Here is a 56435-nt window from a genome sequence, read left to right as displayed (position 1 = left end):
AAAGGTTGTTTGGTGAGTGTAGGTAAGCCCTCGGTTAATTTAATAAAAGTTGGGAAGATAAGAGATCCATAGAAGGTTTTTAGGAGAACTTCGCGACCAAGAAAGCACCAACATAAAATTAACAAAGGGATGGTGGTTGCTAAGACGAAGTTAGCATTGTTCCAACCAAAAAGGGCGTTTAAACTAATGGCTAGCCCTCCGACACCACCCGAGGCAATATTATTCTTAACTAAAAGTGAGTTATAGCCAACCGAAGCTATAAAAGAACCGATTGTAACTAAAAGTATATCTATTATTCGACGTTTCATATATTATCTCCTAGAAATGATATTCTTATTATCAAGTCTTTTTAAGTTTCCGTCAAGTATTGACTATTTTGGTTGTATCTAAGGTTGTGTTTCACGTGAAACTAGAAACATAATCTTGACAAGAATAGATAAAACAATGTAGAATAATAGTCATCAGAAGAGTAATTCTTTCCTTTTTTATAGAGAGCTGGTGGTTGCTGAAAACCAGTATGAAGGTGGAATGAATGGGCTGAAGAGAATTGACGGTTAACGTGAACACATAAACGTTAGGTTTGGCACCCCTTATCGTGCAACTTCTTTGTTGAGAAGGTTTGAGATGATAGCTTCAGAAAGAGTTATCAACTGAGGTGGTACCGCGTATCAAAAGTGATTAACGCCCTCACGCATGTTTTTGCGTGGGGATTTTTTTTGTATTAGAGAGGTAATTATATGACGAAACCTATTATTTTGACGGGAGACCGTCCAACAGGGAAACTTCATCTAGGACACTATGTTGGTAGTTTAAAAAATCGTGTCCTTTTACAAAACGAAGATAAATATAACATGTTTGTCTTTTTGGCTGATCAGCAAGCCCTTACGGATCACGCCAAAGAGTCAGAGATTATCAAAGAATCAATTGGGAATGTTGCTTTAGATTATCTCTCTGTAGGTTTGGATCCAACGAAGTCGACTATTTTCATTCAAAGTCAGATTCCTGAGTTGGCTGAGTTGACTATGTATTACATGAACCTAGTTTCATTGGCACGTTTAGAGCGTAACCCGACAGTTAAGACGGAAATTGCTCAAAAAGGCTTCGGAGAATCTATTCCAACAGGCTTTCTAGTTTATCCAATTTCTCAGGCAGCTGATATCACGGCCTTTAAAGCAAATTATGTTCCTGTAGGTAATGACCAAAAGCCAATGATTGAGCAGACACGTGAAATTGCACGTAGCTTCAATCATACTTATCATTGTGATATTTTGGTTGAGCCAGAGGGAATCTACCCTAAAAATGAAGCTGCAGGACGCCTTCCAGGTCTAGACGGAAATGCTAAGATGTCAAAATCCTTGGGTAATGGTATCTTCCTTTCAGATGATGAGGACACTGTTCGTAAAAAAGTCATGAGCATGTATACGGATCCAAATCATATTCGTGTGGAAGATCCAGGCCAAATTGAAGGTAATATGGTTTTCCATTATCTTGATATCTTTGGTCGCGAAGAGGATGCTACTACAATTGCTGAAATGAAAGAACATTATCAACGAGGTGGTTTAGGAGATGTGAAGACAAAACGTTATCTTCTAGAAATCTTAGAACGTGAGTTGGCTCCAATTCGTGAACGTCGTTTAGAATATGCCAAGGATATGGGAGAAGTTTTCCGTATGCTTGAAAAAGGTAGTCAAGCAGCGCGTGAAGTTGCTGGACAAACATTGGCGGAAGTAAAAGAAGCGATGGGAATTAAGTATTTCTAAGAAATAAAAAGTAGGGACTCAAGATAATCTGGAGCCCTATTTTTATTTGGAAAAAGGTTTTCTTAGAATCTTATGCGAAATCTGTTGACAAATCATTTTAGCATGATATGATATTAACAATTAAAAAATAGGCTGGGGTTTTTGTACCTCAAAACTTTGAGAAAAGAGGACGATTATAATGTCAAATTGGGACACTAAATTCTTGAAAAAAGGTTACACTTTTGATGACGTATTGCTTATTCCTGCGGAAAGTCATGTTCTACCAAACAACGTCAACTTGAAGACGAAATTGGCTAAAAATTTGACATTAAATATCCCAATTATCACTGCAGCCATGGATACGGTCACAGATAGTAAGATGGCTATCTCAATTGCTCGTGCAGGTGGTTTGGGTGTCATTCACAAAAACATGTCTATTGCGGAACAAGCTGAAGAAGTTCGAAAAGTAAAGCGCTCTGAAAATGGTGTCATCATTGATCCATTCTTCCTAACGCCTGAAAATAAAGTTGCTGAAGCTGAAGAGTTGATGCAGCGTTACCGTATCTCAGGGGTTCCAATTGTTGAGACACTTGAAAATCGTAAATTGGTTGGTATTATCACAAACCGTGATATGCGTTTTATCTCTAATTACGATACTCCAATTTCAGAACACATGACTTCTGAGAAATTGGTCACTGCTCCAGTTGAAACAGATCTTGAAACAGCTGAAAGTATTCTTCATGAGCATCGTATTGAAAAGCTACCTCTAGTTGATGAAGAAGGTCGTTTATCAGGACTTATTACTATTAAGGATATCGAAAAAGTTATTGAGTTTCCTAATGCAGCTAAGGATGAGTTCGGTCGTCTTTTGGTAGCAGGTGCTGTAGGTGTTACTTCTGATACCTTTGAACGTGCAGAAGCTCTTTTTGAAGCAGGCGCAGATGCTATTGTCATTGATACTGCACATGGTCATTCAGCAGGCGTTCTTCGTAAAATTGCTGAAATTCGTGCCCACTTCCCAGACCGTACTTTGATTGCAGGAAATATCGCAACAGCTGAAGGTGCGCGTGCACTTTATGAAGCAGGTGTCGATGTTGTTAAAGTAGGTATCGGACCAGGTTCTATTTGCACAACACGTGTGGTTGCGGGTGTAGGTGTTCCTCAAGTCACTGCTATTTACGATGCAGCTAGTGTTGCGCGTGAATACGGAAAAACAATCATTGCTGATGGCGGTATCAAATACTCAGGTGATATTGTAAAAGCTCTTGCAGCAGGTGGTAATGCTGTAATGCTTGGTTCTATGTTTGCTGGTACTGATGAAGCACCAGGTGAAACTGAGATTTTCCAAGGTCGTAAATACAAATCTTACCGTGGTATGGGATCAATTGCAGCGATGAAGAAGGGATCAAGCGATCGTTACTTCCAAGGTGCAGTTAATGAAGCGAATAAACTTGTTCCAGAAGGAATTGAAGGCCGTGTAGCTTATAAGGGTTCTGCTGCTGATATCGTATTCCAATTGATTGGCGGTATCCGTGCAGGTATGGGTTATACAGGTGCAGAAGATATCCAGGCTTTACATGACAAAGCTCAGTTTGTTGAAATGTCAGGTGCAGGACTTATTGAAAGTCACCCTCACGATGTTCAAATTACAAACGAGGCGCCTAACTACTCAGCTCATTAAAAAAACATAAAAGTACTTACTTCAGGTAAGTACTTTTTCTTTACATTGGTTTTTACATTGGTTTTTACAGTGGGTTTACAATATATTTACACAAACAAAATTGTCAATAAAGGGTTTGGGTGAGTTTTTGTTTACACTTTTTTAACATCACTTGTCATATATGTAAAGCACAGAAAACAGAAAAACAAGTCGCTTAATCGACTTGTTTTTCACAAATAATACCATTCTTGACTAAGAAGGTCTTTAAATCGGGTGGTAGGTTACTCAGATGATCAAGTGAAGTTGTCGTCATGAAGGTTTGAACCTCTTCGTCAATACTTTCTAACAGTTTGAGTTGACGGTGATTGTCAAGCTCACTCATGACATCATCGAGGAGAAGAATTGGAAATTCACCTGTTACTTTTTTTATCAGAGCAATCTCAGCCATTTTTAAAGAAAGAATGAGACTACGTTGTTGCCCCTGACTGCCGAAAGATGCGTTCATGTCATTAATGTAAAATGTTAAATCATCCCTATGTGGACCAACACCAGTGTTCTTTTTGAAGATATCCCTTTTGCGATTTTGCTTTAACGTGGTTAAAAATGATTCACGAATAACTTTGTTATTCCCGAATGGGATATTAGATTCGTAGGAGATTTTAAGGCGTTCTATCTGATTTGAGAGATTACTATGATGTCTATCTGCCTCTTCCTCTAATTGCTTGATAAATTCTAGTCTATGTTCGATAACGCGTGCTCCAAAATCGGAAAGCTGTTCATCTAACACGGAGAGAAAATTAATGTCTACATTGTCAGTAGATTTGAGATAGGCATTACGTTGCTTGAGTACATGATTATAACTTGATAGGTCTGAAAGGTAAACAGGCTTAATCTGTCCTAAATCAATATCTATAAATTTACGTCTTAGGCTTGGAGATCCCTTTACAAGTTGTAAATCCTCAGGAGCAAAGAGTACCACTGTCATGTGACCGATATAATCGGATAATTTAGCTTGTTTGAGGTGGTTGACCTTTGTTATGCGGCCTTTATTAGATAAACTGATTTCCAGAGGTAGCTTTCCACTATGACGATGCACGATGCCGTTCAGTTTGAGAGTATTTTGCTGAAATTGAATCAGTTCCTTATCTGAACGGGTCCGATGACTACGTGTCAATGCTAGAAAATAGATGGCCTCAAGAATATTTGTTTTTCCTTGAGCATTGCGACCAAGAAAAATATTGAGATGAGGTGAGAAGCTCACAGAGGCTTCAGTATAATTTCTAAAGTGTTGAATATCAATATTTTCGAGCCACATAGTTAGGTTCCTGGGAAACGAACGGGTTTTCGTTTAGTTTTATTGCCTTCTTTTGACGGATGTGCCTTTTGTTTCTTTTTATTATCCTGATTCATTTTTTTTACAATGGCAGCAACACGTGCTTTTTCAGCGACTTCTTTTTGATGCTCTTCAATTTCATTTGTTGTAGGAGCTACAATCGTTATTTCAAGTTTCTCAGACGGAATGGTAATAACATCTCCATAACGAAGTTTTTTTCCACGACGTTTTTCATCTTCACCATTGAATAAAACGGTATTGTTAGCTAAAAAACCTTTAATAGCTCCGCCACTATGAATGATACTTAATTCTTTTAAAAGTGCCTGCAGTGTGATGTATTCATCAAATAATTTATATTCCATAGTACCTCAACTTTCTCTTGAGATAAGATAGCATAAAAATGGTATAATTGGAAGCATAAACTTTTTAGAGGTTATCAATGAAAATTGCTGATGGTGTCTATGTACACTTCATTCCAACACAAAAATATAAAACTAATCGTATTGTTTTTCGAATGACAGGTTCTTTGAATAAACAAACAATTGCTAAACGAGCTCTGGTTTCACAAATGTTGGCTACAGCCAATCAGACGTATCCAACAGTACAGTCTTTTAAAGAGAGATTAGCTTCTCTTTATGGAACACAGTTGTCAACTAGAGTGTTAACTAAAGGGTTGACACATAGTGTTGACATAGAGTTGACATACCTGAAGGATGCCTTTATCCCTACGAATAATGGATTATTTTGGGAAGTTCTAGGATTTTTGAAAGAGTGTCTTTACAAGCCACCATCAAGAGTAGCTCAATACCAAAATAGAGTATTTGATATAGAGAAACAAAATTTAAAGACCTACCTTGATGTTGACACAGAGAATAATTACTATTACAGTGAAGTTAAAGGAAGAGAGCTTTATTTTGTAAATGAGGGCTTGAAAGTTCCCAAATATGGTCAAGCAGAACTTGTTGAAGCCGAGACTTCGTTTACAGCTTATCAAGAATTTCAAAGTATGTTGACAAGAGATCGTATTGATATCTTTATGGTTGGAGAATTTGATGATTATCAAGTACTCCAAGGTTTACATCGTTTTCCTTTGGAGGGACGTCAAGTTGATTTACAGTTTAGCTATAGTCAACCTTATGTCAATGTGGTGAAAGAAAAGATAGAACCTAGACAGAGTAGTCAATCTATTTTACAATTAGGGTACCAATTTTCATGTCAATATGGAGATAAAGATTACTTTGCTTTAATTGTATTCAATGCCATGTTTGGTGAATTTGCCCACTCTGCTTTATTTACAACGCTTCGAGAAAAGGAAGGATTGGCTTATTCAATTAGTAGTCAATTTGATGTCTTTACAGGTTTACTAGAAGTTTACGCTGGAATTGAAAAATCTAATAGAAATCAGGCTATGCGAGGAATTAGTAGAGAATTGAATTACATTAAATTAGGACGTTTTTCAAGTTCTCTCCTGAATCAAACCAAAAAAATCATACGAATGAATGCCCTACTCTCTGAAGATCATGCCTTAACATTGGTGGAACAACGTTTTAATAAGGTGATTTTTGGCGATAAAAGTCTTTCATTAGAGAATTGGTTAGATGAGATTGAGAAGGTTACTAAAAAAGATGTTTGCCGTGTAGCGCGTCAAGTTAAGCTACAGAGTTTGTTCTTTTTAGAAGGAGTGTCTTAGAATGGCTGCTTTGAAGAAACGTTATTATCAAAAAATTGATGAAGAAGTTTATTCAGCAATTTTAGATAATGGTATGTCTTTATCAATTATTAAGAAAAAAGGATTTTTAGAAAAAGCCGCCTTTCTGTCAACGAATTTTGGGGCGCTAGATAATCACTTTTATATTGATGGTGAGTTACAATCTTACCCTGCAGGTATTGCTCATTTTCTAGAACACAAGCTATTTGAGGATGAACAGGGAAGGGATGTGACATTGGATTTTGTCAAGCTTGGAGCTGATGTCAATGCTTTTACAACCTTGGATAAGACAACATATTATTTCTCTACCCTTGACCACTTTGAGGAGTCTTTAGAACTTTTATTAAAGTTTACATCAAAGTTTACAAGTTCTGAAGATGCTGTCAATCATGAAAAAAGAATTATTGAACAAGAAATAAATATGTATCAGGATGATCCTGATTATAGAGTATATCTGGGTTGTTTGCAAAGTTTGTATCCTAATACTATATTAGGACAAGACATTGCTGGAAGTGTTGATAGTATTGAAAAAATTACTGTAAATGACTTGAAAGATAATTTTGACTGCTTTTACAGGCCAGCAAACTGTCATCTCGTCTTGGTAGGTGATTTTGATGTTGAAGATGTTTACACTTTTGTCAATGAAAAACAAAGCGGGTTTACACTACCTGAGAGAATAGTTGAAAAAGAAAAGAACCCCATTGAGTCAGATATCCAAAAATTAGATAGTCTTCAAATGGAGATTTTCATCTCAAAGCTAGCCATTGGTTTTAAGAGTGTTCCTTTTACTGATAATCGTATGAGAGAAAACATACTGGTACAGTTGTTGTTTAATTTACTGTTTGGCTGGACGTCTCCTTATTATCAAAATTGGTATGCTGAAGGAAAAATAGACGAGTCTGTATCAATTGAATATGAGGTATCTAATCGATATTCATTTGTCATTATGACTATGGACACTGCAGAACCTATCCGTATGTCAAGCTTAATTCGTCAAGTGATGACGTCGGCAGATAAAAAAAGACTGTTGACGGATGAGGCATTGGATTTGCAAAAGAAAGCTTTCTATGGTGAATTTTTACGTAGTCTAGACAATATCCAGAATTTAGGAAGTCAGTATTTAGCTTATTTTGAGAATGATAAAACATACTTTGATTTTGGTCAGGAACTGATGAGCATTACTTCCAAGGATTTGAAGGATTTTTTGAATCATTATCTCTCAAATATAGAGATTACCGATTTTGTTGTCTTCCCTAAATAAGTGATTATTTGCTATAATAGAGACACGAAAACAAAGAAGAATATTAGAAAGGGGAAAAATGAAGTTACACTCTCTAGGTGAGCAATTACGTGCAGCACGTATAAAGAAAGAATTAAGTTTATATGATGTAGAAAAAATTTCTGGAGTAGAAGCTCAGTTTCTTCTGGCTATGGAAATGGATCAACTTAAAGCTTTGCCAGAGGACATTCAGCAAGAAGCGCTTGAAAAGTATGCCACTTCGGTTGGTTTAGATGGAAAGCGTCTGTTTGAGGAGCAGAGACAGAGCGAGCAAAAACTAAAAAAAGAAAAGAAACCAGTTGAACGTAAGGAAGAAAGCATAGCTACCAAAGCACCTATGTCACGCTTTTTAAAGCATAAACGTGAAGAAAAAAGAAAGTCTAACTATCTACCTTTACTAATTCTTAGTGCGGTTTCGTTACTTATCATTTGTTCAGTAGGTTATATTATTATTAGACATCTTTCTAATCAACCTCAGGTGATAAAACCGAATACTATCTCTACAGTTAATCATCTATCAACGGCTAGTAAGGCTAAATCGTCACGAAGCATTTCTGAGGTTACCGTTTCGGGGGCAAATGTAACAACGACAACTCAAGGAAATCAGCTAATGGTTGATTTCTCCAATGTAAATTCTTCAGTAGTTTTAGATGTAGAGTTATCAGAAAATAATGATGACACCTGGTTTTCAGTAGATAATTCAGAGACTTCAGAGAGTTACCTCCTTTCAAAAACGAAAAATTCAAAATACTCTTTAGATTTTTCTGATAAAACGAAACCAACTCAAATTATTATTGCTCAATCTTCAAAAGTAACTCTAAAGGTAAATGGGGAGTCACTTGATTTATCTCAATTAGATAAAAATACACCTAGCTACCTCACATTAAGAATCCAATAGAATCGAGAAGAAATGTTTAAAAAAGAAAATTTACCTAATTTATTGACACTTGCTAGAATTGTTTTGATTCCTATCTTTTTACTGATGACATCACTTGCGTCAAGTAATGTTATGCATATTGCTGCGGCGGTTGTCTTTGCTATTGCCAGTATTACAGATTATTTAGATGGCTATTTGGCACGAAAATGGCATGTTGTTACTAATTTCGGGAAATTTGCAGATCCATTGGCAGATAAGATGCTAGTGATGTCAGCATTTATTATGTTAGTCGGTATTGATCAAGCGCCAGCCTGGGTGGTTTCAGTTATTATCTGTCGTGAGCTTGCAGTCACAGGTCTTCGTCTTTTATTAGTGGAAAACGGTGGTACAGTTCTCGCTGCAGCTATGCCTGGTAAGATTAAGACAGTGACTCAGATGTTATCTATCATTCTATTATTGTGTCATTTGCATTTTATTGGAACAATTATGCTTTATATCGCTTTGTTCTTTACAATTTACTCAGGCTATGATTATTTCAAAGGTGCAGGTTTCTTATTTAAGGATACTTTCAAGTAGTACGATAAACAAATGATTGAAATAAAAAATTTAAAATTTAAATATCATCAAGATCAACCATCCTATATTCTTGATGATGTATCGTTTCACGTGAAACGTGGGGAGTGGCTATCCATTGTAGGGCATAATGGTTCTGGAAAATCCACGACAGCACGTCTTATTGACGGACTATTAGTGGCAGAGTCTGGGCAGATTATCGTTGATGGTCAAGAATTAACAGAAGAGAATGTCTGGGATATTCGTGATAAGATTGGCATGGTCTTTCAAAATCCAGATAATCAATTTGTTGGGGCGACTGTTGAAGACGATGTTGCTTTTGGTCTTGAAAATAAAGGTGTTCCCTATGAAGAAATGGCTTCAAGAGTTCAAGAGGCTCTGGAATTTGTAGGAATGTCAGAATTTAAGGATAGAGAGCCAGCTAGATTATCTGGAGGTCAAAAACAACGTGTGGCTATCGCAGGTATTGTAGCTATGAGACCATCAATTTTGATTTTGGATGAGGCAACTAGCATGCTGGACCCAGAAGGTCGCCAGGAATTGATTCAATCTATTAAAGCTATTCGTAAAGAATACGGAATGACTGTTTTATCAATTACTCATGATCTAGATGAGGTCGCTTTGAGTGACCGTGTTTTGGTTTTGAAAAAAGGTAAAGTGGAGTCTGTTTCAAGTCCTCGTGAACTATTTAGTAGAGGCACAGAGTTAATTGACTTAGGTTTGGATATCCCTTTTAGTGCATTATTAACTCAAAAGCTAAGAAATAAAGGTCTGATAGAGTGTGAAGACTATCTGACAGAAAAGGAATTGGTAGAACAATTATGGGAATCTCTCTCGAAAATGTAAGTTATATCTATCAAGCGGGTACTCCTTTTGAGGGGCGTGCCCTTTTTGAATTGACAACGACGATAAAAGATGGTTCATATACAGCCTTTATTGGACATACAGGAAGTGGTAAATCTACTATTATGCAGCTCTTGAATGGCCTCTATTTACCAACTAGTGGTCAGGTTCAAGTTGATGATACTATCATAACCAGTCAATCAAAGAACAAGGACATAAAACCAATTCGTAAGAATGTAGGTTTAGTTTTTCAATTTCCAGAAAGTCAGTTATTTGCAGAGACTGTTTTAGAAGATGTTGCCTTTGGACCTCAAAATTTCGGAGTTTCTAAGGAAGAAGCAGAACAACGTGCTATTGAAAGTCTAAAATTAGTTGGACTCCCGGAAGAATTTCATAGACAGAATCCTTTTGATTTATCAGGAGGGCAAATGCGACGTGTTGCCATTGCAGGGATTCTAGCTATGCAACCAGATATTCTAGTGCTGGATGAACCGACTGCCGGTCTAGACCCACAGGGACGGAAGGAATTGATGTCTCTCTTTAAGGAGTTACATCTTTCTGGAATGACGATTGTTTTAGTCACTCACTTGATGGATGATGTTGCCGATTATGCGACAGCTGTGAATGTTATGGAAAAAGGGCAACTGGTATTTTCGGGAGCTCCTAAAGATGTTTTTCAAAAGGTTACTTTTCTTAAAGAAAAACAATTAGGTGTTCCTAAAATTACAGAGTTTGCACTACAGCTACAAGAAAAAGGTTATCGATTTGAAACTCTCCCTATTACAATCGAGGAATTCGTAGAGGTGGTGTCGCATGGATAAGTTAATTATTGGACGTTATATTGTTGGGGACTCTTTTATACACCGATTAGATCCTAGAAGTAAATTATTAGCCATGCTGATTTATATTGTTATTATCTTTTGGGCTAATAATCCCTTAACTTATGCTGTAATAACTTTATTTACACTTTTCTTGGTTTTCTTGTCTAAAATAAAACTTGGTTTCTTTTTAGGTGGAATTAAACCAATGATTTGGATTATTTTATTTTCTACCCTATTTCAAGTTTTCTTCAATACAAAAGGGAGTGTGCTTTGGTCTATCGGCTTTTTAAAGATTACGGAAGTCGGTTTAAATCAAGGTTGGATGATATTTCTTAGATTTATCCTCATTATTAGTTTTTCTACCCTACTTACTCTAACGACAACACCTTTAAGTTTATCTGATGCAGTTGAATCACTTTTAAAACCACTTACTGTTTTCAAAGTGCCAGCACATGAAATTGGTTTAATGCTATCTTTGAGTCTACGTTTTGTACCAACTTTGATGGATGATACGACTCGTATTATGAATGCTCAAAAGGCGCGTGGTGTTGACTTTGGTGAAGGAAATATTATTCAGAAAGTACGGTCAATAATACCTATTTTAATTCCTTTGTTTGCATCAAGCTTTAAACGAGCAGATGCTCTGGCGATTGCTATGGAAGCACGAGGCTATCAAGGTGGTGAAGGACGAACAAAATATCGTCGACTTTCATGGAATAGTCGAGATACCTTATCAATTATTGCTATTTTAGCTTTAGGATTAATGCTTTTTTATCTTAAGAGTTAATTCGTTGAGATAAATAAAAACTAGGTCTTAAGACCTAGAAATTTTAGATGGACGCCCACGTAGGCGTTCTTTTTTCGTCTAATCCCAACCTACTTGTAATATTTTTAATATCCCTAACAAGGGGATGTTATATTTCCAAGGTATCATAGATACATGGTTATAGTTCTTCAGCTTAATCTGGATTGAAAAATCCCTATATAGAATAAGCCAGTTGATTTACCCATTAGTCATAAACAATAAAATAACTTAATATCTTTGACTAATATGGATTGGACTATAAATAGATAAAGGAGCATCATCATGCAAAAAAAGAATACATCTAACACTAAAAAATTAGGTCTTTTTGGACTTGTTACAGTAGCAACACTTGGAGCAACAGCCTTAGCTAATGCAGAAACTTACACAGTTCAAAAAGGCGATACCCTTTCAGCTATTGCTAAGAAGAATGGTACGACTGTAGATGAAATCGTTTCAAAAAACAGTATTCAAGATGCCAATAAGATTTCTATTGGTCAAAACTTAACAATTAATGAAACTACTGAAGAAACTACAGAACCTTCAGTTACAACAGAAGCAACAGAAGCAACTGCTGAATCAACACAATCAACAGAGTCTACACAAAGTGAAGATACTCAAGCAACCAATACAAATCTTTCTTCTTCAGAGGCAGCTGCCAAAGAAGAAATTGCACAACGTGAGTCAAGCGGTAGCTATACAGCTCAAAATGGGCAATATTATGGACGTTACCAATTAGCATCATCATATTTGAATGGAGACTTGTCTCCTGAAAATCAAGAGAAAGTAGCAGATAATTATGTAGCAAGCCGTTATGGTTCATGGACTGCAGCTCTTGCTTTCTGGAATGCTAATGGTTGGTACTAAATCATTATTACTGACTTATGAGGAAAACTAGTAAAACCTCATACAAATAAGGGAAAAATGCCAGATTTTTGGCATTTTTTTATTAAATTGATAAATAATTGTAACATTAGACATAATACAAATAATCGGCAGTAATATTACTAGGTTATGATGAATGTAACTAGAATTAACTAGGAGGGATTTATGTTTAAAAAAAGTTATAAGGGACGCCGTATTAAATTTGCAGCGAAGAAATCATTGGCGGTACCAGTAGCAATTGTAACAAGTTTTATTGTCATTTTGGCAGTATCACTGTCTACACTAATTAATAAAGGGTTGGTTAATGCATTTTCAGATTCTGTTACTCCAGCGCCTTCAACAGCATCAACAACGTCAGAATCGACAGCAGATTTAGTAAAATCAACAGAAATTAGCTCAAGTAAAGATAATAAGGCTAATAAAGAAAAGGTTGAAGAAAGTAAGCCTCAGTCAGAAACAACAGGAGAAGCGGTAGAAGCAGCTGAAAAGTCTCAGTCAGATACTGCTACTACAAGCACTGCTACAACGAGTACTGATACTACGTCGACTCAAAATACTGGGACAGCTCCTTCGGCTGCTGCAAGTGGTAGTGGGTCAGTTGTTCTCTCAAATGGTAACACTGCAGGAGAAGTTGGTTCTTATGCAGCGGCACAGATGGCAGCTGCTACTGGTGTTCCTCAGTCAACTTGGGAGTCAATTATTGCGCGTGAGTCAAATGGTGACCATACTGCAGCAAATGGTTCAGGTGCATCAGGTCTTTTTCAGACAATGCCTGGATGGGGCTCTACTGCAACGGTTGAGGATCAAATTCAATCAGCCTTGAATGCCTATAACGCACAAGGTTTGTCAGCTTGGAATTACTAATATTAATAGAAGTTGGGAGCATACTCTCAGCTTTTTAATTTGGATGTGGTTAATATGTTTTATAGAGCTTTTTGTTATAATAGGAATGAAAGGTATAGCAATGAAACAAATTTTTAAATCAAGAGAAAAGTTGTGGGTTTCTCTTATTATTATAGCTTTTGCTGTGTTATTGGTTACACCACAACTATTTACAAGAAAAGTCATTTTAGGTTCAGATTCCATCTTTCACTATAACAGATTCTATGAAGCTGCTATGCAACTAAAAAATGGTAACCTTTCTTACTTTTTATCTTTATATGGATTCCAACAGTCAGGCCGCATTGTCAATGCTCTTTACGGTCCTTTTTTTGCCTATTTACAAGGAGGGCTTGTTTTAATAAGTGGCACTTGGTTTCGTTATCAGATTGTGTCAAGGGTATTACTACATATACTGTCTGAGTCCTCAATGTATGCTTTGCTCAAGCAGTGTAAAGTTAAGACAACAATTGCCTTGTCACTAGGTTTACTTTATGCGACAACATTCTCTATTCAATACTGGACGATGCGTCAGGGGTTCTCTAGTTGGGGAGCAGCTTTACTACCTTTTTGTTTTATTCCAGCAATTCACTATGTCTTTTATCAAAAAGTAGAACCAATTAGACTTGCCTTATCTATGGCATTGATTTTTCAGGTTCACGTACTTAGTGCTTTGATGCTAGTGATGATGTATCTTCCTTTTTATCTTTACACTTTTGTAAAGTCTCCTATCGCAAAGAAAAAGGAAACCTTCGTGCAAGTCGTTATAGCAGTCATTCTGTTCCTCTTACTGACTGTCAATATCTGGTTAGTACTCCTATATTTGAGAGGGACTAATCACCTTTTAGATCCATTTATAAATAGAGAAATAGGTAAGAATGGGATAGATGGAACGGCAAGATACTGGCTATATACCCCAATTTCCTTAATGGTGTTACTCATTTTACAGTTTATTTACGCTGTTTTGAATTGGAAGAAATTTGCTAAATGGAAAAAAATACTGCATTTTATTTATTTTATCTTTTTCTTCTTATCGACAGGTCTTTTTCCATGGCAGTATCTAGTAGAAAATGGAAATACATTTGCTGAATTGATTCAATTTCCATTTAGATTTTTTGTTCCTGCGACTATTTTACTTTTAGCAATTACAGGGTTAACGGTCACGCGATTTGTAAACTGGCGAAAAAGTATTGCTGTTTTACTCTTTGCCTTTGCGGGCGTTGGTCTTATTCAGAATATGATGGATACTACCGATCGTGTAAAAACTGCGGCACAAGATGGTGAACTTATTTCCATTGTTAAACATACTTACGTTGAAGGAGATTACCAGACGATAAGTCTTACCATGAATGACAGTGACTTGTCACAGTTTTTAAATTTAGTTGTCAAACCCACACCAGATTACGTACCGATTTATGGGAAAATAGGTGAGCAGAATACTTACGATCTTTATTATAAAAATATCGTTACGAATCAGAAGGCAGAAAAGCTAGTAGAAGATGGTTATCTTGTATTAACTTGGCCAGCTGCTGAAGGGGAGGAACTGAATCTACCAATAGTTGTTTATAAAGATTCTATCTTGACACTAAATGGTAAAGAACTAGACAAGGATGACTATAGTTTGTCAACGATTGGTACACCGACCGTTTCATCACAAAAAGGACAGAATAAACTTGTGTTAAGTTATCAGGAGCCAGGATGGCTATTTGTAGCGTTAGTGATTCCAATAATAGTTCTGGGAGTAATAGGTTTACAGTGGCTTTACACAAAAATAAGTATAAAAAAGGTTGCCTAGTGGTAACCTTTTTGCATTATTCTTTAATCATGATATAATTAGGCTTGCGTGCTTTTACGCTTCAAAATCGACCTTCAAATCGATATTTGAATAACTAGACCCTTCAAGTCTATGTTAATTTTTATTTGATGGGAGGAGTTATCTATGACTGATAATTCAAAAACACGTGTTGTTGTCGGTATGAGTGGTGGCGTTGATTCATCAGTGACAGCCTTACTTTTAAAAGAGCAAGGTTATGATGTAATCGGTGTTTTCATGAAAAACTGGGATGACACAGATGAGTTTGGTGTGTGTACAGCAACCGAAGATTATAAAGATGTAGCAGCAGTAGCTGATCAGATTGGTATCCCCTATTACTCTGTCAACTTTGAAAAAGAGTACTGGGATCGTGTATTTGAGTATTTCTTAGCAGAGTACCGTGCAGGCCGTACACCTAATCCAGACGTTATGTGTAATAAGGAAATCAAGTTTAAGGCATTCTTAGATTATGCGATGACATTGGGAGCAGATTATGTGGCTACAGGACATTACGCTCAAGTTGTTCGCGATGAAGACGGCATTGTCCATATGTTGCGTGGTGCAGATAATAATAAAGATCAAACCTACTTCCTTAGTCAACTTTCGCAAGAGCAGTTGCAGAAAACGATGTTTCCCTTAGGACATCTACAAAAGCCAGAAGTTCGTGAGATTGCTGAACGTGCAGGTCTTGCAACAGCCAAGAAAAAAGATTCGACAGGAATTTGTTTTATTGGTGAGAAAAACTTTAAAGAGTTTCTTAGCCAATACTTGCCAGCTCAAAAAGGTCGTATGATGACTGTCGATGGTCGTGATATGGGGGAACATAACGGACTCATGTATTACACCATTGGTCAACGTGGAGGTATGGGTATTGGTGGTCAAAAAGGTGGCGATAATGCTCCTTGGTTTGTAGTAGGGAAAGATCTTTCTAAAAATATTCTTTACGTGGGTCAAGGTTTCCACCATGAGTCGTTGATGTCAACTTCACTTGATGCTTCAATGATTCACTTTACTCGAGATATGCCAGAAGAATTTGAAATAGAATGCACAGCAAAATTCCGTTATCGTCAACCTGATAGTAAAGTTACTGTAAAGGTTAAGGGTGATAAAGCAGAGGTTATTTTTGCTGAACCTCAGCGTGCTATTACACCTGGTCAAGCTGTTGTTTTCTATGATGGTCAGGAATGTTTGGGCGGCGGTATTATTGACCAAGCGTATAAAGACGGAAAAGTTTGTCAGTATATCTAACTGGAGTTAAGTAATAACGATGAGTTCACAATTGTTTTTTGCATTTATGGCATTTTTCGCTATAATGAATCCAATTTCAAATCTTCCTGCTTACATGGCTTTAGTAGCAGATGATAGTCAAAAAATTTCACGAAAAATTGCTTTTAGGAGTCTTTTGATTGCCTTTGTTATTATAACTGTTTTTATCTTTTCAGGAGATTTCATTTTTAAAGTATTTGGAATTACAATTGTTTCTTTCAGAATTGCTGGTGGAATATTAGTGGCCGTTATCGGTTATCATATGATTAATGGTAATCATTCACCTAGCTATAAAGGAATGGAGCAGCAAGCAGTAAATTCAGATCCAATGTCTATTGCTATTTCTCCTCTTGCAATGCCGCTTTTTGCAGGACCAGGAACAATTACAACTGCCTTAAGCTTGGCTAATGGAGGTTTGCGGAATCAACTAATAACCGTAGTTGCTTTTGCTATACTATGTGTAATCACTTATCTCCTACTAAGAAGTGCAAAACAAATTGCAGGCTTCTTTGGAAAAAATTTGATGAAAATTATAACGAAAATGATGGGACTTTTACTATTCTCGATAGGAATACAGATGATTATCGTCAGTGTGCAGACCTTGATCAAACAGTGATTTGCATTGACAAAACGATTTGATTTGATAAAATAACTTTAACAATAGTCATGATGGTCAAAGCTCATGAGAATTGTGCGTTTTTGCGTACAGTTTTCTGGAGTTTTGGCTATTTTTGTAGGAAAAAAATAAAGAAAGGATGGGGCAGTTGATTGTAAATCACTGCATAAATCTAAAAAATGTCTTACGAGTTTGATGAAAATTTTGATGTAATTGTTGTTGGTGCTGGTCATGCGGGAGTAGAAGCCTCCCTAGCTGCAGCCCGCATGGGATGTAAGGTTTTATTAGCGACTATTAACCTAGAGATGCTGGCATTTATGCCATGTAATCCTTCTATTGGAGGATCGGCCAAGGGTATTGTTGTCCGTGAGATTGATGCCCTCGGCGGAGAGATGGGTAAAAATATTGATAAAACTTATATTCAAATGAAAATGTTGAATACTGGTAAGGGACCTGCTGTCAGAGCTTTACGTGCACAAGCAGATAAAGCCTTGTATGCTATGACGATGAAGCATACAGTTGAGCGTCAGGAAAACTTAACTCTCCGTCAGTCAATGGTTGATGAAATTCTTGTTGAAGATGGTAAGGTAGTTGGTGTCAGAACAGCCACAAATCAAAAATATGGAGCAAAAGCGGTTATTGTAACAACAGGAACGGCTTTGCGTGGTGAAATTATCCTAGGTGAGCTCAAATATTCTTCAGGTCCTAATAATAGCCTTGCATCTGTTACATTGGCAGATAACCTAAGGGATCTTGGCCTTGAAATAGGAAGATTTAAAACGGGTACCCCTCCTCGTGTTAAGGCATCATCAATTAATTACGAAGAAACTGAAATTCAACCAGGTGATGAAAAGCCAAATCATTTTTCATTCTTGTCGAAAGATGAAGATTATCTTCAGGATCAAATACCTTGTTGGCTAACTTATACGAATCAAGAGAGCCACGATATTATCAATAATAATTTACACCGTGCACCAATGTTTTCAGGTATTGTCAAGGGTGTAGGACCTCGTTATTGTCCATCAATCGAAGATAAAATTGTCCGATTTGCCGATAAGAATCGCCATCAACTTTTCCTTGAACCTGAGGGAAGAGAGACTGAAGAAGTCTATGTGCAAGGCCTGTCAACTAGTCTGCCAGAAGATGTTCAAAAAGAGTTGATTCACTCAATTAAAGGTCTCGAGAAGGCAGAGATGATGCGAACTGGTTATGCGATTGAATATGATATCGTGCTCCCTCATCAATTACGTGCAACACTTGAAACGAAGTTAATTTCAGGTCTCTTTACAGCAGGACAGACCAACGGAACTTCTGGATACGAGGAAGCAGCAGGTCAAGGTCTAGTTGCTGGTATCAATGCAGCTCTGAAAGTCCAAGGTAAACCTGAGCTTATTCTCAAACGTAGTGATGCCTATATTGGTGTAATGATTGACGATCTTGTCACGAAAGGAACCTTGGAGCCATATCGTTTATTGACATCACGCGCAGAGTATCGTCTCATATTACGTCATGATAATGCTGACATGCGCTTGACACCTATTGGTCGAGAAGTTGGTTTGGTTGACGATGAACGTTGGAATATCTTTGAAATTAAGAAAAATCAGTTTGACAGCGAGTTGACACGTTTATCAAAAGAAAAATTAAAACCAATTAAAGAAACGAATGAGAAAATTCAAGCTCTAGGCTTTAAGCCATTGACAGATGCCATGACAGCTAAAGAGTTTATGCGTAGACCAGAGATTGATTACGCCACAGCTACTCAGTTTGTGGGTCCAGCTGCAGAAAATTTGGACGCTAAGATTATAGAGTTGCTTGAGACTGAAATCAAGTACGAAGGTTATATCAATAAAGCTTTGGATCAAGTAGCTAAGATGAAGCGTATGGAAGAAAAGAGGATTCCCCAAAATATTGATTGGGATGCTATTGATTCTATTGCTACTGAAGCTCGTCAAAAATTTAAGAAAATCAATCCTGAGACCATTGGTCAAGCGAGTCGTATTTCAGGGGTCAATCCAGCAGATATCTCAATTCTGATGGTTTATCTTGAAGGCAATAATAAGGCCCGCAGAAAAGTAGATTAACGGTGGTAACACGTTTAAAAGCCTTTTAATTAAGGCTTTTTTATGTTATAATTGTTAGATTAAGAGGTTTTATATGAAAAGATTTCACTTTGCAACGATTCATCTTATAATGATTGGGTTAATTCTTTTTGGAATTGCTACTATTTTTGTTCGCGTACTAAAATCGGAGTCTGCCCTCATTTTTGCGCTTTTTATTATTATGGTAGTAGTTGTTGCCTTATTGCATTACCAAAAGACAACATATGAGTCCTTAGAAATAGAGCAATTAGATGAACTGAATCAGGATGTTGAAGATTCTTTGAAGACCCTTCTCGGAAAGATGCCTGTTGGGGTTATCACTTTTGATGAGAACGATCATATTGAATGGTTCAACCCCTATGCGAAGCTAGTACTTTCGGATGAAAATGGAAATTTCAATAAACAGTTGATTGCGGATTTTATTTCCCAGAAACGAAAAGGTTCGCCTTCGAATGTGATAACCGTTGGTGACAATAAATATGCCGCTTTTGTGGATTTTGACAATAAGTTGACATATTTTATTGACAATGTTTATGATCAAGATGAAAATGCTGATCCAAATATGACTCGTCCTGTTATCGGGATTATTTCAGTTGATAACTACGACGATGTGACAGGAAGTTTACCCGATGCCGATGTTTCAAAAATCAACACATTCGTGGCAGGGTTTATTTCTGAGTTTGCTAAGGCTAAGCATATTCATTATCGACGTATTGAAGGCGATCGTTTTTACTTCTTCACCAATTACAGTGTTTTGACAGAATTCATGGATCAAAAGTTTTCTGTCTTGGATGACTTTCGTCAGCAGGCTCAAGAGCGTGGTTTACCACTGACTTTGAGCATGGGAATTTCGTTCGGTACGCTTAAGCATGATCAAATCGGTCAGGTTGCCTTGCAGAATCTGAACATCGCACTAGTTCGCGGTGGAGATCAAGCTGTTGTCAAGGAAAACGATGATCACAAGGAACTTCTTTATTTTGGAGGAGGTTCTGTCTCAACAGTAAAACGTTCTCGTACAAGAACAAGGGCTATGATGACTGCAATCTCAGATAAGTTGAAAACAGTCGAAAAAGTGTTTGTTGTCGGACATAAGAATCTCGATATGGATGCTCTAGGGGCCACTGTCGGTATGGCTCATTTTGCTAGTCAAATTGTTCGAAAAAGCTATGCTGTTTACGATGATACGGCTATGAATGCAGATGTTGAGCGTGCGGTCGAACGCTTAAAAGAAGATGGTCAATCACCTCTTATTACACTTTCAGAGGCTGAAGAGTTAGTCAACCAACAGTCATTACTAATTATGGTTGACCATTCTAAAATCAATTTAACTTTGTCTAAGGATTTTTATGATCGATTTAATGAAGTTATTGTGGTAGATCATCACCGTCGAGATGACGATTTTCCTAAAAATGCTGTTTTGACCTTTATTGAAAGTGGGGCAAGCTCAGCCTGTGAATTGGTTACGGAGTTGTTGCAATTCCAAGGTGCCCCAGAACGTTTGAGTAAAATCCAAGCCTCTATCCTTATGGCAGGTATCATGCTGGATACTAAAAATTTCTCAACTCGTGTGACTAGTAGAACCTTTGATGTCGCCTCTTATCTACGTAGTTTAGGAAGTGACAGTGGAGAAATCCAAACAATCTCTGCTACTGATTTTGAAGAGTATCGACGTATCAATGAGTTAATTCTATCAGGTGAACGTATTACAGATGATATCATTGTTGCCTCAGGTGATAATCCTAAATGTTATAATAATGTTGTGATTTCTAAGGCAGCAGATACGATGCTTTCCATGGCAGGTATCGAAGCAACTTTTGTTGTCGCTAGGACAAGCGATTCTACTGTGAATATCTCTGCTCGAAGTCATAAAACGATTAATGTACAACGTATTATGGAGAAAATGGGTGGTGGTGGCCATTTCAACTTAGCTGCCTGCCAATTGCGAGACTGTAGTGTTGCTCAAGCAAAAAATAAATTGATTGAAACTATTATGGGAGAGTTGGCTCCCAAGGAGGACTAAAATGAAAGTTATTTTCTTACAAGACGTTAAAGGTAAAGGTAAAAAAGGCGAAATAAAAGAAGTACCATCAGGTTATGCTCAAAACTTCTTGATTAAAAAGAATCTTGCTAAGGAAGCGACAAACCAAGCTATCGGTGAGTTGAAAGGCAAGCAAAAATCTGAAGAAAAACATGCAGCAGAGTTGTTGGCTGAAGCGAAGCAAGTTAAAGAGCAACTTGAAAAAGAAGAAAATCGTCTTCAATTTACTGAGAAGGTCGGACCAGACGGACGTACTTTTGGTTCAATTACAGCCAAAAAGATTGCAGAAGGACTTCAAAAACAATTTGGTATAAAAGTTGATAAACGTCATATTGAACTTGAACATCCTATTCGTGCGATTGGTCTGATTGAGGTTCCTGTAAAGCTTCATAAAGAAGTGAGCGCACAAATTAAACTTAACATCAAAAATAGTGCTGAGTAATTCGTTGACACTATAAGTAAATCTTGTAAAGGAGGGAATAATTGTGGTAGAGGCTCAAGAATTACGAGTACAACCTCATGATTTAGTAGCGGAACAGTCTGTTCTAGGGGCTATTCTCATTAACCCGGAAAAGTTGATTACAGTTCGAGAATTTATCGAAGCAGACGACTTTTACAAGTATTCCCATCGTGTCATTTTTAAAGCAATGGTAACGCTGTCGGATCGAAATGATGCCATTGATGCCACGACAGTACGTACCATTTTAGATGACCAAGATGACCTCCAAAATATAGGGGGTATTTCTTATCTTGTAGATTTGGTCAATAGTGTCCCAACATCCGCAAATGCTGAGTACTATGCTAAGATTGTGGCTGAGAAAGCCATGCTTCGACGTATTATAAATAGGCTGACAGAGACTGTCAACCAAGCATATGAGGGCGCAACAGAATCTGATGAAATTATTGCGAATGCTGAGAAAGCCTTGGTTGATGTTTCAGAGCATAGTAATCGTAGTGGTTTCCGCAAAATATCTGAAGTTCTTGACGTTAATTTTAATACCTTGGAGATGCGTTCCCAGCAAACATCAGATGTTACTGGATTACCAACAGGTTTCCGTGACCTTGACAAGATTACAACAGGTTTACACCCTGATCAATTAATTATTTTAGCAGCTCGCCCCGCAGTTGGTAAAACAGCCTTTGTGTTGAACATTGCTCAGAATGTTGGCACCAAGCAAAATAAAGCTGTTGCAGTCTTTTCATTAGAGATGGGTGCAGAAAGCTTAGTTGATCGTATGTTGGCAGCTGAAGGGATGATTGATTCTCATGCTTTACGTACAGGTCAATTGACAGAGCAAGATTGGAATAATGTTATGATTGCTCAAGGAGCACTGGCTGAGGCACCTATTTACATAGATGATACCCCTGGTATAAAGATTACTGAGATTCGTGCACGGTCCCGTAAATTGTCACAAGAAGTAGAGGGTGGTCTTGGTCTCATTGTGATTGACTACTTGCAGTTGATTACAGGTACGCGACCAGAAAATCGCCAACAAGAGGTTTCAGATATTTCAAGACAGTTAAAAATCCTGGCCAAGGAGCTCAAAGTTCCTGTAATTGCCTTGAGTCAGTTATCTCGTGGGGTTGAACAACGTCAGGACAAACGTCCAGTATTATCTGATATCCGTGAGTCAGGATCTATCGAGCAGGATGCCGATATTGTCGCCTTCTTGTATCGTGATGATTACTACCGAAAAGAGGGTGAAGAACCAGAAAATGCGATTGAAGATAATACCATCGAAGTTATCCTAGAAAAAAACCGTGCTGGTGCGCGTGGAACAGTCAAGTTACTATTCCAAAAAGAATACAATAAATTTTCATCGATTGCTCAGTTTGAGGAATCATAATTTTCAGATTTAAGGAGATATATATATGAGTGATGCATTTGCAGATGTTGCTAAGATGAAAAACATCAAGGAAGCTATTAAGTCACATGAAGGTCAGCTAGTAGAATTGACCCTAGAGAATGGGCGTAAACGTGAAAAGAATAAAATTGGTCGATTGACAGAAGTTTATCCATCATTGTTTATTGTTGAATATCAAGACTTCAGTTCCCAAGCAGGAGCTATTAATAATAGTTATGTTGAATCTTACACTTATTCAGATATTTTGACTGAGAAGACTCTCATTCGTTATTTGAGTCCTGAGGAACAAGCTGAAATCGAAAATAAATAAGAAAAAGCCTTTACTTGGGCTTTTTTTCGTGGTAAAATATTTAAGTATGTGAAATAATAGCAGGATAAAATGAAGCTCGTCAACAGGAAGTCGGCTAGAAAAGTAACCTTTGCTGTTTGGGCGAAGTCTTTCTGAACGAATCAGGTTTATCTAAAACGTTATTTCCTAAAAATATTTTTTATAGGAGGACATTATTAATGTCACGTTATACAGGTCCATCATGGAAACAATCACGTCGCCTTGGTTTCTCACTTACAGGCACAGGTAAAGAATTGGCACGTCGTAACTACGTACCAGGTCAACACGGTCCAAACAACCGTTCAAAACTTTCAGAATACGGTTTGCAATTGGCTGAGAAACAAAAACTTCGTTTCTCATACGGTTTGGGTGAAAAACAATTCCGTAACTTGTTCGTACAAGCTACTAAAGTTAAAGGTGGAACACTTGGTTTCAACTTTATGGTTCTTTTGGAACGTCGTCTTGACAACGTTGTTTACCGTCTTGGTCTTGCAACTACTCGTCGTCAAGCACGCCAATTCGTAAACCACGGTCACATCCTTGTTGATGGTAAACGTGTTGATATCCCTTCATACCGCGTTGAAGTTGGTCAAGTAATCTCAGTTCGTGAAAAATCAGCTAAGGTTCCTGCTATCCTTGAAGCAGTAGAAGCTACTATCGGACGTCCAGCATTTGTATCATTCGATGCTGAAAAACTTGAAGGTTCATTGACACGTCTTCCAGAACGTGATGAAATCAACCCAGAAATCAACGAAGCACTTGTCGTTGAATTCTACAACAAAATGCTTTAATTTTAAGATTATTGTATCGAAAAGCCCGTTGTTATGGGCTTTTTTGTTTGTCTTAAATCATTGATTTCTAGGTTTGTTCAGTTACAAGTTTCCTAAAGCCATTTCATAGAATGAGACGGCTTTTTGTTTTCGAATATTAAAAAGACCCCTAGTCTGATACAAGTGACTAAGGGATTCGTAACATGATGATAGATGATTTTGAGGTATAAATTATTTATTATCCAATCCGCCTTCAAAATCTGCTGAAACGTTTGAAACGTAGTTGGTGAAGTAGCTTTCAAAATCTTTTTTTAGTTGGTCGTACTCCTCTTCGGAGTAATCTTTATCCTCTATATAAGCCTGAAATCTAGGAATTCCCAAATCTTTTTGGAGATGTTGGATTACTTCTGTCTTTGTCATAAGAACCTCTCTTTCATTCTTTATTTTACCATATTTCAAATTGTATGAAGCATACATGTTGTTTTAAAAGTTTACTTTTGATATACTGTCAAAGTTATTTAAGAAGGAGGCTACTATGTCTATTATTACACTGATCTTAGCTGGGATTGTTGCTTTGGAGCATCTCTATATCATGTATTTGGAAACTTTTGCGACACATTCAGACACGACTAGTCGTGTTTTCAATATGAGTAAAGAAGAACTTCAACGTGATTCTGTTACAAACTTATTTAAAAATCAAGGGATTTACAATGGTTTGATTGCTGTATTCCTCTTGTATGGGATTTTCACAAGTAGTCAGCTACTTGTAACTGTTTTTGTACTCAATGTTTTCTTTGCTGCTATTTATGGTGCTATGACTGCAAATAAGAAAATTATTTTAACGCAAGGTGGACCCGCAATCTTGACCTTACTTTCACTTATCATTTCCTTATTTTAAGGATTTTATTGTAAAAGAAAAAGCTGCTTTAACTGTTGAAATGGTTTGCAGCTTTTTATGCTTTTGAAGTTGTTTTATTGTGGAATAAATCGTAGAAGAAAATCTGTCATTTCTCGGGGGGATTCTTTTTTTCCTTTATTTATCCAGGCTTGACAAGCACCAAAAATAGCGTGCGCAAAATAAATACTGGCATAGTCTTTCTCAAATCCTTTTAGAGATCTTTCTTCAGCACTAGGGACAATGAAGTCCTCAGCTATCATACGCTGAAGTTTGTGTATTAGAAAATCTTGAATTTCTTTTGATCCATTGGTAGACAATAGAGCTGATAGGAGTTTTTCACGAGTAAGAAATTCAAAGATTTCGAGGAAGGCTCCCTCTTTCTTTCCTTCGTATTTATCGAAGATATACTCTAGTTTATGGAAAAGCTCTTTCTGATAACTATCAATCATTTCATACTTATCTTTGTAGTGGGTATAAAAACTCGAACGGCTAATCCCAGCTGTTTGAACCAGACGAATGGTAGTAATATCATTGAAATCTTGGTCTTTAAGGCATATTACTAAAGCATCTAAAAGAGCTTTTTTAGTTTGAGCTCGCCTTTGATCTTTTGACTTACAAATCTCCTTTTATACACTTTTAGACTATGTGTCCAAAAACTAATTATTTAACATTGATTTTCATGTAAATGAGTTTATAATTGATTATATCATAAAAATAAACACAATGTCTAAAAAGGAGAAATATGTTAGCAGAATTAAAGGCGCTTCTTAAAAGTCCAAAGCTCTGGATAACTATTATTGGTGTTTCATTGATACCCGCTTTATATAATCTAATCTTTTTATCTTCTATGTGGGATCCTTATGGAAATGTAAAGCATCTGCCAGTAGCCGTAGTGAACAAAGATAAGAGTGCTAGTTTCCAGAATAAAACTCTAAATATTGGTCATGATATGGTAGACAATATGTCTAAAAATAAAAATCTAGACTATCATTTTGTGACTGAAAATGAAGCCAAAAAAGGAATTGATGATGGTGACTACTATATGGTAATCACTTTTCCAGAAAATCTCTCAAGTAATGCAGCAAGTCTTTTGACAAATGATCCTAAGAAACTTGAAATTTCTTATCAGACAACAGCAGGGCATAGCTTCGTTTCTTCAAAAATGAGCGATTCTGCCATGTCTAAGTTAAAGGATACCGTTTCTAAAAATATTACGTCAACTTATGTTGGAGCTGTCTTTAAGAGTATGTCTCAACTTCAGGGTGGTATGGGAACTGCGGCGAATGGAGCTAGTCAATTATATGCAGGTGCAGGCGCACTTCAGTCTGGGAGTCAGACTTTATCAAGTGGTTTAGGAACTCTTGCTGGTTCTACACAGACATTGGCTACAGGTGTTGATACCTTGAGTTCAGGTGCATCTGCCTATACTTCAGGTGTGTCAACTTTGTCAGGTGCTCTGTCACAGTTAAACGCTAACTCTGAGGCTGTTAATTCTGCTGCAGGTCAATTTGTATCAGGAGCAGATGCTATGAGTACCTTAGTTACTGGTGCAGATTCTTTGTCAACTGCACTCAGTCAAATGGCTACGGCAACAAGTTTATCTGAAGAACAGCAAGCACAGTTGTCAACCTTGTCAACTAATTTAACCGATTTAAATACAGCAATTCAAAATCTCAATACAGCGGTAAGTAACACATCATTACCTAGTGGAACATCAACAACATCAGTAGATACAAGTTCAATAGCGACTTATCTTTCAAATATTTCTTCTGCGGCTAGTTCTATAGCTACAGCTAGTGCCACTGACAAAGCGAACGATTTGGCTGCGGTACAAGGAACAGCTGCTTATCAAAGCTTGACGGCAGATCAACAAGCAGAGATTACATCGGCAATTAGTAACGCAGGATCTACGGCTAGTAGTTACGCTTCAACTATTGCATCAGAAGTGTCAAGTATGTCAACGGCCTTATCTAGCTTGACAGGTACGACAACAACTAGTAGCGGAGATTCAAGTAGTTTAGCTTCTCTACAAACATCTATTTCAGGCATTGCAAGTTCGGCGAATGCTCTTCTTCCTGTAGCTTCATCAACGGTATCATCAATGCAAGCTAATATTGCTAATGTCAATTCGGTACTTGTCAATCAATTATCACCAGGAGCAATTCAAGTGGCTTCAGGTGTGTCAACCGCTCAAAGTACTCTAGCAACAGGTGCAAGCGCACTTTCAACTGGTTTGTCAACTTATACTGGTGCTGTGTCAACAATTGCTAGTGGCGCTCAAACTCTAGATGCTAACAGTAGTAGTTTAATGACTGGTTTTTCTACTCTTCAAAGTGGTACAAGTGCTCTCAATGCAGGTGCTCAACAATTAGCAACTGGAGGAAACACCTTAACAAATGGTTTGACAAGTCTGTCAACTAACCTTTCTACATTATCTGATTCATTAAACAAAGCTAATCAGCAACTCTCTCTTGTTTCTGTAAACTCAGACAATGCAAAAATGGTGAGTGCTCCGCTCAAAGAGAAGAAAACTGATAAGGATAAGGTTGACACTAATGGTGTGGGAATGGCTCCATATATGATTTCTGTTTCTCTTATGGTTGTCGCTCTTTCAACTAATGTTATCTTTGCTAAGAGCTTGACAGGAAGAAAATTTACGGGCCGTTTTGATTGGGCTAAGAATAAGTTACTTATCAATGGTATTATTACAACTATGGCTGCTGTTGCGCTTTATATTGCCATTCGATTTGTGGGAGTTGAACCAAATCATCCATTAGCTACATTTGGTATGATTCTCCTTGCAGCATGTACTTTAATGGCGCTGGTTACAGCCCTTGTGGGTTGGGATGATAGATATGGTGCATTTGCTTCCATGATTATACTCCTTTTGCAGTTAGGTTCTAGTGCAGGAACTTATCCAATTGAACTTAGTCCTAAGTTCTTTAAGGTCGTCCAACCATTCTTACCAATGTCCTACTCGGTATCAGGTCTTCGTCAAACTATTTCAATGACAGGACAGATCTCAGATCAAGTTCGTATGCTATTTATTTTCTTACTTATCTTTGTAGTTGTAGGTATTATTATTTATAGACCAAAGTTTGAAAATGAATAAACTAAAAGCCAGCTCTAATGTGAGCGGGCTTTTTTATGTTATTCAACAGTTATATCACCGAGATCTGAGGTAATGGTAAGTGTATTATCCTTTGAAATCTTAAGGTTATTTGTAATGTCAACCTCTCCTGAGTGACTATCGGCTTGAACATTGAGCATATAATCTTTTAGAGCTATTTCAATTTCACCGGATGTAACATCAAGTTTATTGTGACCGTTAAAAATCAGGTTATCTCCAGAGTACTCTCCCATTGCAATAGATAAATCTGAGTTAGTAAAGAGGGTGTTATCGCTATCAACACTACCAACATCAAGGTTAGCTTTTAGGTTGCTGACAATCATTTTAGTAAAAGTTAGGTCCCCTACATTTAGATTGATATCTGATTGTTTGATGGTGCTATTACTTAAATCTAGATTTCCAGTTGCTAAATCAACCTTTAAAAAATCAATCGTTTGTTTTTTAGGGAGTGTAATGACAATGGTTTTATTTCTGACTTCCTCGTTGAGAGTAGAAAGCTTTACTAAATCTTTTAATCCGAAAAAGTTAATATGTTTGTTAGAAGTTGAATCTAATTCAGAGTTGTTATCATTGATAGTCAATTGACCATCCTTTACAGATGTGTCAATTGGAGTTTTTGCTTTTTGGTAGTAAGAAAGAGTAGCCTTGTCAACGTTTCCTGTTTTAATAAGTACATTGTAGTTACTACTTTTAATATCAATTTTATTGAAGTCATCAACTTCTTTCTTGACATAATCTTGCTCACTTTTAGTTTGATTTTGTAAATCTGTCAAGCCACCTTGGCTATACCCCCAAGCTACGAATCCTCCTCCTAAAAATAGAGAGATAAGGGACACTCCGAGGATGATCTTTTTCCAAGTTTTCATGATTTTCTTCCTTTCTTGATGAGCCATTTAATCAATAGGGCAATTAGCTTTACAATAAGTTTACAGATTTCAAACGAAATCAAAAGTAGTAAGAGTGCTCCTCCAAACATCAATAGACCTAGACCTCCTCCAAACAGTGTTGAAGCTAGTGAAACACTTAAGAGAGAGAAGCTTGTAAAGAAAGTGTAAACACCACTAATGAGTAAAGCAAAAGTAAGAGCTAAGGCAGTCACTATAACTGCGAAAATAATCATAAGAAGTGTCACTATCATAGCTAAGAAGAATAGTAGAATTGGTAAGGCGACTGGACTGGCTAAAACAGCTAGAATCGCAATCCAAAGGATAGTTGTTTTATTGCGTAAGCTGCTCTTGTCCTCAACAATCTTTTCTTCTAGAAGACGACTAATGACTTCATGTGCGGCTTCCTTAGGTGTACCCAGTTCTGCAATAACCCGAGCTTCATTCTCAGGTCCAGCCTCTTCAAAATATTCCATGAAATATTCTATAGCTTCTTTGTAGTCCTGTTGTGGTAATTTTCGTAGATATTTTGTTAATTTGGCTATATATTCAGTCTTTGTCATGTCTTAATCTCCCTTCTAGAATATCGTCCAGAGTTTCTTTATAGGTTAACCATTCTTCATTAAGAAATTGAAGTTGCTCTTTTCCCTCTTGGGTAATACTGTAATATTTACGTTTACGCCCTTGATACGCTTGGTTATAGGTGGTCATATAGCCTGCTTTTTCAAGCTTTTTTAGAATAGGATAAAGTGTTGACTCCTTAATATTAGCCGCAAGCTTTATTGTTTGACTAATCTCATAGCCATAAGAGTCTTCTCTATCGATAATAGCTAATATTAAGAACTCTATCAGTATTGATGATGTTGGAAAATACATAGTGTGCTCCTTTGCTTCTAGGATATGTATAAAAAATATATATAATTATTTTACATATAGAGTGTATCTCTTTTAGAAATATATGTCAATATTTTATATATAAAAATTTTATATAATAGGGATATCTTCTTTTTTATGATAATATGAAGTCAAGGAGTTCTTATGACTATTAAAGATAAACTAGCTCGTTACGAGCCGAAGCCACTAGGGGAGAAAAGACGCTATGCGGTGCTTTTACCCCTGATATATGATGTAAAAACTGATAAGTATCACATTCTTTACCAAGTACGAAGTGAGTATATTTCTCAACCAGGTGAGGTCTCTTTTCCTGGTGGGCGTGTCGAAAATGGTGAGACTTTTCAGGAAGCTGCTATACGAGAAACTTGTGAAGAATTAAACCTAGTTCCTGATCAAATTGACATTTGGGGAGAGCTTGATTATCTGATTCATCAGGGGAGAACTATCCATTGCTTTGTTGGAAAGATAAATATAGAAAATTGGGAGCATATTCATCCAAATGAAGAGGTGAAACGGTTGTTTACAGTTTGTGTTGACACGTTGTTGACAGAAGACCCGATTTATTACAAAGTCACTTCTACCTTGAGTGATGCGAAAAATTTCCCATTTTTCCTGGTAAAAAATAGAGAAAAATACAATTTTGGGTATAGTGAACGTCATATTCCTTTTTACAGAAACTTGACAGAAAATATATGGGGGATGACAGCTATGTTTACACATAGATTTACAGATATCCTGAAAGATTTAGAGTAAAAATAAAAGATCAACGGTAATATGTTGATCTTTTTACTATTAATTAAATTGTTTATTTGGTACCAAAGGAGTGAAATTTATTTCTGGGACATGAGTCTAGAGTATTCCTAAAATGATTTTCAAAATTAATATCGAAGCTTTTAGCTAGGTGGTCAAATTCAGAGTGGACAATGACTTTTTGTTTCGTTTGTGTCATTCCTATGCTAAAAAGAAGGGGAGGTGGATACAGGCAGTTATGCTTTGGTGTTATTCTGCCTAAGATTGATGATTCTATTGATCTTTCTTAGGGAGTTACCTATGTTGAAGAGAAGGTAAAGCATATAACTATAAATAGTAAAGCTCCAAAAATCTGGGACAATACTGAGACTATAGACAAATAGGACTGTTGCACTAACAAAAATTAGACAGCTACATATTATTGAAAGTAGAGGATATCCTTTTGAAAATAATAGGCTTTCTATGATTAAGGCAAAAGCAGGTAGCAACAGAGTTAGAATGATAATAATAAATATGAAGCGTTGTGTATCATCTAGCATCAAGTTACCCAATGATTTACCTAGGTAAAAACGAGAATCACTCCCCCCGGATAAATCAATTCTCTTGTCAAGGGACTAACTAGGATTAGGGTGTCAAATAGTGAGAAAGCCGCCCATCTCCAAATAGGGAAAGCCCATTCTTCCTCAGATAATTCTCTCTGAGTGCTTTCTTTAGTTAATTTTAATTTGATTGCCATCAATATGTACCTCTTTTGGAAAGTCGTTATTTTGATTTAAGATATACCATCCATCTGGTAGTTCAGAGTTTTTTAGTACTTGTTCTAATTGAGAATGTAAGTCAATTTCTTTAGTCGTGGAACCAGAAGGAAAACTCAATTGGACAGTAAGTTGTTTGTTTCGTAGAGCATCTTTAAGTGAAAAATCATAATAGCCACCTAGCGCTTTAGAATGTCCCCTCTCATAAGTATAGAGCGTCGTGTATGGTACAGGTTCTATCTGAACAATAATATTTTTTAAATCTTTCTCGGTACTTAAAGCTTCAGAGATATCATTGATAAATTTTTGATTTCTAGGGTTGATTTTAATAGACTTTTTAACAAAGTCGTCCCCATATTCTCTTTCATCAGGTAAAATCTTATATTCACTATTTTGGCGATTAAAATCTGAGTCGTTTTCTGTTGGGCTGGCAATGTAAGGATAGAGTAAATCTTGAATATGGAGAGGTAGTTGAGTCTTTACATGTTCTTTTTTGTTATTAATGGTCTCTTGATAATCAATATGGAAAATCAGGTAATGTTTAACCTCATCTTCTTTATTCATACGATAAGTAATTTTATCTGCCCATCCGATACCAGTTATTTGCACCTTTCCTTGAAATCCACGAGTTTTATAAAAACCTTTAATATTTTCTTGAGCATTGTAATAGAAAAAGATAGCAATCATGGTCAATAATAAAATCAAGGGCATAGTAATTTTAAGGTATTTGAAGCTATTTTTTACCATCTTAGTTCTGACTCTCCTTAACTAGTAGGTTGTAATCTTTTTGACTTTTAACTTCCTCGAGGCGTCCAGTAGTTGTGTTAGTGCTTGTAAAATACCAATAAATATCCTCCTTATCTGGTGTTAACTCTTTTTGTAGTTTAACAGCATCATCCAGATTAAGTGAGTCAGTTGTTACAATAATTAAGCTAAATCTTATTTTGAGTGATTGATCACTGTATTCGTTATCACCTTGATCTTTGTAATCAGCAAAATTTCTTTCTTTGGTCCATATAAGGGGCATGGAGTTGATAGTGAGGGGATCATCTTTATGACCTACAGAAAAATTATCCTTTGAAAGGAGATAGCGGTAAGGTTTAGCAAATCCGTAGTATTGACTGACTCTTTCTGGTTTGGTTTTAGTTGCCTTATAGGTGCGTAAATTGACATAGAATACTCTTTCGTTATCATAGGATGAAAATTTCACAAACTCATCCTTACCATCTGAGTACATGGTATTATCCATGGAACCGGGATTATCATATCCTAGTTTCTTAGCAAGGTCTAGTACATTAATAGTGTGTCCTTTTCCAGTGTCTTTACCAAGCTGATAAAAGTGAATAATATCATAATTTTTAGAGTCCTTCCTGTGTTTTGATAGTTTATACCTTGATTCTTGGAAGGCTAGATAGATTCGACCGACGGCTAATTGACTTCTCTCCAGTGCTTTTTCATTTCCAAACTTAACACCTAAAACGTTAAAGTTTCCAATTTTGACGTTTTGAAAGGATGTTACAGTAACTTTTTTGTTAGTATAGTCGTAAAGTCTATCGTCTAAGGAATAAGCGGCCTGAATTCTATAACCATAGCGAACGAATGTACCTGTAAGTAGAATAGTGATAAAAATAAGGAGATAAACATGCCACATACGCCATCTAAATGTTTCTATTTTTGTCATGGGAGATCCTCTTTGAGTAATAGAAAAACCATGAAAATCTTATTTTCATGGTTTTTAATTCAATTATTTAACCTCTGTAAGGGTTAAATAATCAATCTGTAATCCTTGTCAAATCAAGGAGTACAGGCTTTTGAAGTTAAAAGGTAGTGATAAAGGTAGTGATTGTATTAATCCGTGAGTTCTTGTAATTTATCCAGAAAAATATCAACTGCTTCGAATTTTTTCTTTGGTGCTAGTTCAGCATATGTATCCATAGTTGTGGTAATAGACTTATGTCCCATCCTATGTTGTAGCTCTTTCCAGTTAGTTCCGGCATTGAGCATCATAGAGGCATGTGTATGTCGGAATAGGTGAAACCCATAATTTGGTAGTCCTAATTCGATAAGTCGTTTTTTTAGAGTTGCACGCTCATTTCTATCACACATATAATTTCCATAAATCGTTGGAAATATCAATTTGGATCTTGGTAAATGATGTTCCTCAAAGTAGAGACTCATTTCTTGGTGAAATTCTCTTAGTCCTTCTAAAGTTGATATTGGAACAGCAACTCTACGATTACCAGCATCAGTTTTAGGAGAATTTTTACAAATGATCCCTCCTTTTTGGTTCAATTTTTTATTAGCACTTTTCCACATTAAAGTTTTATTGACAATGATTTCATTAGTTTCAAAATCAAGATCAGTAATTTCTAAAGCTAATAGTTCATTGATTCGTAGGGCTGAAGCCAGTAATGTATTACAAATGATTTTAAACCGACGATTTGCTCTCGTGTTTGGTAGTGTGTCAAGGTAAGCTAGCCAAAGTTTTAAATCCTCATCATGAAGGACCATGATGCGTTCTTTAATGGCTTTGGGTTTTGGTGGTATCTTGATTGTCTTTGCAGGATTGTTTTTCAAACCGCAATTTGTTATTCCAAAATCAAAAATATCACTCATTTTATGTGCCATTGCACCAAAATCTTTTGCACTGCCTTTCGGGGCACGTTTTCCCCCAGATTCAATTGCTTGTTTGGCTTTTTTTGCTAATTGATTTAGCCATAATTGGATATCTGATGCTTCAATCTGCTCTGGTCTATAATCGCCAAATTGTGGAATGATGTATGTATCTAAGTACCCTCGAACGCGGTTTATTGTATTTTGCGAAGATACCCAAGTTTTAAAATGGCTGAACCAAAATTCAGCTAAACTTTCAAAATTACCGATTTGGATAGTTTCTTTAGTAGTTGACCCAGATTTTTCAAATTGAATTTTGGATTCAATAATTTTTCTATCTAGAGCTTTTAATGTTTTAGCAGTGATTGTTCTTGTAATTCGCTTACCAGTCTTAATGTCTGTTCCGATATAAACACCTTTGATTGAATAGCTTATTTCACCGTTCTGCTTGGTAATTTTTATAACTTTTTTATTGTTGTATTGAATGGTTTCTTTATTCATATCGCCTCTTGATTCGGATATTTAAAAGGCTAAAATAAGACCCTCACCTTCTTTTAAGATGATATTATTTTAGCATATTCATGAGTTGTTTGTTGCAATTCTGCTTTACTATTAAGTTGATAGAAATTTAATGATGTCATGCCGTTTATAGTAGACTGTTCTCGTTCCTTCAATAGGTGGCTCCAGACGAGCTAGTCCTTTTCTTTCCCAACTTTTCAGTGTGTTAGGTGATATATTCAATTCTTTTAGAACTTCTTTTTGAGTTATAATTTCCAAGTGATTGGAGTTGCTTTTTTTGTCAAGAAGGTTCACCAATACTTGAAGAAGATTTTCAATTTTATCTAGTTTTACTTGTTGTAGTGTATCCATATAATTATCCTTTCTAATGTCCTATTACATAGGTAAATTGTTTGGCAGTTTCCGCATCAAATGTCCGGTAACTAATGATCCCCAATCCTTTCACATTACACTCTGAGACGAGAATTGAACCATCTGATTTGACCTGTTCCACAAATGAAACATGTCCGTATATTGGATCAGCTCCAGCTTGGCCAGGGCTAAATGATAGTGCAGAGTGTTCTGTTGGTGTATGGGTTGTTGTGAATCCTGACTTATTCATCCATTGTCCGCCATTTCCCATAAATGGATCAAAGTTGACTCCGACTTGTTTTCCACGGTTGAAGACATACCAGGTACATTGTCCCCAAGGATAGGTACTAGTGATATATCTTGTGGTGTCAATAGCTGTTGTCAGACTATAACCCACCGGTATATCATTTGAAGTGACTCCTCCACCATCTCTAGTTTTTCCTGTAGTTTGTTCAGGAGCTTTTGGTGTTCCTCCATGTTCATCAATGAAGGTATCCAGTTTTTGCATGGTTTCTGCACGTCTTTTTCCCGATCCTGTAGTATCTGTAAAATAGACTCCACCATCAGTTGCTGGATTGAGTGTTCCATTCGCAAACTTTTTAGCCTTGTCATCTTGAATTTTGAAGGTTTGGTTTTTATTTCCAATGATGGTTTGTTGGGTTAATCCGACAACAGCAATCTCATCATTAAAGTTATTGGCATATTCTGGATTGGAGTCATAGGCCCCAAAACCAAACATATTGGCTCCAGGATTAGTGGCTACTCCAGCAGTTCCAAGGGAACTTTCATTCAGTGCGATCGCAACAATTCCACGGACATCAAGATTAGATTTAGCTTCCCATTCGAGAAGCTTTTTCCCATTAATTCGGTTCTTATCATAGGAGATTCCTAACGTATCTAAAAAGCCGTCTAATTGCTCTGCCGTGATACCGAAGCGATGAACAAGTAAGTTGTGAGTATAGGGATCTCCATCAGACCAGTGATTCGCATAAGACACTCCATTTTGGGATTGGGATGAGCCATTTGTTCCGCCACCTCCGACAGCCCCCATAAGGATAATAATAATGAGGACTGGTAGAAAGAGAGGAATGAGACCGGCTAATAGAAACCATTTTAGTTTTTTCATCGAATCTCCTTTCTAGTTAATGTCTTATATAAGCAGTGAACAGGACAGTCCCAAAACGCCATTTAGCATCTAAAACGACTGAATAGGACTTAGCCTGTAGGATGATTTGGTCTTTTTCTTGTTCTGAGACTGGAAACAAAAGAAGGAAATCGATTGAGCGTTTTCCTTCTTGGTAGGCTTGATAAAGAGTTTCTTCAAGAATTCTTGAAAAAGCAGTTCTTGAGCGTATCTTGGTATTCATATCATTCTCCTCTAAGTTGTCTTAAGCGTTCTGTTAATCGGTCTCTTCGTTCAATATTAGCTCTCAATTTATCATCTCGTGTCATAGTCTTTCTATAAGCACGAGTGAAAGCATTCGATCCTTGAGCTTTGTACATGGCTTGAGGATCTTTATATTCCTCTAATTTGCGCTCAATACTATTAATGCGGAGTTGTTTAAATGGAGAAATCCATTCTTCTTTAAGAGTTTGAAATTCCTCGTTTGAACTTGATGTTGGCTCCGCTGTGATTGGGGATTCCATTGAAGGAGTTGGTGCTTTTTCTTCAACTGTTTTAACACTTTCAAGCGTTGTCTTTGTTTTTGGAATCCTTGGTTCTGGAGCATCCGGACTTGTTGGCGTCTCAAGTGTTTCTGTTGGGAGCACTTCATCGGGTTGGTGCTCTGATTCCTTATTGGTAAAGAAAGAACCAACATTTTGAAAGTGACTCTTGGCATTCATCATCATCCCAGCTCCAAAACCAGCACCTGCTAGGGCAAAGTTCCCAAGGTGTTGAGCAGATGAAAGACTTCTCGATGGTACTTGTGAAGCCACCTCTCTGGTCTTTGTGACTCCTTTTTCAACTTTGTTTCCAATATCACTCGCAACCATTCGTGCTTTAGAGCCAAGAATGAATTGGATCAGTTCAGCTTTGTATTTCCATAGAAGGAAGTATACAAGTCCTTTTGATACAACTGAAATGAGTAGTTTAAAGACAAGGCCAAAGATGATCAAGGATGGAAGAGTTTTAAGGATACCATCAAAGCCAGTAATGATGATATTTTCAATCATTTTTTCAATGTAGAAGACTAACAGAGTTAATAGGCTCGTGATAGCTGGGAAAAGCAATCCTCCAAACATGACTTTTAAAACTCCAAAAATCAAATCTTGCATTCTTGGTACAAAGGACATCAATAGCACAATTGGAAAGAGCAGAATCATCATCAATACAAGTGTTTGAGCAATGACGTTTAGCATCTGAATCAAAATAACTGGTATCGCTAATACAAAAGCTTCACAGATTTTGAAGATAACATAAAACATACGAGTGAAAATGAAATCTGGCATAGCTGAAACCCACCGGTTCTTTTCACCATCATCATTGGCTCCATTTCCTAGTTCATCCAGATATTTATTGCGATCTTTCGATTTAACTGCTTTAAAGTTTCCATTCTTATCGCCTGTTCCTAGTACCTTACTATCATCAAAAGTTTCTTGTTTCCCATCTTGGCTATTCTTATATTTCCCATTTTCTTGTCCAGTATTGACAAAGACATAGGCTTTATAAGATGTTTCTGCTATATAGCTATCTGCCATAGAATCACCGATTTTGATCGTCTTATTTTTTCCATATTCTACCTTAATATGAGTGATATTTTTAGTGACCTCTTTAGAGACATTATTGATTGTATCAAGCAGATAAAGACCACCAGAGGTCCCTGCAACTGTTCCAAAGTAACCAAAACCAAGGATGAGAACTAGAAAAACATGAAGGAGTGTTCTTGAAAAGGATCCTTTCGAAAAGAAATATTGATAAAAAAGGTAGAAAGCTAAAATCAGAAGCAACATTGAAACGAGTGATTGCTTGGAAACACCACTCCCATTTGAACCGATAAATCCTTTCCAGATACTCATTGCTCCATTAAACACATAGTTTTTATAGCTAGAGTATAGATCAATTTTTTCAAGAATTCGTATCAGCAAAGAAAAGAAGCCCACCACTGCGTTTAGAATGAAAAAGAAGAAGTTGACGAAAAGCTCATTAATCAGAACCCAAGCCCCATTAAAGGAAGCAAACCCAGTCGGCTCCATATAGGACTTGAGAGAGAAGATATCGACTCCCCTTAGTTTGTCAAAAGCTTCTTGCATGGATTCACCTCCTAACTAGCATATTTATTTTCAAGGCTTGATGATACCGTAGCTTTCATTGGTTTTAGAAGCATATCAATATCTTCAAAGATGTTGTGTACGGAAATCATATTGAGATTGCCATAGACGTCATAGTACAGGCATTGGCCAGAGATCATATTATCAATCCATTCGAGATTGCTTTCAGTGACTTCGAGATTAACGTGTTTTAAGATATCTTCACGTTCAGATTTTTCATAAAAAGCAAAGATAGTCCCGAACCCCGTTGTATCATCGTCATTTTCTGCATCATGTACAGATTGAGTAATCAGTGCCAAGGTATTATTTTTGGAGCGTCCAATCCGACGCATATTTTTGATAACGGCTTTTCCTTCTGCCGACTTCATAAGAATCCATGCTTCATCAAAGAACTCAATGGTATCTTCATTTTCATTTCGTTCTCCAAAGTGAGTACAGAAGGCACCAAGTGCAAACATGAGAGCAATAGAGTTGCGTTCATGATCTGAAATTTTTGTGGAATCGTCTTTTGGTAGTTTGAGGTTATTAACCTCTAGGATGGTCACTCGTGACTCGTAGTTAAGTCCTTGAGTGGTTCCATCTGAAAAGGCTAGTTCCAAGATAGAGTTTGTGACAATTGAGGTCAGATAACGACCAACCGAAGCAATTTCAGCGGAAGTAGAGTCTCTCAGAACTTTTAGGACGTGTTTAAATCCGACCTTCTCACCAGCGACTCGTTTCTCCACAATCGCATTAATAGCTTCTGTGATAGCTGTTTTTTGATCCATCGTGACATCATCTACAGCTTGTAGTAGAAACTCAAGCATGTTTTTTGCGACCTCTACAGCTTGTTCTTTATCTAGAACGACAATAGGGTCTAAGACTCCGTGGTTGGATGGTAGTGAGCTATCCAGTGTTACAAAGTTAAAGTTCTCAATCTGTTTCTTGCGTTCAGGATAGAGACGTGTGAATTCAGTCGAGTTGATTACTTCTTGGTAGTGATTCCTAAGTTCACGTTTAGGGTCGATATAAAGGGTTTTAACATTTTGTAAAGCCACACTTAAAAAGATGATCTGAGCGAGGAAAGACTTTCCTTGTCCTGTTGCGCCCGTAATAATGATGTGCGGGTTCTTGGTAATCTTTCCAGCGATATCTTCCTTATTTCCCACTGTCGCATTATAGAGGACAATGTTCTTTGAGGAATCAATAGCTTTCGCGATATTGTCCCAACGGCCTGTCCAGTTATCTACTCGGCCAATATACCAACCAATACGGTTTCCAGAAGAAGTATTTGTGAAAGGCATGAGTTCTGAAAATCCACGAGCTGTGACCATATGTGTCCAGGTGCGAGTTTTCTTTTGGAGGTTTTCTCCATAGAGCAGCGCTTGAAAGAGATAAGGTCCGTCTTGAGAGGCTTCACTAATTTCGACTCCCATATCATCAAAATAGTTCAAAACCACTTGCCGTCTTTGTCGTAGTTGGTTCACACTAGAAGCAGAAACAATCAGATAGGCTCCGTATTCGATGATATCTTCCTTGTTTCCGACTTTCTTCATTAAGTCCTTTAGGGAGATGGACCCCATGATGATCTCGTCTTGTTGGACAGTATCAGTATTTTCTGCCTCTTCCATGATGTTTCTGTAACGTGTATTCGAACGTCCCATTCGACCCTTGATTTTACCAGTATCAATGAATTCTGCCTTGATTCGTAGCTCTACAGGAAAGTTCAAACGTTGGATAAATTCACCTAGGTGAAAGCCGTTGAATTGAACAGGAAATTTACCTACAGGAAGAATAGTTACAAAGGAAGAGCCGTAAGGGCTTTCTAGTTTGAGGAAGCCACCTTTTAGGACTTTGATCAAGGTGTCTGTGATATTGAATTGAGCACGATTAGCGAGTACCTCTTTCTTGTAGTGAGGGATATAGCGAAGGTACTGCATCCGCTGGTAATAAAAGAGTTCTTCATTGGATAAACGTTTTGCCCGAAGGACAGAGAAGGCTTGAAAAATAGTGAATTCATCACTTTTATAGTCTTCATACCAAGTGGGGCTTAACTCATATTCGTAACCAAGACCCTTGGCAATTTTTTCTGAGAACTCATTGAAGCTCTCATAGGCCAAGTCTTTGACGGTCGCTCCATGATTTTGTTTGCGCAAGGTCACTCCAACGACCCAGTCAAACTGATAAGGAATTTCCATTTCATCCGTTAGACGATCCACCGTGTAAAGAAGAAGTTCTTCTCCTAGTTCTCGGCTGTCATCTGCTAGAGCATCTGAAAAGTCCCGCATTTTCTCTTCTAAAAGATAGTCTTTAGGGATCAGAGATATTTCAAAGAACTTGTTTTTCTGAAGCTTCTTCATCATTTGAGCAACAGTGATTTTGTGTTTGCCCTTTTTTTCATCATCCGTAATCGTGATAGGAGTGTTTGGAATACGATAATAAGCAACGACTGTTTGATCTTTTTTGAGAGCTAGATTTTCATGTGTTTCCCTAATTGGATAAGTTAAGGTAATACTCATAGGTCCTCCTTTTCTATAGATTTGTTTTTTCAAAGACAATTTCTTCTACAGGTTCTATTCGATCTTCATGGTAGATGGCTTTTTTATTGATCTTGAAGTCCCAAAAGTAAATCAGGTAATCTCCAATAAAGACGTGCATCTTCTTACCGTGAGGCTCATATTCCGTATAGAACTTAGCCAATTTGTAAGGGAGATACCAATAGAGCAAGAGAGAAATTGAGTGAGTGATTTTTGCGAGTGGCACAAAGATAAATCCTCCAAAGAGTAACATGGCCACAAAGACGATGATAAAAACAATGAAAAAGGACAACTGCATAGGTGTTGCAAAGTACCATAGTCGAGTGCCCTTTTTTGTCTTAATTTCTTGGATCCAATAAGGAGCATTTAGGCCCTTACTGTAATCATAAAGTCTTTCTTCATTCATACTTAAAGTCCTGATTCAATACCGAAGAGTCGTAGGAACCAGCCGACTGCTTTTAGGATATCTTGTCCTTTTGCAATGGAAACAATAACGGCATAGAAACCAACGACAGAGAAGAGTTGAAGCCAAGAGCTGTTCCGCCAAGCCTTGATCGCTAAGAGCACGGCAATGGCTGTCAGGATCCAAATTCCATCACCCTGGAGGAAGGTTCGTAGATTGTTTGTATTCATAGAGTTCTCCTATTCTTTATCATTTGCGTAATTCAGTGGAATGGTGTGTTCTAGTTTTGTGACATAGTAGGTCTTTTCTTTTTCTGAGAGAGTAAAGGTGAAGTTTTCCGAGTGAGTGGTACCTCCAACTTCAAAGGTAGCTTGGACATAAGCGATTAAATCATCACCGTCCTGTTTGAGATAAGTGTAGTCGATCGTTTTGAAAGTGCTATTTGCGATGATATCCACATCCTTAGCAATCAGATTAAGATTATCTTGGCTTGTGGTGTAGTTGGTAAAGAAGACCTTGAGGAATTTCTCTACTTTCTTTCGCTCACTGTCTGAAAAATGATCATTGGCAGTTAATTGGAGCTTATCATCTTCGCTAAAGTGTCCAGCTTGTGAGGATTCAATGGCAGAAAACCAAGGAAGGCCAGAAACGTAATATTTTCCATCTTTTTCATCAAATGGAATATTGAAACCTGTCACAATTTCTTTTTCTTCTGTGTTGTTATCCCGATGGATGCTTTCCTTGTATTTAACCTTATAGGTCGCAACTTTTCCTTCTACAGTCACTAACTGAGAATAGAGAAGTGAGCTGGGATTTCGAACTTGCCCTTGAGATTTTACATCAGGGATGAAATTGTAAAATTTATTTAAGTAGTCCACTTGAGCTTTTTGTTTATCGCCTTCTTGTGGGAGGGTGAAGTAAGCATAGACATAATCATTCAGGTAATACTGGAGTTTATAGTCATATTTTCTACTAGACTCCATTGGTTGTGCCTTTTGTTTTTTAGTAGCCTCAACTTGAGCTTGTAGTGTTCCTACTTTATTTGATAGTGTGATAGCACGAATAGATCCCAAGAGACCAACAAAAAGGAGGAAAGCAATTCCTCCTATGACTGCAATATTGACGGTCTTTTTATTGGTGACTTTTAGTTTTGGTGGGCCTCCTTTTTTCTCCACCTTTTTAAAGTGTGAGAGATATTCTTTTACTTGAAGCAAGTAGCGTTTGGCTTTATCCATAGATCCTCCTTTTATAGACTAGCAAGTTCAATGAGCTTTGAGCCTTTTGCATAGAGGCGCTTATTGGCTTTTTCGATCTCGCCATTAATGTAATAGTAGCCTCGTAGCTCAGTCTGGAGTTGTTCGATCAAGTCAGGTTTTAGATCCTTAGCTTCTTCTTTTTTAAGGAGACTATTTAATTCTCCAGCCTTGGTCCAAGCCTCTCTATGATCTTTCTTTTTAAGTAATTCTCCCAGTTCATTCGTGACTTGAGAGACTTTCTTTTCAAAAATAGTTTTAGTAGCCATTTCAATTTCCTTTCTAAATTTTTCTTGATTGTCTTTGATGGTCTTTTGGATATAAGTAATGAGTGAGGGGCGCATTTTTTTATTTACGCTCAACACTTGACCATCTAGTGTGAAACAAGCATGTTCATAGTTGTAGAAACCTCTATTGTCTGGAAGTTCTTCTGTACACCTACCAGCACATTCGTAGTAGAATTCCTTGCCTTTTCGTAAGAGGATGTACATATGCCAGAATTCTTGTTCTGGAAGAAGCAGAAAGTCTGCTTGATAAATCTTCTTCAGCATCTCAAGAAGCCTCAAGCAGATCATCGTATCCTAGAGCTTGGTAGATAAAATCTGAATCAAACCAGAGCCAGTCATTGATTTGTACTTCTGTTGGTATATTCCCAGAGAAGATATCTTCACAAATGACGGTTAGAGTATCTACTCCACCACGTTCACGGACAGTGTTCAAGGTGGTTAGTCCACCAGACCAAGCTTTAAAGTTTTCTAGTGAATTGATTTGAACTTTGTATTCCATATCGTTTTTCCTTTCTAGTGTTCATAGTGTTTATTGGCTTTGAGAAGTCGTAACATAGCTTTTCCTCGATCAGTGATCTCTCCGCTATTCTGAATCATTTTCATGTATTCTGTTTGCAGGATTTTGTCTGCTTCAGTGACTAGTGCAAGGGAGTTAGCAACTTGATAGGTCAGCCAGCGAATGGTTCGCTCAATACTGTATGGTTGTGGGTTGGTTGAGAGCTTTAAGGGTTCGACACCTCCAAAGAGCCGTTGCCATTTTTCATCAGGTTTATAGGCTCCAAAACGAGTAATTCCATCATAGACTTGGATTTCTTTATTGATGATACCTCTTGCTATTTCTCCGAGATCTACACCGTTGATGTATTCCTCCACAATGCCTTGAGCTTTCTGATCTGAGAAACGGAGTTCATAGCGATTCCAGATACCAAAAATCTCCAAGGATTCGTCCAAGGAGATATTTTCCATTCGAGCTATTTCATAGCGCTTTTCATAAAAGTTTAAGTAGAGCTGACTTTGACGGCTCCCAAAGTAAATGGACAAGCCGTGATTAGCTTCCATATCTTCATTGTCAGTGAAGGATCCACCACCCGTAATATTCCATTTCTTGATCGTGTCTAGGACAATCTCTTTGGAATAGAGTTTATCAATCAATTTAGGAATTTGAATTTGTTCATCTTCGTGACCATACCCTTTATAGAGTTCATCTAGAGCAATATCGAGTCGCTTCACCCGAACATCTTCATAGGAATAAAGAATATTTTGAAGAAAGACCTGCCAAGTGATTCCCTTGTCTTCTAGAAGCAATTCCAGCTCACGGCATCCTTGACCGGATAGTTGAAGACAAGTTTGGTAGTCATTGGTCACAGACTTATCAAAGAAATCAAAAATCCAGATGTTTCCTCGTTGCCACAAGTGGGTATAGTTCATAAGACGGGTTTCTTGGTCTGTAAATTCGCTTAGATGACAGTGAAGGAAGTTTTCACAGAAAGCATCTAAATCCTTCAATCTAGGAAAGGTCAATCGTAGATAGTCGATCTGAGCCCGAAGACTGTTTTTATCGCAATCTTGATAGTAACCGAGTTTTTCTTTTAGTTCTCTGAACTTATCAATCGTCAGTCCTCTTTCGCCTGTTTCATAAGAGCGATAGGTTCTTGTAGGGAGATCAACAGCTTGTGCAAATGCTTTTTGACTAAGTCCTGTTTGTTTTCTGAAATTCTTAATATGGAAAGGACTAATTTTGTCCATTCATCGCAACACCTCTTTCTAACGAAGTGACACACTTTTTTGACGAAAGTGACACACTTCATAAAAATTGAAAACCCAACTCCCATAAGGAATGAGGAGGGGTGGACTTGGCGTTTTTGCCAAATGTAACCCCCCTATTAGAAAACGGGGGTTGAAGTTTCATCATGGCCTAGAAACTTCGGGCTACGGTCTGCGCCTGACCTGCGGTCAGGCTTGCCCTTGCCCTTGTCCTAGCCCATGATGAACAATCGTCGCTTCAACTGCTTTTGGATAAGACCTGCGTCCTCCCTCTTCAAATTGAGCGAGGATTTCAAGAAGAAGTTTTTCTTGAAAAGGATCTACTAGAATAGCGGATACAGTCCGTTCAAAGATGATCCCTTGTTCTGTTAAGAGATAGATAATCTTGCGTAAGGTTGGCATTTTAAGATTTTGTTCGTCCGCAAATTCCTTGAGTGGTCTCTTGTTTGATTCGTTTTCTATAGCCTCCTCTTCCTCTATAGGATCAAATGTTTCAACTGGTGATTTGTATTCTTCAAATACTGAGAATTCCTCTCCTTCAAACTCCATGATCGGAATGTTAGAGTAGGCATCATAGAAGGAAAATCCTTGATCGAGCGGTACATAAGGAGAGAAAAACTCACCAGCCAACTCACCATTATTTGCGATATAGCCCCGTCCTTTGACTTTGATACCATTAATTTCATCTAGCTTTTTGAATTCTTTGGTTTTATTAGCATCTCCAAACATCATGTCATATCCTGTTGATTCTAAATGACCGACGGAGAGACGCTTCATAAAGTTATCCCGAAGAGCCGTTTTGATAAATTCTCCATCGGGCCGTTGCATAGCAAAGATGATAAAGACTCCAGCTTGACGACCTTCTAGAACTAATTGTGAGAGGTATTCCATGAGTTCTGACTGTTGGCTATAGTCACGATCAATCTTTGCCATAAGAGCTGCCCACTCGTCCACCAGAATAAATTTTGGTTTCATGTCATAGTGAGTAAAGTTCTTCCCAGCTTGGAATTTTGGCGAAGTAGACATTAGTTCATAGCGTTTTTCCATGAACTCTACATTCTCTTTAAAACAGTTAATGATATCTTCCTTACTAGTATAAACTCGGCCATGGAAGACTGGAATTTTCTTTAATCCAGCTAGATCTGAATTCTTTGGATCACAGATATCGACAAAGCCAACTTTAGCTAGTGCATAGATTATAGTCATGAGAACAACGGTTTTACCTCCACCGGTTCCACCGCCAATGAGAAGATGAGGTTCTTCAATATAATCCCAAGATACATCTTTCATGAGCTGGAGTTTGGATCCCTTGACCTTTACTTCATCAATGGTGATTCTGCTATCAATTCGGTTAATAGCAATTTCATACTTGATAAAGCGATTATCAAAGGTTTTATTACGAAAGTCCCCGTTAAACATGACTTCAAGAGTGGCTCCAAGGTTGAGAAAGCGATCTTGAAATTTATTACCTTCTAGAATGAAACTCGCTTCAATCTTGTAGCGAGACTGTTTGATATACACTTGAGGTAAGGTGATCTTTTCAATGATCTTGTTTTCACGTCTAACCTTTTTAACGAGATAGAGGTTGTTCTCTAGCAAAAAGCGAGAAAGAATTCGAAGGCTGTTGAGTTTTTGAAAAAAGAGCAACTTTCTGTAGCAAACACGGTTAATAAACCAAGATAAGATCAAAGAAAAGATAAATCCAGCTCCTAGAAAATATCCTTGAGGTAAGGGATGAACTTTTAATTCTTCTAAATGTAAGTAGCTGTAGAAACTAATAGCCAATAAAAAAGGAAACCACCAGATAAACCATGTGATTCCCCTTAGTTTACGATGAAAAACTCGAACTCTTTTTCCTCGATAGGTAAAGAGTTTCATCCTACATCACCTCCTAGTTTTCCTTCTTATTTTCTACCGGTTTGTTTTCTTTAGTTGGTGCACCTCCAGCTTTTTTCTTGATTTTAGAAGCAAAGAGCTTATAGATATCATTACGATTGACGTGGGTATGCGTGATAACAATATCTTCTAGTTCAACTTCTTCTCGGTATTTAATACCTAGATCTTCAATTTCAGACTCTGACATGTCTGCGATCGTGAAAAAGAGGGTTTCGTGCTGGACAGAAGAGTGAATCCCTACAACAATCCCACGGATCTCACCTGTATTGACTTGGACAAATGATCCATCAGGATTTCGTTGCGAGCGATCCACTTCAAAGATGATATCAGGACCTTCAATGCCTCGGAAAGTCAGTTTTCCAAGGACAGCTGGGACATCTAACCCGTCTGTAATAACACGATAAGTCTTATCCGCAATTTGTAGTTTTTCTCCGTAATTTAATCCAATTTTAGCCATGTGATTTTCTCCTTTTATTTCTTATTTTTTGATTACCAATTTTTCCGCAAAGACATTGAGATAAGGTGCAACAGTATTACCATTTAGAGCGGTGTCCGGGAAAAAGATTGGGTTAACCGCTTCTACTAGAGAATCTTCTGGAAAGACTGTTGTAGAAGCTGGTGTAATGACATGAAAGGCACCGTGCTCTGCGCTGTTTAGAATGTGACGTTGGTATTTTCCTTCTTTTCTAAAAATAAATTTAGGAGCATCTCCTAAACGTTCGTAGTAAGCAGGGCCAATAAATTCTGGTTTCATTTTAAGTGTTTCTGAGATCATAAGTTTTTCCTTTCTGAGTGTAAAATAAAAAGAGTTAAGCTAATTGCTTCACTCTTGAGTAATAGTGTGTAAAAAGTTTGCGTTTAAACATACGACTATAAAATTGAATATCCCCATGAGCATAGCCATTTCTACGAGCAGCATCTGCGAGATGGTCTAAATCAATTTGAGCTTGAGCATAAAGTTTAGCCTGTAGTTTATCAGATTCGCTAAACATACCATAGGTAAATTCATAGTTATCATAGAGTCGTTTACATTGTAGTGCGAAAAAAGTTTGTCATATCATTCTCCTTTATTGTAATAAATAAAAAAGCTACTAAGTGAAAAAAGGAAAGAACTTAGTAGCTTGAGAGTAGGTCTATCTTATTAGATAGACAGCAGTAAAGAAAAGTTATTTGGTTGGAAAGATCCCTCTTTCCACGGTGGCAACGTTTAGCAAGGTGCTTTGCGTCAATTACCATCGCTTTCCCAGCCAATCTCTTCAGGTAGTCATGATCATACCCAAGGGATTCTCTTACGCCCTTTGGCGAAGCCAGTTCACTTTACTATTCGGAAAAGTGCGAAAGTCCGAAATGCGTGGAAGCCCACAAATACTTGTTTTATATCTTCACTTCAACCATAAAACGGACTTGACTTTTTTTATCAAAACATTTACAATAAAGGTACGAAGTTTATGTGTTGTTCTGATGATCAGTCCTCTGGTTGTCAGACGCACTTTTTATTTAATTGTCAATGATCTCAATTGGTAGGGATTATTATTTTGATTTTCAATATCGCCACCAGCTATATTTATATATTATCGCTGTTGGCGATAAAAGTCAAGGGATTTTTGAAATTTTTTTAAAAAAATTTGAAGAGGAATAGCTATGGCGTTTGCAGAACGTTTAAAAGAATTACGAAAACAAGCTCACTTAACTCAGGTTGAACTCGCAAAACGATTAGGGATAGGACAATCTTCCTATGCAGACTGGGAGAGAGGCAAGAAAAAACCAACACAAGAAAATCTCGTTAAAATTGCACAAATTCTTGATGTATCAATTGATTATCTAGTTGGGAACTCAGAAGAAAAATCAGATGAACTAGATAATATTGAATTGTTATTCCGTATGAACTCAAGAGGTTTAACTGAGGAAGAAAAGGAAACTTTTAAGAAAGAATTGATTGAGTTTATGGAGGAGAGGAAGAAGGCTTTTAATAAAGAGGATTAAGAAGTATATGACTAAAATATTCAATAAATTAAGCGATTTGGTAAGAAATCTGAAAAAGTATGAAAAGAAAACTGGGAAGCAATACTATTATAGAGGTCAGATCCATTGTTGGCCAATACAATCATCAGCTTCTCGTGTTAATTATAGTTCAAAAGAAATGGAAAAAACACAATTCTTTGTTGAAAAACTTAAGGAGAATAAAACATTAAATTTACAAAATGATGAATACCTTAATAAATGTCTCGCTATAGCGCAACATTATGGATATAAAACAGATTTCATAGACTTCACTACTGACATTGAAGTTGCAGCCTTTTTTGCAACGGATGGAATAGAAAAGAATACAGAATATAAAAATGGCTATTTATGGAGAATTTCGAGTGAGGAAATTGAACTTATAAAATCTATTGTTAGAGTAGCTGTTAGGAGACTTGAAAAAAGTAATAAATTAACTGAGTTTCAAGAAGAGAATCTTAAAATATTAAAGGCTGCTGATTATAATCCTTTCTTTGATTTCTCAATTCCTGAGTTATCTAGAATGAATAATCAAAAAGGAGTATTTCTGTGGGATTTGTTAAATATTGTTACACATTATTACTTTAAAGATAGAGAAGCTGATTTTGAATTTAAACATAATGGACAAGTATACTCAAGTAATACAATAAATACAGAAGTTATTTATCCCCAACCTAATGTACTAGAATCAGAAATTGAACGATTCAAATCAGTTGAAGCAATGAAAGATTTTAAAGAAACAGATCTCTTCAAAGAAGCTAATAAGTTGATCATTAAAGATTATACTTCTATTACCTCTTGCTACTTAAGTGATAACCAATGGCCTTGTGATTTTGGCAAGTCTTCGGGAGTATTTGAACGTGCAATTAAGGAGAATATAGTTGAAAAAATAAATTAAAAAAATGATGAAAAGAACATAATAAATATTATAAAAGAAAATCGTAATAATATTGAAAATGGTAGAAAAATATCAGTTGATATTGGAGAAGCGAAATTAAACTGTGTGATTAATGAAGCGATTGATACATTGGTTTACCTCCCGTATACTGAGTTAGAAATAAAAGAAGTAGTCAAAAATATTATCGAGTATGATAGCCTAGATTTGTCAGAACTGTTACATATAGGAATGAAAGATTCTATGGGAGTCGAAAGTTATGGATATGTTCCGCTTGACATTATAGATGAAATCATGGAACATAAAAGAGAACAAATTAAATTGAGTGCTGATAAAAATCTCTCAAAAGAACTGCAGCTAATCCTTGATAAAAAGTATACTTGGAACCTATTTTTAGATTTAAGCCGACATCCCAAAAAAGTATTTGAGTTTTCGGAGATAAAAAGTATTTTTATTCAATTTATATTACCTTATCAATTTTTATACAGACCAAAGGAATATAGGATTTATGTTCCGACTTTTCTGGAAATTTTCGGACCTGAGTAAGCATATAGTATTGTGGACAAACGTCCACTTCTTTTATATAATTGACTCAACCAAAATGGTTTAGTTTTGTAATTTATACTTAAAGGAGGTATCATTCTTTGGATGAATTGTATACAAGAATAAGTAAGTCTACAAAACATGTGTTATACCAATACATGAAGGATTATGATATTTCATTATTAAATTATAATTTTAATTACTTCTTTCAACATTGTATTCAAAAATATCAAATTCAAGTAATTAGTCACCACTTCTCAAATCATAAGATTGAAGGACTAACTGTTATTGATGAATTAGGTATTAGTTTTTCTTATGAAAAGGATAATCCCATTGTGAAGCAAAATTTTACTCTGTGTCATGAGCTAGGACATTTTATCCTAGAGCATGAAGGTAATTATTTTGCAGAATCTATTGATAATCAGGAAAGCCTACTAGAGCGAGAAGCAAATATCTTCTCTGCTATCGTACTAATGCCTGACATTGTTTTGTTGTCAAAGATTTATTATAGTTGCGACACCTTTCAACACATTCAAAATAGCCTGGATGTTTCAAAGCAGGCATTGTTCTTTCGCCTTTTAGATCTGCTTAGAGAATATTATCCTGGAAAAGAAAGTACCATTAAGCAGGCTATCGATGCTTATATTGATGGACAAAATGCCACACTACTCCTTTTGTTTCATAATATTCGAGATCAAATTATTAAAGAATTTAACGACTACAAAACTTCTCTAATCAAGAAGATTGAGCAATCTGTGAGCAAAAGAGGCTTCGTGACTAGTCAAGAATATCCCGAACTTTTAAAACAAGAGAACTGGAAAGTAATAAAGACTTGCCATGATAATCTAAAAGTATGGCTCATTTATGACAAAGGAAAATCTATAGCTTATGTTTGGGATAAAAATAGACTAACAGACAAAGAGGCAAAGCAAAAAGCTGAATTGAAACTATTATTAATGTGAGGAAAACTATGTATCAACCAGAAAAACTTAAAGCTCGTAGAAAAGAGCTAAAAATGACCCAAAAAGATATTGCTGATCAGTTGGGAGTCAGCTATCAAGCCTATTCCGCATGGGAGCGTGGAGTAAAACAACCATCTAGAGAAAAAGTAAAGCTTTTGGAGCATATTCTAAAAGTATCAAAAGGTTATTTTACAGAGCTTGAAATTGTCCGACTATATAATACCTTATCAGACGAAGATAAAGATCAAGCACTTAATTATGTCAGAAGCTTAGTTCAAAAAGAAAAATGTAAAAACGTTGTTTCAATATCAGAAAAACTGTATGAGTACCATGTTTACGAAAAAATGTCTGCCGGTATTGGTTCATCAGTGTATAACGTTCAAAACTATGATACTGTCTATTTTGATGAAGAACTAGCCCACGATTTCGCCTCATGGATTTCTGGTGACTCAATGGAACCCAAATATCAAAATGGCTCTGTGGCTCTCATTCGTGAGACAGGATTTGATTATGATGGAGCAGTTTATGCCGTAGTCTGCAATAGCCAGACTTATATTAAACGAGTTTATCGAGAGGAGCATGGCTTAAGACTGGTTTCTATCAATCCAAACTATAAAGATATTTTTCTTTCGTATGATGAAGATCCTAGAATTGTAGGGATTATTGTAGGGAATTTCTTACCTGTTGAACAGTGATATTGTTGATTATCTTGAAGGTGGAATAGAATCTTTTAAACATAAAGTTAAAATATATAAAAGTATTATTTAATTAAAATAGTTGAACCATAGTTTTTTGATTTAAAGAAATTCTTTCTACAATAGTTGTTAATAAGAAGAATTATTTTTCTTTAAATTGTAGTAATAAAAAGGGATATTTGCTATCTATTTTTATTTTGTTCTAAATCCGGTTTTTGGATAGAATATCAAATGATGAAACAAAATATTTTTGAAAATACAAAAAAACAAACGCCAAAAATAACGTTTGTCTTCGTTCTGAAGGGATTGAAATTTTGTTTTCAATGCCTTTTTTGGATAAAGAAAATAATAATGGTGCTAATTAGGATTAATACCTAAATAAGTTTTAATTTTCTTTTCAAGAAAATCAATATGTTGGTTAATTTCAGTTTGTTGCTTATGAAGTTCATCAAGTTGAAAAAATAGTAGTCTAAGTCGTTGAGGAATTGTGGAGTCTCCTTTATATCTTAGGTCAGCGTATTCTTGCATATTTTTAATAGACATTCCCGTCTTTTTTAATCTAATAATGAATTGAGTCCACGCTATATCAGAGTCATCATAGTATCTACGATTATTTTCTTCTCTGTGTGAGTAAATCAATTTTTCTTGCTCATAGTATCGAAGTGTGGAAATAGAAAGTCCAGTTTTTTTAGCAAATTCTCCAATAGAATAGTGAGCCATAATATTTTCCCCCCCTTTTTTTATTATTTTAGCATAATTTTTAAAAAATCAAGAAATTTTCAGTTTTCTCTTGACATAAAGTGCACTTTACTATGTAAAATACATAGCATCAAAGGAATTTGATATAAAGCTAGGAGAGGAGGTAATACCATATAGACGAAAAATTGGTTTGAAGGAATAGAGAGCTCCAAAGGGGCTTAGTGATAAGGCTGTCAAGAACCTTGATGGGAGCAGCGACTCTTATAAAAAATGCAAATAGCAATCTGTAAAGGAGAAAATAGTATGGAACAAACGAAGAATTATACTTGTATTACTGGAGCCAGTGCTGGTATAGGAGCGGAGACAGCAAGACAATTTGCAAAATTAGGAACGAATCTTATTTTAATTGCTCGGCGTCAAGAACGACTAGAAAAATTGAAGCAAGAGATTTTGAACCATTATCCGGATTTAGATGTTGTTATTAAAGTTGTTGATTTATCGAAGTCCAGTAATGTTTTTGATCTTTATGAAAGCTTGAAAAAATATCACATTACTACTCTAATAAATAATGCTGGTTTTGGAAATTATGATAAGGTTGAATCTCAAGATTTAGAAAAGATAATAACATTAATCCATTTAAACATTGAAGCTTTAACAATTCTATCAACTCTATATGTGAGAGATTATAAAGATTGTAAAGGCGCTCAATTGATTAACTTATCATCTAGAGGCGGATATATGATGGTTCCAAATGCAGTTACATACTGTGCAAGTAAATTTTATGTCAGTGCTTTTACAGAAGGCTTGGCGTTGGAACTAGAGGCAAATCAACATCAATTAAAAGCTAAGGTTTTAGCTCCAGCTGCCACAAAAACGGAATTCGGTCAAGTTGCTACAGATTCTAAAGAATATGATTATGATGAGCATTTTGCTAAATATCACACAAGTGAAGAGATGGCACAATTTTTGATGGAATTATATCAAAGTGACAAAGTTGTTGGTTTAGTTGATGTTACAAATTTTGAATTTCATCTTAGCGGACCACTACTTAAACATTAATTATTTTAATAAATATCGATAATGTGGTATCGATTAATAGTTGCAGTCGTTTTATGATAAGAAGAAAGCTTCTGAAACGTTAGATTTCAGAAGCTTTTTGTCTTTAAGTTTTGAGTAAGTTATAATTTTCTGTGATATTTAGGATATTTAAAAAATATACAAGTGTTTTTGTAGATTAATTTACAATTTTTCCAGTATTTTACCAAGTAGTTCTTCTAACTTTCCTAAGTCCCCATAGACTGTCCCATCCATATAAAGATTGTAAACTTCATCATCTTGTTCCACGCGTATTTGTGCAGAATAACCTTTTGATAGTGCTAAGGAACGAATAACTTCTCGTTGAGTTCGTCCATTCCCTTCTCGAAAGGGATGGAAATAATTAAGATTATCAAGAATTTTTGCTAATTGTTTAATAATCTCATCTTTTGAATTAGCAGTTTGATAATAGGTATGAATAAGGCGGTTTATATATGCTTGGGCAGTACTGAAAGATTGTATTGACATAAAAGGATTCCCATTTTTTGAGATATTCACCTTGCGAAATTGTCCCGCCCAAGCATAGACATCTTGAAATAAATATTTATGAATGGCTAAAATATCACTAATGGAATAGACTTCAATGACTTTCAAGCGCAAGTCTGCAAGCCTTCTAGTAACGAATAAATGCTCATTCCGGTAGGCTTCTTCAATATTTGTAATATTTTGTTTGTTGATTAAGACTGTAGAATTTGGATAGGTATATTGGTGATTGGGATCAATGTACTCATATCCTTCGTATTGATTTTTAACCAATATTCAATTCCTTTCGTCTGTTGATAACATAAGTTTTTAAATCAATCACATCTTGAACAGTAGGTTCATAATTTTCAATCATTGATGACCCAATAGCATACCAGACAGTATCAAAATCCGAAAAGTTATCAAAGGGAATCCCTAAAATTGTTAATTCTTCTTTATTTACATCAAGAGTCATGGCACACCTCCTTATATAGAGTTATCCTTATTATACCATAAAATCGGTATTTTCACCTAAAGGATAGAGACTGTTATTAAAGTATGAATTTATGATAAAATAATTTTATCATAAAAAGAAATAACAGAGGTATAGCATGGAGCCATATATTACAGAAGCTTTAGTAAAAGCAGGGATTGAGTTGGGAACTCTAACATTTAAAGGAACAACAACACTAGTGAATAGTAAAATTCAATCATTAAAGGAAGAACGTAATGCTGATAAATTACGAAATACTTATGATGAAATTGTAAATGAGTTACTTTCGGAACGAGAACAGGCAATCAGAATTGCTCAGGCATATAAAGAAGAATATGAAAAAGTACATATTGATGATAAAGATATTGAGTATTTGCACAACACTTTAGAACGGGTCATTTCTCTTCTATCTTCATTTACTAATGTTGAAGATGGGAAAGAAGATTCAATGAAACAATTGGTTGCTTTACTTAATAAGGATACTTTAAAGACTATGCAATTATTAGGATTTAATTACAAGGAGGCAATAGGAGAACCTTTAACGGAGGTTTGCTCAAATGCTATAAGAAATAAATTAGGAAGTCTATCATCTAAGAAAAACGTACGTAACAAAAAATAATTGAACCAATGGTGTGAACTTTTTGGTAAAATCTAGCTCAATTTGCATATTTTTAGGATAAAATTCACACCATTCAACTAAAAGTTATTCAAATTAGATGAAAATGTTATTTCTGAAAACGTGGGAAAACATTGATTTTAAGCACATTTTGAAACTTATTCAAATAGAAGTGTTTCCAACCAGGTTATATAAAATGGTTGGAAACACTTCCTCCCTATCTAAATATAGCTAGGTTTTTTTATTGTTCATCACTCGTTCTAAACATTCAATGCTAGATTGAAGATGAAAAGTACAATATTCTCTATCTTCTTCATTTTTAGAATTCAATAATTCGTCGAGATGTCTTTTGATATGCCAAATGGCTCTTCTTATATTTTCTTCTTTTAAATTATTTATGGATTAATTATACAATAATGTACTATATGATATCTTAATTAAATATTTGGTAAGAAATATAAACCATTTGGTACAAGTTGATAATTCTAAAATAGATAAATTATCTGAAATGCACTAAAATACACCTATTCGGTAAAATAGGTGTGAGTGATGTTATTTATATCCATACTGTTTTAGAGCGTTTTTAGCTTATTTGATTTTAAAGTTGTCGTCTATTCCTCAGGATTACTTGAAGAAGTGGAAGTAACTAATAATGTCAAGTTCTTTATTGGAAAATGAAAAAAGCCTTAAAATCAAGGCTTTTCTATACTTTCACAAATAATCCTAATAAATTTCCATTCAACTTCTTCTAAGCATCTTTTCTAAAAAATAAATTGACAATCTCATCTTCTGAAAAGCCTAGCTCACCAAGTTTTTCAAACAAAATTTTAACTAGCTTGTTAGATTCTTGATATCTTATCTCTTTTATTTCTTGCTCGCTTGCTATGACAAAATATCCTAATGTTCCACAGCTAGTAACCAAATTCTGTTCTTCGAGAACTTTCATTGCTTTTTGGACAGTTGCCGGATTACACTTCTCGTTTTCTGCTAATCTCCTTATTGAAGGAATTTGTTGTTCAGGTGCATAATCACCTCTTAAAATCTTCGTTCTTAATTTTGATGCAATTTGTAAAAATAGATGGTGTTTCATTTAATCTTTTTATTATCACTTTCCCTAACAAACTTCCAATATGCAGAATAAGGGATGACTGTAGCTAGTAGAAGATAGTATTTATTTGCAAACATATCTGCTACTCCTTTTGCATTGAAATGAATAGGAACTTTCTCAGGGAGAAACCCACAAATAATGACTATGATGACCATCATTCCCAACAAAACCAAAATATCTTTTAACAGTCTATTTTTCATCTTATTTTCCTCCTTTAACTAGATAAAATTTAACTTGGTCATTTTTATATAAACTCTAAACGAAATAGCCAGTAAAATTACTGATACTGCTTGCAAAACAAATATAATTGGAAGATTAAAAAACCAATTAAGCAAAATAGGCGTAATAAGCGTAATCATACTAATAATTCCAGTTACAATAACAGGAAGACTTTGTTTGACAACTATCATCTCACTGTCCCAATCATAGTTGGGATATTTTTTATTTAATGAAATTCCGATTACCATTATAAAAAGGGAGTAACATATAGGA

62 protein-coding genes and 1 other annotated feature (2 of these 63 running past the window's edge) are annotated in these 56435 nt (G+C 36.2%); of the genes, 30 read left to right on the top strand and 32 right to left on the bottom strand.

Features of this window, described 5'->3' with window-relative positions; all coding sequences use genetic code 11:
* On the bottom strand, positions 1-308 hold the beginning of the coding sequence (locus NYE32_RS10335) for a YitT family protein (RefSeq protein WP_049545979.1). Its footprint begins 565 nt before the window's first position; only the first 308 of its 873 coding nucleotides appear in the window; it begins with the start codon at positions 306-308; its stop codon lies beyond the left edge, outside the window.
* Between the two features lie 144 nt (positions 309-452).
* Positions 453-692, top strand: a binding site (T-box leader).
* A 45-nt stretch (positions 693-737) separates the two neighbouring features.
* Between NYE32_RS10335 and trpS the strand changes: the two genes are divergently transcribed.
* Positions 738-1760 (top strand): tryptophan--tRNA ligase, encoded by a 1023-nt coding sequence (gene trpS / locus NYE32_RS10330; protein WP_037599375.1) that lies wholly within the window; start codon positions 738-740, stop codon positions 1758-1760.
* Positions 1761-1938: 178 nt separating this feature from the next.
* A complete protein-coding gene (guaB, locus tag NYE32_RS10325) occupies positions 1939-3420 on the top strand; it encodes an IMP dehydrogenase (protein WP_021144763.1) in 1482 nt (493 codons plus the stop codon).
* A gap of 193 nt (positions 3421-3613) precedes the next feature.
* Here guaB and recF read toward each other — a convergent pair whose 3' ends face one another.
* Both recF and yaaA read right to left on the bottom strand, forming a co-directional pair.
* Positions 3614-4714, bottom strand: a complete 1101-nt coding sequence (gene recF, locus NYE32_RS10320; protein WP_037599373.1) for a DNA replication/repair protein RecF — start codon at positions 4712-4714, stop codon at positions 3614-3616.
* 2 nt (positions 4715-4716) lie between these two features.
* Positions 4717-5094, bottom strand: coding sequence for a S4 domain-containing protein YaaA (yaaA, locus tag NYE32_RS10315; RefSeq protein WP_037599372.1), 378 nt, complete (start codon positions 5092-5094; stop codon positions 4717-4719).
* A 77-nt stretch (positions 5095-5171) separates the two neighbouring features.
* Here yaaA and NYE32_RS10310 point away from each other — a divergent pair, with 77 nt between their 5' ends.
* The 18 genes from NYE32_RS10310 to rpsD all read left to right on the top strand — a co-directional run bounded on the left by NYE32_RS10310 (position 5172) and on the right by rpsD (position 24215).
* Positions 5172-6422, top strand: coding sequence for a pitrilysin family protein (locus NYE32_RS10310; protein ID WP_156685138.1), 1251 nt, complete (start codon positions 5172-5174; stop codon positions 6420-6422).
* A 1-nt stretch (position 6423) separates the two neighbouring features.
* A complete protein-coding gene (locus NYE32_RS10305) occupies positions 6424-7701 on the top strand; it encodes a pitrilysin family protein (RefSeq protein ID WP_073689261.1) in 1278 nt (425 codons plus the stop codon).
* 58 nt (positions 7702-7759) lie between these two features.
* On the top strand, positions 7760-8617 hold the full coding sequence (locus NYE32_RS10300) for a RodZ domain-containing protein (protein WP_073689262.1): 858 nt from the start codon (positions 7760-7762) through the stop codon (positions 8615-8617).
* Between the two features lie 12 nt (positions 8618-8629).
* On the top strand, positions 8630-9172 hold the full coding sequence (gene pgsA / locus NYE32_RS10295) for a CDP-diacylglycerol--glycerol-3-phosphate 3-phosphatidyltransferase (RefSeq protein ID WP_002892178.1): 543 nt from the start codon (positions 8630-8632) through the stop codon (positions 9170-9172).
* 12 nt (positions 9173-9184) lie between these two features.
* Positions 9185-10015, top strand: a complete 831-nt coding sequence (locus NYE32_RS10290; RefSeq protein WP_073689263.1) for an energy-coupling factor ABC transporter ATP-binding protein — start codon at positions 9185-9187, stop codon at positions 10013-10015.
* Entirely contained in the window at positions 9991-10833 is an 843-nt protein-coding gene (locus tag NYE32_RS10285) for an energy-coupling factor transporter ATPase (protein ID WP_073689264.1), read from the top strand. Before NYE32_RS10290 ends, NYE32_RS10285 begins: the two co-directional genes overlap by 25 nt.
* The gene (locus NYE32_RS10280) at positions 10826-11620 is read left to right on the top strand and encodes an energy-coupling factor transporter transmembrane protein EcfT (RefSeq protein ID WP_002892171.1); all 795 of its coding nucleotides are present in this window, start codon (positions 10826-10828) and stop codon (positions 11618-11620) included. Before NYE32_RS10285 ends, NYE32_RS10280 begins: the two co-directional genes overlap by 8 nt.
* A 300-nt stretch (positions 11621-11920) precedes the next feature.
* Complete coding sequence (locus NYE32_RS10275) at positions 11921-12502, top strand: LysM domain-containing protein (protein WP_073689265.1); 582 nt, start codon at positions 11921-11923, stop codon at positions 12500-12502.
* 183 nt (positions 12503-12685) lie between these two features.
* Positions 12686-13384, top strand: coding sequence for a transglycosylase SLT domain-containing protein (locus tag NYE32_RS10270; protein ID WP_073689266.1), 699 nt, complete (start codon positions 12686-12688; stop codon positions 13382-13384).
* Positions 13385-13484: 100 nt separating this feature from the next.
* Positions 13485-15194 (top strand): hypothetical protein, encoded by a 1710-nt coding sequence (locus tag NYE32_RS10265; protein ID WP_073689287.1) that lies wholly within the window; start codon positions 13485-13487, stop codon positions 15192-15194.
* Positions 15195-15338: 144 nt separating this feature from the next.
* A complete protein-coding gene (gene mnmA, locus NYE32_RS10260; RefSeq protein WP_060972944.1) occupies positions 15339-16460 on the top strand; it encodes a tRNA 2-thiouridine(34) synthase MnmA in 1122 nt (373 codons plus the stop codon).
* A gap of 19 nt (positions 16461-16479) precedes the next feature.
* Positions 16480-17094, top strand: coding sequence for a MarC family protein (locus NYE32_RS10255; RefSeq protein WP_073689267.1), 615 nt, complete (start codon positions 16480-16482; stop codon positions 17092-17094).
* Between the two features lie 179 nt (positions 17095-17273).
* Positions 17274-19175 carry a tRNA uridine-5-carboxymethylaminomethyl(34) synthesis enzyme MnmG gene (gene mnmG, locus NYE32_RS10250; RefSeq protein WP_073689268.1) on the top strand — a complete coding sequence of 634 codons (1902 nt, stop codon included), beginning with the start codon at positions 17274-17276 and terminating at the stop codon, positions 19173-19175.
* 73 nt (positions 19176-19248) lie between these two features.
* A complete protein-coding gene (locus NYE32_RS10245; protein WP_073689269.1) occupies positions 19249-21213 on the top strand; it encodes a DHH family phosphoesterase in 1965 nt (654 codons plus the stop codon).
* Between the two features lies 1 nt (position 21214).
* Positions 21215-21673: a 50S ribosomal protein L9 gene (gene rplI, locus NYE32_RS10240; RefSeq protein ID WP_002885729.1), complete on the top strand. Its 459-nt coding sequence runs from the start codon at positions 21215-21217 to the stop codon at positions 21671-21673.
* Positions 21674-21716: 43 nt separating this feature from the next.
* Complete coding sequence (gene dnaB / locus NYE32_RS10235) at positions 21717-23078, top strand: replicative DNA helicase (RefSeq protein WP_073689270.1); 1362 nt, start codon at positions 21717-21719, stop codon at positions 23076-23078.
* Between the two features lie 25 nt (positions 23079-23103).
* Positions 23104-23406, top strand: coding sequence for a Veg family protein (locus NYE32_RS10230; RefSeq protein WP_002885699.1), 303 nt, complete (start codon positions 23104-23106; stop codon positions 23404-23406).
* Between the two features lie 197 nt (positions 23407-23603).
* Complete coding sequence (gene rpsD / locus NYE32_RS10225) at positions 23604-24215, top strand: 30S ribosomal protein S4 (protein ID WP_002885833.1); 612 nt, start codon at positions 23604-23606, stop codon at positions 24213-24215.
* Positions 24216-24425: 210 nt separating this feature from the next.
* Here rpsD and NYE32_RS10220 read toward each other — a convergent pair whose 3' ends face one another.
* The gene (locus tag NYE32_RS10220; RefSeq protein WP_110980772.1) at positions 24426-24614 is read right to left on the bottom strand and encodes a hypothetical protein; all 189 of its coding nucleotides are present in this window, start codon (positions 24612-24614) and stop codon (positions 24426-24428) included.
* Between the two features lie 115 nt (positions 24615-24729).
* Here NYE32_RS10220 and NYE32_RS10215 point away from each other — a divergent pair, with 115 nt between their 5' ends.
* Positions 24730-25092 carry a DUF1304 domain-containing protein gene (locus tag NYE32_RS10215; RefSeq protein ID WP_110980773.1) on the top strand — a complete coding sequence of 121 codons (363 nt, stop codon included), beginning with the start codon at positions 24730-24732 and terminating at the stop codon, positions 25090-25092.
* Positions 25093-25166: 74 nt separating this feature from the next.
* On the opposite strand, the gene NYE32_RS10210 is transcribed toward NYE32_RS10215, so the two are convergent.
* Entirely contained in the window at positions 25167-25712 is a 546-nt protein-coding gene (locus NYE32_RS10210) for a TetR-like C-terminal domain-containing protein (protein WP_339157128.1), read from the bottom strand.
* A 122-nt stretch (positions 25713-25834) separates the two neighbouring features.
* On the opposite strand from NYE32_RS10210, the gene NYE32_RS10205 reads away from it, so the two are divergent.
* Positions 25835-28204 (top strand): YhgE/Pip domain-containing protein, encoded by a 2370-nt coding sequence (locus NYE32_RS10205; protein ID WP_339157033.1) that lies wholly within the window; start codon positions 25835-25837, stop codon positions 28202-28204.
* A 38-nt stretch (positions 28205-28242) separates the two neighbouring features.
* Here NYE32_RS10205 and NYE32_RS10200 read toward each other — a convergent pair whose 3' ends face one another.
* From NYE32_RS10200 to NYE32_RS10190, 3 genes are read right to left on the bottom strand one after another with little or no spacing between them, the layout of a single operon-like run.
* Complete coding sequence (locus NYE32_RS10200; RefSeq protein WP_339157032.1) at positions 28243-29088, bottom strand: DUF4097 family beta strand repeat-containing protein; 846 nt, start codon at positions 29086-29088, stop codon at positions 28243-28245.
* On the bottom strand, positions 29085-29669 hold the full coding sequence (locus NYE32_RS10195) for a DUF1700 domain-containing protein (RefSeq protein WP_155222558.1): 585 nt from the start codon (positions 29667-29669) through the stop codon (positions 29085-29087). Before NYE32_RS10195 ends, NYE32_RS10200 begins: the two co-directional genes overlap by 4 nt.
* A complete protein-coding gene (locus NYE32_RS10190) occupies positions 29656-29982 on the bottom strand; it encodes a PadR family transcriptional regulator (protein ID WP_155222557.1) in 327 nt (108 codons plus the stop codon). Before NYE32_RS10190 ends, NYE32_RS10195 begins: the two co-directional genes overlap by 14 nt.
* 162 nt (positions 29983-30144) lie before the next feature.
* Between NYE32_RS10190 and NYE32_RS10185 the strand changes: the two genes are divergently transcribed.
* Positions 30145-30753, top strand: a complete 609-nt coding sequence (locus tag NYE32_RS10185; protein ID WP_155222556.1) for a CoA pyrophosphatase — start codon at positions 30145-30147, stop codon at positions 30751-30753.
* 707 nt (positions 30754-31460) lie between these two features.
* Here NYE32_RS10185 and NYE32_RS10180 read toward each other — a convergent pair.
* The 18 genes from NYE32_RS10180 to NYE32_RS10095 all read right to left on the bottom strand — a co-directional run bounded on the left by NYE32_RS10180 (position 31461) and on the right by NYE32_RS10095 (position 47369).
* Entirely contained in the window at positions 31461-32252 is a 792-nt protein-coding gene (locus NYE32_RS10180; RefSeq protein WP_155222555.1) for a hypothetical protein, read from the bottom strand.
* Position 32253: 1 nt separating this feature from the next.
* Positions 32254-33186 (bottom strand): hypothetical protein, encoded by a 933-nt coding sequence (locus tag NYE32_RS10175; RefSeq protein ID WP_155222554.1) that lies wholly within the window; start codon positions 33184-33186, stop codon positions 32254-32256.
* A gap of 167 nt (positions 33187-33353) precedes the next feature.
* Positions 33354-34619 (bottom strand): tyrosine-type recombinase/integrase, encoded by a 1266-nt coding sequence (locus tag NYE32_RS10170; protein ID WP_339157031.1) that lies wholly within the window; start codon positions 34617-34619, stop codon positions 33354-33356.
* 111 nt (positions 34620-34730) lie between these two features.
* On the bottom strand, positions 34731-34988 hold the full coding sequence (locus NYE32_RS10165; protein WP_006149329.1) for a MerR family transcriptional regulator: 258 nt from the start codon (positions 34986-34988) through the stop codon (positions 34731-34733).
* A gap of 13 nt (positions 34989-35001) precedes the next feature.
* Positions 35002-36114, bottom strand: coding sequence for a CHAP domain-containing protein (locus tag NYE32_RS10160; protein ID WP_339157030.1), 1113 nt, complete (start codon positions 36112-36114; stop codon positions 35002-35004).
* A gap of 16 nt (positions 36115-36130) precedes the next feature.
* On the bottom strand, positions 36131-36355 hold the full coding sequence (locus NYE32_RS10155; RefSeq protein WP_339157029.1) for a hypothetical protein: 225 nt from the start codon (positions 36353-36355) through the stop codon (positions 36131-36133).
* A 1-nt stretch (position 36356) separates the two neighbouring features.
* Positions 36357-38240 (bottom strand): conjugal transfer protein, encoded by a 1884-nt coding sequence (locus NYE32_RS10150; protein ID WP_339157028.1) that lies wholly within the window; start codon positions 38238-38240, stop codon positions 36357-36359.
* Positions 38241-38251: 11 nt separating this feature from the next.
* Complete coding sequence (locus NYE32_RS10145) at positions 38252-40756, bottom strand: ATP-binding protein (RefSeq protein ID WP_049546050.1); 2505 nt, start codon at positions 40754-40756, stop codon at positions 38252-38254.
* A gap of 13 nt (positions 40757-40769) precedes the next feature.
* Positions 40770-41180 carry a conjugal transfer protein gene (locus tag NYE32_RS10140; protein WP_049503699.1) on the bottom strand — a complete coding sequence of 137 codons (411 nt, stop codon included), beginning with the start codon at positions 41178-41180 and terminating at the stop codon, positions 40770-40772.
* Between the two features lie 2 nt (positions 41181-41182).
* Positions 41183-41407: a TcpD family membrane protein gene (locus tag NYE32_RS10135; protein ID WP_001095596.1), complete on the bottom strand. Its 225-nt coding sequence runs from the start codon at positions 41405-41407 to the stop codon at positions 41183-41185.
* A 9-nt stretch (positions 41408-41416) separates the two neighbouring features.
* Positions 41417-42412, bottom strand: a complete 996-nt coding sequence (locus tag NYE32_RS10130) for a conjugal transfer protein (protein ID WP_339157027.1) — start codon at positions 42410-42412, stop codon at positions 41417-41419.
* An 11-nt stretch (positions 42413-42423) separates the two neighbouring features.
* Positions 42424-42981, bottom strand: a complete 558-nt coding sequence (locus NYE32_RS10125) for a hypothetical protein (RefSeq protein WP_006149319.1) — start codon at positions 42979-42981, stop codon at positions 42424-42426.
* Position 42982: 1 nt separating this feature from the next.
* Positions 42983-43216 (bottom strand): hypothetical protein, encoded by a 234-nt coding sequence (locus NYE32_RS10120; RefSeq protein ID WP_339157026.1) that lies wholly within the window; start codon positions 43214-43216, stop codon positions 42983-42985.
* Positions 43217-43230: 14 nt separating this feature from the next.
* Positions 43231-44463, bottom strand: a complete 1233-nt coding sequence (locus NYE32_RS10115) for a replication initiation factor domain-containing protein (RefSeq protein WP_339157025.1) — start codon at positions 44461-44463, stop codon at positions 43231-43233.
* 207 nt (positions 44464-44670) lie between these two features.
* The gene (locus NYE32_RS10110) at positions 44671-46359 is read right to left on the bottom strand and encodes an FtsK/SpoIIIE domain-containing protein (protein WP_339157024.1); all 1689 of its coding nucleotides are present in this window, start codon (positions 46357-46359) and stop codon (positions 44671-44673) included.
* 13 nt (positions 46360-46372) lie between these two features.
* The gene (locus NYE32_RS10105) at positions 46373-46834 is read right to left on the bottom strand and encodes a hypothetical protein (protein ID WP_006149314.1); all 462 of its coding nucleotides are present in this window, start codon (positions 46832-46834) and stop codon (positions 46373-46375) included.
* A 21-nt stretch (positions 46835-46855) separates the two neighbouring features.
* Complete coding sequence (locus NYE32_RS10100) at positions 46856-47152, bottom strand: hypothetical protein (protein WP_013904645.1); 297 nt, start codon at positions 47150-47152, stop codon at positions 46856-46858.
* Between the two features lie 34 nt (positions 47153-47186).
* Positions 47187-47369 carry a hypothetical protein gene (locus tag NYE32_RS10095; protein WP_049488287.1) on the bottom strand — a complete coding sequence of 61 codons (183 nt, stop codon included), beginning with the start codon at positions 47367-47369 and terminating at the stop codon, positions 47187-47189.
* Between the two features lie 649 nt (positions 47370-48018).
* Here NYE32_RS10095 and NYE32_RS10090 point away from each other — a divergent pair.
* The 5 genes from NYE32_RS10090 (at position 48019) to NYE32_RS10070 (ending at position 51470) form a co-directional block, all read left to right on the top strand.
* Positions 48019-48360 (top strand): helix-turn-helix transcriptional regulator, encoded by a 342-nt coding sequence (locus tag NYE32_RS10090; RefSeq protein ID WP_006149310.1) that lies wholly within the window; start codon positions 48019-48021, stop codon positions 48358-48360.
* A 7-nt stretch (positions 48361-48367) separates the two neighbouring features.
* Entirely contained in the window at positions 48368-49273 is a 906-nt protein-coding gene (locus NYE32_RS10085; RefSeq protein ID WP_339157023.1) for an FRG domain-containing protein, read from the top strand.
* A 105-nt stretch (positions 49274-49378) separates the two neighbouring features.
* Positions 49379-49816 (top strand): RuvA C-terminal domain-containing protein, encoded by a 438-nt coding sequence (locus NYE32_RS10080; RefSeq protein ID WP_339157022.1) that lies wholly within the window; start codon positions 49379-49381, stop codon positions 49814-49816.
* Positions 49817-49914: 98 nt separating this feature from the next.
* The gene (locus tag NYE32_RS10075) at positions 49915-50775 is read left to right on the top strand and encodes an ImmA/IrrE family metallo-endopeptidase (RefSeq protein ID WP_006149308.1); all 861 of its coding nucleotides are present in this window, start codon (positions 49915-49917) and stop codon (positions 50773-50775) included.
* An 8-nt stretch (positions 50776-50783) separates the two neighbouring features.
* Positions 50784-51470 carry an XRE family transcriptional regulator gene (locus NYE32_RS10070; protein WP_339157021.1) on the top strand — a complete coding sequence of 229 codons (687 nt, stop codon included), beginning with the start codon at positions 50784-50786 and terminating at the stop codon, positions 51468-51470.
* A gap of 357 nt (positions 51471-51827) precedes the next feature.
* On the opposite strand, the gene NYE32_RS10065 is transcribed toward NYE32_RS10070, so the two are convergent.
* The gene (locus tag NYE32_RS10065) at positions 51828-52190 is read right to left on the bottom strand and encodes a MerR family transcriptional regulator (protein WP_002888280.1); all 363 of its coding nucleotides are present in this window, start codon (positions 52188-52190) and stop codon (positions 51828-51830) included.
* Between the two features lie 282 nt (positions 52191-52472).
* Between NYE32_RS10065 and NYE32_RS10060 the strand changes: the two genes are divergently transcribed.
* The gene (locus NYE32_RS10060; protein ID WP_081509348.1) at positions 52473-53228 is read left to right on the top strand and encodes an SDR family NAD(P)-dependent oxidoreductase; all 756 of its coding nucleotides are present in this window, start codon (positions 52473-52475) and stop codon (positions 53226-53228) included.
* Positions 53229-53408: 180 nt separating this feature from the next.
* On the opposite strand, the gene NYE32_RS10055 is transcribed toward NYE32_RS10060, so the two are convergent.
* Both NYE32_RS10055 and NYE32_RS10050 read right to left on the bottom strand, forming a co-directional pair.
* Complete coding sequence (locus NYE32_RS10055; protein WP_339157020.1) at positions 53409-54020, bottom strand: Fic family protein; 612 nt, start codon at positions 54018-54020, stop codon at positions 53409-53411.
* Positions 54013-54201: a hypothetical protein gene (locus NYE32_RS10050; RefSeq protein ID WP_014713950.1), complete on the bottom strand. Its 189-nt coding sequence runs from the start codon at positions 54199-54201 to the stop codon at positions 54013-54015. Before NYE32_RS10050 ends, NYE32_RS10055 begins: the two co-directional genes overlap by 8 nt.
* 136 nt (positions 54202-54337) lie before the next feature.
* Between NYE32_RS10050 and NYE32_RS10045 the strand changes: the two genes are divergently transcribed.
* Entirely contained in the window at positions 54338-54838 is a 501-nt protein-coding gene (locus tag NYE32_RS10045) for a hypothetical protein (RefSeq protein ID WP_070659555.1), read from the top strand.
* 745 nt (positions 54839-55583) lie between these two features.
* Here the strand turns inward: NYE32_RS10045 and NYE32_RS10040 are convergent.
* The 3 genes in view from NYE32_RS10040 to NYE32_RS10030 are tightly spaced (at most 18 nt apart) and all read right to left on the bottom strand, a layout consistent with a single transcriptional unit that may run on beyond the window.
* A complete protein-coding gene (locus NYE32_RS10040; protein ID WP_339157019.1) occupies positions 55584-55925 on the bottom strand; it encodes a GntR family transcriptional regulator in 342 nt (113 codons plus the stop codon).
* Positions 55922-56143, bottom strand: a complete 222-nt coding sequence (locus NYE32_RS10035) for a DUF1648 domain-containing protein (RefSeq protein ID WP_002890487.1) — start codon at positions 56141-56143, stop codon at positions 55922-55924. Before NYE32_RS10035 ends, NYE32_RS10040 begins: the two co-directional genes overlap by 4 nt.
* Positions 56144-56161: 18 nt before the next feature.
* Positions 56162-56435 carry the final stretch of a hypothetical protein gene (locus tag NYE32_RS10030; RefSeq protein WP_164376141.1) on the bottom strand. 1286 nt of this gene lie beyond the right edge of the window, so 274 of the gene's 1560 nt are visible here — the last part of the coding sequence; its start codon lies beyond the right edge, outside the window; the stop codon is at positions 56162-56164.

The sequence above is a fragment of the Streptococcus sp. FSL R7-0248 genome (assembly GCF_037967965.1).
GTDB lineage: Bacteria > Bacillota > Bacilli > Lactobacillales > Streptococcaceae > Streptococcus.
Note: the sequence above shows the minus strand (reverse complement) of the source record. Positions and strands in the feature narration are given on the sequence as shown.

Excerpts from the sequence above, each read along its gene's own strand:
- trpS (WP_037599375.1), top strand. The coding sequence starts at position 738 with ATGACGAAACCTATTATTTTGACGGGAGACCGTCCAACAGGGAAACTT.
- guaB (WP_021144763.1), top strand. The coding sequence starts at position 1,939 with ATGTCAAATTGGGACACTAAATTCTTGAAAAAAGGTTACACTTTTGAT.
- recF (WP_037599373.1), bottom strand. The coding sequence starts at position 4,714 with ATGTGGCTCGAAAATATTGATATTCAACACTTTAGAAATTATACTGAA.
- yaaA (WP_037599372.1), bottom strand. The coding sequence starts at position 5,094 with ATGGAATATAAATTATTTGATGAATACATCACACTGCAGGCACTTTTA.
- NYE32_RS10310 (WP_156685138.1), top strand. The coding sequence starts at position 5,172 with ATGAAAATTGCTGATGGTGTCTATGTACACTTCATTCCAACACAAAAA.
- NYE32_RS10305 (WP_073689261.1), top strand. The coding sequence starts at position 6,424 with ATGGCTGCTTTGAAGAAACGTTATTATCAAAAAATTGATGAAGAAGTT.
- NYE32_RS10300 (WP_073689262.1), top strand. The coding sequence starts at position 7,760 with ATGAAGTTACACTCTCTAGGTGAGCAATTACGTGCAGCACGTATAAAG.
- pgsA (WP_002892178.1), top strand. The coding sequence starts at position 8,630 with ATGTTTAAAAAAGAAAATTTACCTAATTTATTGACACTTGCTAGAATT.
- NYE32_RS10290 (WP_073689263.1), top strand. The coding sequence starts at position 9,185 with ATGATTGAAATAAAAAATTTAAAATTTAAATATCATCAAGATCAACCA.
- NYE32_RS10285 (WP_073689264.1), top strand. The coding sequence starts at position 9,991 with ATGGGAATCTCTCTCGAAAATGTAAGTTATATCTATCAAGCGGGTACT.
- NYE32_RS10280 (WP_002892171.1), top strand. The coding sequence starts at position 10,826 with ATGGATAAGTTAATTATTGGACGTTATATTGTTGGGGACTCTTTTATA.
- NYE32_RS10275 (WP_073689265.1), top strand. The coding sequence starts at position 11,921 with ATGCAAAAAAAGAATACATCTAACACTAAAAAATTAGGTCTTTTTGGA.
- NYE32_RS10270 (WP_073689266.1), top strand. The coding sequence starts at position 12,686 with ATGTTTAAAAAAAGTTATAAGGGACGCCGTATTAAATTTGCAGCGAAG.
- NYE32_RS10265 (WP_073689287.1), top strand. The coding sequence starts at position 13,485 with ATGAAACAAATTTTTAAATCAAGAGAAAAGTTGTGGGTTTCTCTTATT.
- mnmA (WP_060972944.1), top strand. The coding sequence starts at position 15,339 with ATGACTGATAATTCAAAAACACGTGTTGTTGTCGGTATGAGTGGTGGC.
- NYE32_RS10255 (WP_073689267.1), top strand. The coding sequence starts at position 16,480 with ATGAGTTCACAATTGTTTTTTGCATTTATGGCATTTTTCGCTATAATG.
- mnmG (WP_073689268.1), top strand. The coding sequence starts at position 17,274 with ATGTCTTACGAGTTTGATGAAAATTTTGATGTAATTGTTGTTGGTGCT.
- NYE32_RS10245 (WP_073689269.1), top strand. The coding sequence starts at position 19,249 with ATGAAAAGATTTCACTTTGCAACGATTCATCTTATAATGATTGGGTTA.
- rplI (WP_002885729.1), top strand. The coding sequence starts at position 21,215 with ATGAAAGTTATTTTCTTACAAGACGTTAAAGGTAAAGGTAAAAAAGGC.
- NYE32_RS10230 (WP_002885699.1), top strand. The coding sequence starts at position 23,104 with ATGAGTGATGCATTTGCAGATGTTGCTAAGATGAAAAACATCAAGGAA.
- rpsD (WP_002885833.1), top strand. The coding sequence starts at position 23,604 with ATGTCACGTTATACAGGTCCATCATGGAAACAATCACGTCGCCTTGGT.
- NYE32_RS10220 (WP_110980772.1), bottom strand. The coding sequence starts at position 24,614 with ATGACAAAGACAGAAGTAATCCAACATCTCCAAAAAGATTTGGGAATT.
- NYE32_RS10215 (WP_110980773.1), top strand. The coding sequence starts at position 24,730 with ATGTCTATTATTACACTGATCTTAGCTGGGATTGTTGCTTTGGAGCAT.
- NYE32_RS10205 (WP_339157033.1), top strand. The coding sequence starts at position 25,835 with ATGTTAGCAGAATTAAAGGCGCTTCTTAAAAGTCCAAAGCTCTGGATA.
- NYE32_RS10200 (WP_339157032.1), bottom strand. The coding sequence starts at position 29,088 with ATGAAAACTTGGAAAAAGATCATCCTCGGAGTGTCCCTTATCTCTCTA.
- NYE32_RS10195 (WP_155222558.1), bottom strand. The coding sequence starts at position 29,669 with ATGACAAAGACTGAATATATAGCCAAATTAACAAAATATCTACGAAAA.
- NYE32_RS10190 (WP_155222557.1), bottom strand. The coding sequence starts at position 29,982 with ATGTATTTTCCAACATCATCAATACTGATAGAGTTCTTAATATTAGCT.
- NYE32_RS10185 (WP_155222556.1), top strand. The coding sequence starts at position 30,145 with ATGACTATTAAAGATAAACTAGCTCGTTACGAGCCGAAGCCACTAGGG.
- NYE32_RS10180 (WP_155222555.1), bottom strand. The coding sequence starts at position 32,252 with ATGGTAAAAAATAGCTTCAAATACCTTAAAATTACTATGCCCTTGATT.
- NYE32_RS10175 (WP_155222554.1), bottom strand. The coding sequence starts at position 33,186 with ATGACAAAAATAGAAACATTTAGATGGCGTATGTGGCATGTTTATCTC.
- NYE32_RS10170 (WP_339157031.1), bottom strand. The coding sequence starts at position 34,619 with ATGAATAAAGAAACCATTCAATACAACAATAAAAAAGTTATAAAAATT.
- NYE32_RS10165 (WP_006149329.1), bottom strand. The coding sequence starts at position 34,988 with ATGGATACACTACAACAAGTAAAACTAGATAAAATTGAAAATCTTCTT.
- NYE32_RS10160 (WP_339157030.1), bottom strand. The coding sequence starts at position 36,114 with ATGAAAAAACTAAAATGGTTTCTATTAGCCGGTCTCATTCCTCTCTTT.
- NYE32_RS10155 (WP_339157029.1), bottom strand. The coding sequence starts at position 36,355 with ATGAATACCAAGATACGCTCAAGAACTGCTTTTTCAAGAATTCTTGAA.
- NYE32_RS10150 (WP_339157028.1), bottom strand. The coding sequence starts at position 38,240 with ATGCAAGAAGCTTTTGACAAACTAAGGGGAGTCGATATCTTCTCTCTC.
- NYE32_RS10145 (WP_049546050.1), bottom strand. The coding sequence starts at position 40,756 with ATGAGTATTACCTTAACTTATCCAATTAGGGAAACACATGAAAATCTA.
- NYE32_RS10140 (WP_049503699.1), bottom strand. The coding sequence starts at position 41,180 with ATGAATGAAGAAAGACTTTATGATTACAGTAAGGGCCTAAATGCTCCT.
- NYE32_RS10135 (WP_001095596.1), bottom strand. The coding sequence starts at position 41,407 with ATGAATACAAACAATCTACGAACCTTCCTCCAGGGTGATGGAATTTGG.
- NYE32_RS10130 (WP_339157027.1), bottom strand. The coding sequence starts at position 42,412 with ATGGATAAAGCCAAACGCTACTTGCTTCAAGTAAAAGAATATCTCTCA.
- NYE32_RS10125 (WP_006149319.1), bottom strand. The coding sequence starts at position 42,981 with ATGCTGAAGAAGATTTATCAAGCAGACTTTCTGCTTCTTCCAGAACAA.
- NYE32_RS10120 (WP_339157026.1), bottom strand. The coding sequence starts at position 43,216 with ATGGAATACAAAGTTCAAATCAATTCACTAGAAAACTTTAAAGCTTGG.
- NYE32_RS10115 (WP_339157025.1), bottom strand. The coding sequence starts at position 44,463 with ATGGACAAAATTAGTCCTTTCCATATTAAGAATTTCAGAAAACAAACA.
- NYE32_RS10110 (WP_339157024.1), bottom strand. The coding sequence starts at position 46,359 with ATGAAACTCTTTACCTATCGAGGAAAAAGAGTTCGAGTTTTTCATCGT.
- NYE32_RS10105 (WP_006149314.1), bottom strand. The coding sequence starts at position 46,834 with ATGGCTAAAATTGGATTAAATTACGGAGAAAAACTACAAATTGCGGAT.
- NYE32_RS10100 (WP_013904645.1), bottom strand. The coding sequence starts at position 47,152 with ATGATCTCAGAAACACTTAAAATGAAACCAGAATTTATTGGCCCTGCT.
- NYE32_RS10095 (WP_049488287.1), bottom strand. The coding sequence starts at position 47,369 with ATGTTTAGCGAATCTGATAAACTACAGGCTAAACTTTATGCTCAAGCT.
- NYE32_RS10090 (WP_006149310.1), top strand. The coding sequence starts at position 48,019 with ATGGCGTTTGCAGAACGTTTAAAAGAATTACGAAAACAAGCTCACTTA.
- NYE32_RS10085 (WP_339157023.1), top strand. The coding sequence starts at position 48,368 with ATGACTAAAATATTCAATAAATTAAGCGATTTGGTAAGAAATCTGAAA.
- NYE32_RS10070 (WP_339157021.1), top strand. The coding sequence starts at position 50,784 with ATGTATCAACCAGAAAAACTTAAAGCTCGTAGAAAAGAGCTAAAAATG.
- NYE32_RS10065 (WP_002888280.1), bottom strand. The coding sequence starts at position 52,190 with ATGGCTCACTATTCTATTGGAGAATTTGCTAAAAAAACTGGACTTTCT.
- NYE32_RS10060 (WP_081509348.1), top strand. The coding sequence starts at position 52,473 with ATGGAACAAACGAAGAATTATACTTGTATTACTGGAGCCAGTGCTGGT.
- NYE32_RS10050 (WP_014713950.1), bottom strand. The coding sequence starts at position 54,201 with ATGACTCTTGATGTAAATAAAGAAGAATTAACAATTTTAGGGATTCCC.
- NYE32_RS10045 (WP_070659555.1), top strand. The coding sequence starts at position 54,338 with ATGGAGCCATATATTACAGAAGCTTTAGTAAAAGCAGGGATTGAGTTG.
- NYE32_RS10040 (WP_339157019.1), bottom strand. The coding sequence starts at position 55,925 with ATGAAACACCATCTATTTTTACAAATTGCATCAAAATTAAGAACGAAG.
- NYE32_RS10035 (WP_002890487.1), bottom strand. The coding sequence starts at position 56,143 with ATGAAAAATAGACTGTTAAAAGATATTTTGGTTTTGTTGGGAATGATG.